Origin of the sequence: Pseudomonas sp. B35(2017) (genome assembly GCF_002113645.1) — a bacterium.
In the GTDB taxonomy this organism is placed as follows: Bacteria; Pseudomonadota; Gammaproteobacteria; order Pseudomonadales; family Pseudomonadaceae; genus Aquipseudomonas; species Aquipseudomonas ekonensis.
The window spans coordinates 113,648-167,126 of sequence record NZ_NEIZ01000003.1 but is presented as its reverse complement, the minus strand read 5'-3'; the positions used below and the strand labels follow the sequence as shown (position 1 = coordinate 167,126).

Sequence of the window (53,479 nt, the reverse complement as noted above, 5' to 3'; positions counted from 1 at the left end):
GGCGATCAGTCCGCGGTCGCCTTCGTCGGTGATGGCGACAATTCGTTGAGCATGCGCCGGGTCAAGTCGGGCGCGTAGGGCTGCATGATCCACGCCGCCGGCGCCGGGGGCGGCGGGCAGGTCGCAGCCATGGGCAACGTCGCCGGCATCGACGAGGACTGACAGGCGCAGATCAGCAGTGGCAAGGCGGTCGCGCAGGCGAGCCTGATCACGTTGGGCATCATTGAGCGCTCGGTAGTGGGTCTGTTCGCTGGCCTGGAGCCGTTGCTCCAGGGCCAGGCGCTTGTCCTGTTCGGCCTGTTGCGCGGCGGCGGCCGTCAGGGTGAGTCGATTGAGGACTTGGGCATGTTCAAGGGCCTGTTCGGCCAGTCGCCGGCCGTAGCGCCAGTCCTGGAACCGCCAGGCCAGCGCCGCCGCCGCGACGGCCAGCAGCGCGATGCCGGCCAGCCGCCAGAGGTTCAGGCCGAGACCGGGCATAGCACCGCCCTCGCCCGCCCCCAGAGCTCCAGACGGTCCTGCAGGCCGTTGAGCCCGCCGTTGATGCGCCGGGTGATGGTATTGAACTGGTCGCGGTCGGCCAGTTCGTTCAAGCCGTTCTGCGCCCAGAACCACGCGGCGGACTCGGCCGCCCATTGCGGCTGCTCCAGCAGTTCCGGCAGGGCCAGCAGGCGTTCGTCGCCGAACAGCCCGAGGCTGCATTGCCGATAGTTGGCGCGGCCGGTGATCTGGATCAGCCCTCGGCCGCAGTATTTCTGCCCGTCGCCGTCGGCTTCGGGGGTGTTGCCCAACCGGGCCGCGAGGGCGCCGGTGTCGTATTTGCTCAGGTACTGCTGGCTGCCCAGTTCCCGCACGTAGCGCAACTGGCCCGACTCATGGCCGACCTGGGCCAGGAATGCGGCAATGCGCTTGGGCGTGTCGATGCGCTGGCGGGCCATGGCGGCGTTGAGCGCCGGAACGAAAACGCCCGCTTGGGAGCGGGCGTTCGGCATGATGCTGACAAGCTGGTTTTCGGTGATTGGCATGATGTTCGATCCTCCCTGGATACTGCGATTGAATCACGGTTGGCGGGAGAAACTCGCCAACCAGTTGTTTTCCAGAGTTTTCACGCTTGATCCTTTAATGAAGGGTTTAAATGATGCGCTTGAAAAAGCCCAGGACGCCGCGCTGCGGTTCCTCTGCGTCGGGATCGTCAAGCCGGGGCAGCACCTGCCCTCCCGCCGCCAGCCACGCCTGATACTCGAGCCAGTCGCGGTTGCCCGGATCCTGCGGAATGTAGGCCGCGTCGCTCAGGCGCATCACGCCTTGTGCGGTCAGTCGATAGTCCATCGTTCCTCCTAGATTTCGGCATCGGCCGTCCATTCGATCTGCAGGGTCTGTCCGGGGGCGCTGCCGACGGGCGTGACGGTGGCGAACGAGATCGCACGGTCCGTCAGGCCCTGCAGGAATGTTCCGGTACAGGGTTTGCCGATCGACTGGTTCCAGACCTGGGCGCTGTTTTCACCCGGGCAGTAGGCCACGACCGTCGGCAGGACGCGCTTCTGCACCAGCATGCCGATCGTCATGCCGTACTGGCCGGTGTTGGCGGCCGGGACTTGAGTGAATGTCGAGATGCAGGTGCCGGAGCCGTTGTTCGCCCGGATCGGCAGTCCCCCCGTGAACGAGCGCTCGAAATAGCGTTGGCAGTCGCTCAGTTCCTGCGCTTCGGTGCGGCGTTCGAAAGGCGTCGGCACCGGCCCCTCCTCCAGCTGGATCCGGGCCAGATCCACGGTCTGCAGCACATTGAGCGGCAGGTCGAAGGCCAGCCTCAGGTGATGGTTCGCCCCCAGCATCTTTCCGGCGAGGCCCGGCACCTGAAATGAAACGCTGTACTGGGCCCAGGCAGTGCCGACCTGAACGTCGCCGACCGCTCGCTCGACCGTTTCCGAACCGGCCGCGCCGAAGTTCTGGAAGATCATGACCCGCAGTTGCCGGGCCGCGTCGGAACGGGCCCAGAACGAAACGGTCGCCGTCCTGCCCGCCAACGTCCTGACCGATTCGACGTTCTGGGAAATGCGATGCACGGTCGAGCCGGTGCCGGCCGCCGTTTGCTGCCAACGCAAAAATGCCTGAGGCTCGCCCGCGACTTCGCCTTGACCGGGAACGAAGCTTTGCCGGCTGATCGCGACACCGGCATTGCCGTTCCAGTCGCAACGGAAACGGTCGGCCACGAAGCCGCCGATGTTCGGTGCCGGGTTGGCGGTCCCGCGTTGCCAGATATCGAAACCGCCGTTGATCAGCACGTTCTTGCGGTACACCTGCACCGGAAACTGCTGCAGCGGATCCGGCTTGGCCAGCTGGCGGATGGCCCTGGCCAACTGATCGGTCTGCTCCTCGTCCGGCGTCAGTCCGGCAGCGGTGATCGCATTGAGGATCTCTTCAGTGACGCTGTTGCCCCAACTGGCCGGAATCAGGGAACCCGGCGTTCCGGCGATCGCGTCTTCGTCGACGAATCGGCCGTTCACCAGCCCTGAGCCAGGAATGCGCTTGGGATAGTCCATGTGAATCTCCTGGGTCAGATCGCCGAAGCCAACCAGCGCGGCGCTGCCGGACGATGCTCGCTGAACGGAAAGAACGAGCCCTGCGGCCAGTCCCGCAGCGCACGCCGGTAGGTTTGCAGTTCGGTGTATTGCTCGGTGGTCAGGGTGGTGCCGCCGCCGTCCTCCAGCTCGTCGCGGTCACGGGCCACCAGGCCGTCGGTGGCGGCCAGTTGCGCGTCGCGCCAGCGGCGTTCGGCGTCGGCGGCCTCGTCGGGCGTCAGCGGCGGCGGATCGGTCAGCACCGGAAAGCCGTTGTTGGGATTGACGCCGATGACCTTCGCCACGACCGCCTGCTGCTGCAGCAGGGAAATCCAGTAGTCCTGGGGAATCTCGATGACGTCGCCGGGAATGTCCGACGAGTTGATGCCCGGTACATAGACGCCCCGGGTGCTGGCGCTGAACAACACTTTGAACGCGTTCATTCAATACCCCTTCGCAAAGTAATTCACGCTCCAGCCCTGCTGCACTTGCCCTGCGCTGTTGCGGATTCTCAGCGTGCAGCCCTGCTGGGTGACGCTGCCGCCGACCAGGGCGACCATCGCCGCATCGCCGCCCGAGTGAGTGGCCACGAGGGACGAAAACGCCGTCGGGAACGAAATGGGAAAGGTGACGAAAACGTTGCCGTCGGCATTTGAGGTGCCGACTCCCCATTGCTCGATGTTGCCGCTGGGATAGCGCTGATACCCGACATTGCCGTAGACGCCGAAATGGGCCGTGGCGTACCGGTCGCTGACCGAACCGCCGTACAGGCGCCACTGGCCGCTGAGCTTGATGAATTGGGCGCTGTCGCCGATGCCGAGCTTCAGCGCGCCGAAGGTGCCGTTGCAGGTTTCGATGGTTTCGCTGGCGGCGGGATTGATGGTCAGGACGCCGTTGCCGGCGTTGATGACATGCACGGTGCTGCCATGGGCAAGCCCGGCGATGGACGGCAAGGTCGCCGTGATCGGCGTCCCGCTGGCGAAACTGGCCACGCCGCCCACGCTCGATGCGCTGAGGGCGGTGCTCACCGCATAGGACGAGAAACCGGAAAACTGCAGGCCGCTGCGGGTCACGAACCCGGTGGTCGCGACCGACTGGCCGTTGTCGAACTGCGGCGGGGTGACAAACAGCTTGCTGCTGCGTAACGCCTTGAGCAGCTGGTCATTAGCCGCCTCGGTCGGCGTGATGCCGGCCGTGCGGATGACATTCAGCAGTTCCTGGGTGACGCCGTTGCCCCAACTGGCCGGAATCAGCGACCCCGGCTTGCCCGAGACCGGATCCTCATCGACGAATTGGCCGTCCACCAGACCGGCGCTGGGTACATTGTTCGGATAATCCACTGTTCTTCTCCTGATATTGAAATGACAGGCGCCGCGATGGCGTCAACCGCCGTCGGCACCCAGCCATGGCGGAGCCGCCGGCCGCTGGGTTGCGCCGGCACCTGGCCAATCGCGCAGGGCCTGACGGTACTGGAGCAGCGCCAGGTACTGCGGCGCGGCCAGGGTCGGCGCGCGGCCGAGCTCCTGCTCGTCGCGGTGGCGCGCCATCAGCCATTGGGTGTCCGCCAGCACGGACTCGCGCCAGGCCTTTTCCTGCGCCCGCGACGGTTCTTCCGTAATGGCCGGTGCTACTGGCACCGACGCGACCGACGCGGGCGCCGGTTCGGCGGCCCGCCGGATATCGCCCAGCGGCGCACCGATCTCGACCTCGGCGCCCTCAGGCACCTGCACCATCGACTCGACGAAGGACGGGGCGTACAGCTGAGTGATCGCGTAGTCCCCGGTGTCGATCAGCTCGACGGCAATGCCGTTTTCCACCCGTGCATACAGGGCCATTACGCGTACTCCCAGATTTCACAGAAAGCGTTACCGCCCGCACCGCTCACGAAAGAGGTGGAGGCACTGTTCGAGCAGGCACCGCTGCCGCCCGATCCACGGACGCCGGGCCAACCGTTTCCGTTGACGCCGGTGAACGTGCCGCCGCCGTCGAACGGGCTTGCGCCACCGCCGCCGGAGAGCATTCCCCAATTGTTGTTGAACATCGCAAAGCTTCCGGTGTTGCCGCGGGCATTGGCCAGGTTGCCGCCGGTGACGGTCAGGCCGCCCACGCCGCCCTGCACGAAACCGGAAGCTGTCGCCGTCACTGCAACGGTCAGCACCTGCCCGCCCCCGCCGCCTGCCGCACTCATGTAAGCGCCGAAGGAAGCGCCACCGCCCGCCTGCCCGGCCGCGTTGCGCGCGGCACCTCCCGCGCCCAGCGAAACCGGCACGCCGGCGAGCATTTGCGCAGTGACGTCATAGAAGCTCTCGCCGTAGGCGCCCGATCCGCCGCCTCCGCCGATGGCCAGGGAGTTGGCCGGCACCGGCCCGCATCCGCCCCCGGAGCCGCCAGCCCCGATCAATCTCACGCGGATCCGCTTGGCCCTGGGATCAGGCTGGTACACCGTGATCCCGACCGTGTCGAACTGCTTGACCGCCAATAGCCGTCCGGTCGCATCGGTGATGCCGTAGCCGCTCAGCGTGGTCGGGGTGTTTCTCAGTTTGGTGAAGTCGACCAGGGCACCGATGGCCGAGGCGAGCTGATCGTTGCGGGTTTCGTCGGGCGTCAGCCCGGCCGCCTTGATGGCGTTGAGGATTTCTTGCGTCACGCTGTTGCCCCACGCAGCGGGGATCAACGAGCCCGGCGTACCGGCCACGGGGTTTTCATCGATGAAACCGCCGTTGACCAGGCCGACGCCGGGGATGCTTTTGGGGTAGTCCATTGCTCATGTCCTGTGTGCGATCAGTGCTCCGCGGCAGTGCCCGGGACGGCAGGCCAGTCGACGCCGTCAGGGAAGCCGGCCTGCCTGTCGATGCGGTTGAGTTCCACGCTGTAGCGTTTCCAGTCGAGCAGCCGCTGCTGCTCTTCCGGTACGGCGTCGCCGATGTCGACGGCGTACTGCAGCGGGGCGATGCGCAGGACCGCGTCGCGCAGCAGGGTGTCGCGTCTTTCCAGCGCTTGTTTTTTCGAGCTCTCGGTGCGCGCCAGTTCGTCCGGCCGCCAAGCGTCGTCGCGCCAGACATGGAACTCGCCGGGGTACGGTTGCGCCGTGAGGGTTTCGGGCAGTTCGCCAAGCTCGGACCAGATCTGCTGGGCGCCGCCGTCCTTGCGGTACGCCAGGCCACGCCGGTCGATCACTTCCCGTGGGATACCGTTGATCAATGCCCAGGTGCGGCCGGATTCCGGCTCCGGCAACTCGAACGCCAGCTCCACGGCATTGGCGGGCAATTGAATGCCGATGCCGGGCGTGACGGGAAACTCGACAGGCCCGGACAGGGCGCCCGAGCCATCAGTCAAATAATTGAACATGGGAACCTCAAATGAGTTTGATGCGGCCGGGATAGGCGATGTTGCGAGGACGTGACTTGAACGTGTACAACAGCGTGCCGGCAGCATCCATCTGATAGTTGGTGCCGGCAGGGTAGATCGGCCCGCCATTGCTCAACCCCGACAAGAACTGGGGGTCTTCGCGGGTGTCGGCACCGTAGGCGGCCAAGCTGTCCGTCCAGCGCGACCCCACCGCTCCGCCACCATTGGCCCCCATGGCAAAAGAGTGCGTGGAGCCTGCCTGGAACCCGCCCATGACACGGTTGGAATCCACGCCACGCCCCTCGTCCAGAACCCTCAGGAACTCGCCCCGCCCTTCAGGGCCGCGGAAGGTCGTCGAGCCATCGCCGGACGTCCACTTGCCTTCGTTGCCCGTCCGGGCAGCCTCGGTACCCAGCATTCCGGACAACTGGGCGTGATCCCACAGCCATGGCCATTCGGCGCGCTTCATCACGGCGCCATTGAGCGCACCGTAACCGCCGGGGCTCAGCAACGCGGTAGTCTCGAAGAACGGTCGCCCCAGCGGGGTGTTGTCGAACCGGCCGACCGGCCACCAGCTGCCGGCCCCGTCGCTGCGCAGCTGCCACCAGTCGCCGCCGCCCATCAGCACCAAGAACGGATAGCCGCCGGCGGACAGGTGCGTGTGAAAACGGATCCGGTCGCTGCCCGAGGCCTGGATGACCATTCGGTTGCCGCCGTTGTCCTGCCGGCGCACGATCACGTCACGCACACCGAGCCCCGGCGTCGCCGCCGGCAGCGTCACGGTCACGGCGCCCTGCCCGCCATCGATGAGCACCAGCCCCAGTTCCGGCTCCGTCAGGGCCTTCGATGCCACGAGCCGAGTCACCACCGAACGCATCGGACTGTAGCCCCCGACGATCGACTGGATCGCCTTGTACAGCTGACCGGTGTCCGCTTCGGAGGCGACCAGCCCGCCGCCGGTGATGACGCCCAGGATCTCCTGGGTCACGCTGTTGCCCCACACCGCCGGAATCAACGAGCCCGGCGTGCCTGCCACCGGGTTTTCATCGACGAACCGGCCGTCGACCAGGCCGACGCTGGGGACGCTTTTTGGATAATCCATACTTCAATCCTTTATCTGAATCATGGTTGCGGGGCCGGCGAGGCGGCCACGGCTCACTCGGCTTTCAGCCAGGCGGGTTTCTTCGGCCGGGAGCGTGCGGAAGGAAATTTCTTCGTCTGCGGCCACTTGCGCAGCGCTTGCAGATAAACCAACAGCGACTGGTATTCGGCGTCCGACAGCGTGGTGGACTTCATCAACTCGACTTCATCCCGATGGCGGTCACGCAGCCAGACCACCCGATCGAACTCCTTGTCGCGCCAGGCCTTGGCCTGCCGCGCCGTTTGCTCGTCCGAGACCGGCGCGGCCTCGATCAACACCGGCAGCCCCTGGTCGTCGTGAGACCGCTCGGTTCCCGCCGCCGGATTGGCGATCACCGTCTCGTAGCGCTCATCGTCGATTTCGACGGCATCGTCCGGCAGTGAAGTGTGATGACCGGCCAGATAGGTGTTGCCTGTCGTACGGCTATAGAATCGTTTCATTTCAGTTCCCCACGCTCACGACGCTGATGAAGCCCGTGCCGCCGGAGTTGCTCATCACCTGCACCTGATTCACGTCGAAATAGGTCACCAACGGCGGCGTGGTGATGTCCAGATAGGGGGCGTTCCCGGCGTGCGAATAACTCGCCCAGGCACCGCTGCACTGGTTCTTGAAGGCCAGCGGCCAAGACTTGGACACGTAGCCTTTGTCCACGCTGATCGTGACCAAGACCCATTGGATGGTGAAACCGCCCATCCAGGCGGGGAACACGACGTAGCCGTTTTCCCCGAAGCTGTAGGTGACCCCCAGCCGCAGTTTCTTCGGCGTCACGACGGTGGCGTCATCGGCGCCGGCATTGACCTGCGCCTGGGTGGCGATCCGCGCCCAGCCCAGCACCGACTCGGTCGCCTGCACCAGTTTCTTTTCGATGGCCTGAAACACTCGCAGCGGCGTCATCAGGCGAACGCTGCTGGTGCCTGACTCCGCTTCGTCCTTGCTCGCCAACGCGTCGTTCTTGCTCTTCTCGACGATCGCTGAGATCGCCGCCTTGAGCTGCGTGCTGTCGCCTTCGTCCGGCACCAGCCCGGCGGCGACGATCGCGTTGACGATTTCGTCCGTGACGCTGTTGCCCCAGCGAGCCGGGATCAGCGACCCCGGCGTGCCGGTCAGCGGGTTCTCATCGACAAACTTGCCGTTCACCAGCCCGGAGCTGGGGACACTCTTCGGATAATCCATTCCGTCAAACCTCCCTAGTCATAATTGATGTGCACCTTGGTGTGCGCCGGCGCTGCGCGGTGGATCAGGCATTCGAGCGCCGAGCCCGGGTTGACGCCGAAGCGTTCGCCCCAGTAGCTCGCGCCGTAGCGCCGGCCCAGCAGCAGGCGGCCGCCGGTGTTGAGCGTCCACATGAACTGCGCCTCCCAGGTGCCGAAGTGCGCCGCGCCGAACCGCGAACGGCCCATGCGCGGGGCTTCGAGTTCGGTGATGGTGGCGTTGGGGTAGCCCTGGCTCTTGGCGATCTCAAGGTAGTAACCGACGGCCTGGCTGCCGACCGCCAGCAGGCGGCGGCGCACGGCCAGGCGGCGGTCGTCGAACAGCGGCGTGGCGCCCAGGCACGGGTCGGGCAGGTTCATCACCTTTTCCCAATCCGGCACCAGTTCGCTGACGCCGGCCGGATCCATCTCGTTGAGCAGGTCGGCGGCGCGGGCGTCGAGGCGCGCCAGTTCGACGGCGACGCCGTGCAGCACCTCTTCCAGCTCCGGCACCCGTTCCGGATCCCAGGCGGGGCCTGCGGGCAGCAACGCGCGCAATTGCGCCTGGTATTGCGCGGCGGTTCTGATCACCCCCATACGCAACCTCCGAAGGTGAGCAGTTCGCTTTGCCCGGCCGGTACGTTGGCGACCGGCGCGGTGAGCGTGTGGTCGTACTCGCCGCCGGCGCTGCTGATGGCTTCGCGGATGTGGCTGATCAGCAGCGACTGGCCGAGGTCGGCCTCGCGGTTGTGCAGGTCGCGCAGCTGCGCCTCGACCGCCGCCCGCACCGCCGTGGTGTCCGGATTGACGCTCAGGCGATAGGTGACCGGCACCTGCACCGGCCGCTGCACATGCACCTCGGCGGTGACCGGGCGCAGCGGTTCGATGTGGGCCTGGACCTCGGCCAGTTGCTCGTCGTTGGGCACCGGTTGCGGGTCGTCGTCACGCATGATGAACACCGTCACGGTGCCCGGGCCGAGCAGGCCGCCGCGGCACCAGGCGCGGGTCACGCCGGGGCATTCCAGCGCCCAGGTCTCGTAGTCCTGGGCCGAGCCGCCGTGGGGGATCACGCGGTAGGAGCGGATCACCCGCGAACGCAGGGACTCCAGGCTCTCCCGCGCCACACCGCCGCTCAGGCCCGGCGCCGCGACCACGAAACTGTTGCCGACAACGCCGGCGACCGGCTGCACCGGGGTCAGCGCCAGGCCCGCATCGGCGTTGCCCAGGCTGCCGGCGTCGAGCGCGGCGACGGTGGTGGTGTTGGTGCCGCTGACCGTGGTGCGCGCGGCGGTGACCTTGTAGGTGCGACCGTCGCTGGCCTGCAGCAGCGTGTCCACGTCCAGCACCGCGCCGGCCGCAGCGCTGAAGCTCACGCTGCCGGTGGCGGCCTGGGCGGCCTTGCGCGGCTGGTTCAGGCGCAGCGCGGCGATCCGCTCAAGGGTCGATTCGTCGGCGGTGTCGGGCAGGATCTGCTCGGCGATCCAGTCAAGGTAGCCGTACAGGCCGAACGCCGCGCCGCCGAGGGTGCGGGCCAGGACTTGCGCATCGGACTGGCGCAGCGAATCGCCGGCCAGGTCGCTTTGGGTGCGTTTGATCAGCACCGGCAGCGAAGGGGTTTCAAACGGCATAGATCACCTGCCAACTGTTATCGGGGTTGATGTCCAGGCGCTCGCCGTCGGCCAGGGTCAGGACCGTGCGCAGGTTCAGGCGCTGGGCGTCGAGGCGTTCGCTGATGAGGTCGATGGCGCTGCAGTGGCCGTCGTCGATCAGCCATTGCAGGGCTTCGCGGGCATAGAACTCGGCGTCCATCTGGGTCTGGCGGGTCAGCTTGACCCGCCGCAGCAGCCACAGCCGCGAACCGATGCGGTCGTCGGCCACGGTGGGAAAGCTGTCGCCCCACCAGCCGAAGCGTTCCTCGTCGTCGAGGGCGTCGTCATCGGCGGCGCGCCGCCAGGTGAACAGGCTGATGAGCACCGCGCGGGTCAGCGCGGCGTGGAGGTTCTGGCCGATGAGCATCAGGCACCTCCCGCGGGGGCGGCGGTCTGGCCGTTGCCGCCCTGCACGCCGCCGTGCACGTGCTTGATCTGGCTGATGGCGGCGGCGACCTGGTCGCCCTTGGACACGATCTTGCCGGTCTGGTTGATCACCGGCGTGTCGAAGTTCACCGCGCTGCTGGCGCGGATGTTGAGCGTGGCGGTCTCGATGTCGATGATCCGCCCGCGCTTGAAATGAATCTTGTCGCCTTCGTCGGTGTAGATCGCCACCTCGCCCGCCGCCAGCGATTGCAGGCGGTAGCGACGGTCGGCGACCACCAGGGCGATGGCGTGGGAACGGTCGCCGCCCAGAAAGGTGACGACGCCCTCGGCGCCGGCCAGCGGATGGCTGGTGAAACCGTAGGGTTCGAAATGCTCCAGGTCATCGTTCACCTCGCCTGCGGTGAGGCGCATCTGCAGCGATTGCAGCTTGGAGGCCGAACTGGCGAGCACGACAGTGCCGCGCGCCAGCAGGCGTGTCAGTAGGCTCATGGGGTTTCCTTCAGAGTTGGGCCACGACGCGATCCACCGTGGGAGCGGCGGTGCGAAGGCGTTGCGTCAGTCGAAATCGATTGGCCTGGCCGTCCGCCTTCGCGAGCAGGCTCGCTCCCACAGGGGGTCTGCGGCGCCGCCAGACAGTGGGAGCCAGCCTGCTGGCGATGGCGTCGGTGCAGACACCGCAGGGGCGGCGCGAAGCTGGCTCAGGCTTTCTTGGGCGGTGTGGGGTTGGCGTCGAAGGTGTGCGGCGGCGCCACCTGCAAGGTGGTGACCGAGCCCTGTGCCGACAGCGAATACGTCACCTTGGAGATCAGCATGTCGCCGTCGAAGCCGAGCACCGGATCCTTGACCCGCACCAGCGTGTTGTGCCGCCACAGGTCGCCGTTGGACTGGCGCCAGCCCTGCACCTGGTAGGTGGTGGACTGCGCCCGGCCCATGCGGGTGGCGCTTTCCCACTGGGCGCGCTGCTGGGCGAGCTCGAAGGTCAGTTGCGTGCCTTCGTTGATCACCGTCGTGCGCCGGCGCTTGAAGGTCAGGTCGGCGGCCACCGATTCCACTTCGCTGGCCGCCGCCCCGCTCTTGGCGTCGGTGCCCTTCTGCTGGCCGATCACCCGGTATTCGGAGAACACCTGGCTGTAGTCCATCGGCGCACTGGCCGAGAGGATGTTCTTGCCCAGCTCCAGCGCATCGCTGGCGCGCCCGCTGCTGCCGGGCTTGGCCAGCACCAGCCGGCCCTGCTCGTCATCGGTGGAGTACACCCGGAACAGCGAGAGCAGACGGTCGATGGACTGGAACACGGTCTCGCCCGGCACGATGGTGTGCTTGGCCAGCCGCGAGGTCTCGGGAATCTCGTTGACCACCGTCTGCGAATACTCCATCGCCAGGGCCTGGACGATGCTCAGCAGCGGTTGTTCCTGCCATTGGCTCGGCCGGTTGGTCGCGGCGCAATCGACCAGGTCCTGGGTCTTGGAACTGCCTTCGACCGACAGGCTGATCTGCCGCCCGTCGTAGCGGATGGGGGCCTTGAACACGTACCCGGTCAGCACCAGGTCCTTGCCGATCCTCACCTCGCACGGGTCGCCGGGCTTGATCCGGCTGTCGGTGGTCTGCCCCGGCCACTGCCAGGTGATGTCGAGCTTGAAGGTGCGGAACTGCCGCTCAAGGTCGGCGGTGATCTCCACGCTCTTCCAGCCGCCGTACTCCACATCATTGACCGTCAGCGTGACGCGGTTGTCTATCTCGCTCATGGCTCACTCCCCGGTGACTTTCACATCGTTGGGCGAGAAGCCGGGATGCGTGATGCCGTTGCGCTGGATCACTTCGGTGACCCGGGTGGCGTCGGCGAACTGCTTGTACGCCACGACCACGGCCGGAAAGCTTTCCTGGAACGACTTGCTGACCTGGCGCACGCCGGAGGTGGCCACGGCCTGAAGGTGCGCCTTGAGCGCATCCTTTACGTCGCTGATGGCTTGGTAGTGCGCGGGGCTGGCCTTGTCGAGCATCGGGTTGATCGCCTCGACCAGCGCGTTGCGCAAGGCTTGCAGGTCGTCGGTCACCGGCACTTCCTGACGGGTGACCGGCAGTTTGGCCTGGTGCTCCAGCGACGGCGTAGACGGCAGCTTCACCGGGGCGGTCGCCACCGGCATCGACGCCACCCACTGCGCCACCTTGACCAGTACGGTGTCCTGCACCAGGTCGGTCAAGGCCTGCGCCGCGGCGGTGGTGTCCTTGCCGGTGGTGAGCTTCGGCGCGTCGGCCTTGCGGATGGCTTCGAGCTGTTGGGACACGTCGGCGATCACGCCACGGTAGCCCTCCTTCGCGAAAGCCTTGAGCTCCTTGATGTCGCCGAGCAGCCCCTTGAACTCCGCCGCCACTTCCTTGGGCAACTCCTTCACCGCCTTCACCAGCTCCGTGATCTGCCGGTACTGATCGATCAGCGGCTTGAGCTGTTCCTTGATCACGTCATACACCCCGGTGAGGCTGTTGCGCAGGTTGGCGATGCCGATCCGCGCGGCCTTGATCAGGGTCATGGCCTGCTCGAAGCGCGCCACCGCCGAGCCCAGCAGCGTGTCGGCCTTGGCCAGCAGCACCTTTTGGGTGCTGACGGTCACGGTCGGGAACGGCAGCGGCACATCGGGGTAGAACTTCAGGGTGAAGGTCACCAGCCCGCCGTCCTGGCGGGTGTGGGTCATGTCGCACTCGCCGACCTTGACCTGCAGGCGCCCCAGCCACGGGTGCACCAGCTCACCGCTGCCCTGCTCCAGCGCCTTGAGCAGCTTGTCGCGCTGCTCCAGGCAATCGGGGCCGACGATGAGCGCCGTCACGTCATGGATCTTGGCCTGCTGGCCCAGGTCCTCGAAGAACGGCAGGTCGCGCTGCGGGTATTCGTGCAGCTGCCCCTTGCGGCCGACCGGGGTCTTCGCCTGGTCGATCCAGAAGCCGACGCCGCGAAAGGACGCCGGCAACAAACGGTCACGCCAGCTCATTGGAACCTCCCATGGACAGCGAGCGATAGCCGATGCGCGAACTGAGCGCCAGCCCCGGCTGATTGGTTTGCGGTTGATCGGTGCGCAGCCCCGCCGGCGCATTTTCGAAGCGGACCGTCAGGCCGCCTTCCAGTTGCGTGCGGTTGTTGGCGGCGCTTTGCTGGATCAGGGCACCGGAACTCTGCGGCAGCGAACCGCCCTGCAACGCGGCGGCGCCTTCAGGATTCGAACCGCCGAAGAACGCCGGCGCCAATTCACCCTTGCCTTCGGCGTTGGTGCGGCGCTGCGCTTCGGTCAGCCCTTCGACCTTGCCGGTGACCTTGGCGATCAGGCCGGCGAAACCGCCGTCGAACAGTTCCTTGATCGGAGCGATCACGGTCTGCAGCTTCTGCCACAGCTCGCCGAACCACTCGGTGATCGGGCCCCAGTTCTTGATGATCTGCCCCAGGGGCGACCACTCGAACATCGTGTGCAGGAACTCCATCACCGGTGCGGCCAACGCTTTCACCACATCCCACAGCGCGGCGAACACTTGGCTGACCGGTTGCCAGTACTGGGCGATCTGCTCCAGCGGCGACCATTCGAACAGGGCCGCGAAGAAACTCTTGACCTGTTGCGCCGACGCCAGCAGCGCTGCCCAGACCGGCTCGAAGAAGGTGACGATGCTGCCCCAGTTGTTGATGATCAGCCCCAACGGGGAATAGTCGAACAACGTGACGAAGAAGCCCTTCACCGCCTGCGCCGCCGGCAGCAGCGAGGCCCAGAGCGACGCGAAGTACCCGGTGATCGCACCCCAGTGGTTGATGACCATCCCCAGCGGCGTCCAGTCGAACAGCCCTTTGAGGAACGCCGTCACCGGCACGCTCAAGGCCTTGAGCAGTTCCCAGATCGCCGAGAACAGCCCGGTCAGCGGTCCCCAGTTTTCGATGATCATGCCCGCCGGCGACCAGGAGAACAGCGTCCTGAAGAACTCGAACACCGGCGCGGTGACCGCCTTGACCTTGTCCCAGACGCCCGCGAAGAACCCGCTGACCGGTTCCCACAACGCCGCCAGCGCCTGGAGCGGCCGCCAGTCGAGCACCGACCGCAGCAACGCCATGGCGTTGGCCGCGGCGCTTTTCACCCCGTCCCACAACCCGCTGAAGAAGGCGGAGATCGGTGTCCAGTTGGCCACGATCAGGCCGGCCGCCACGGCAATGCCCATGGCGATCAGCATGATCGGGTTGGTCTTGAGCACCATGCTCATCAGGTCGAAGACCTGGGTCGCGCCGGTCACGGCGGTCTGCATCGCCGAAAACGCGATGGCCCCCGCCGCCAGGCCTTCGACCAGCTTCGGGTTGTCGTTGAGCAGGCTGCCGACCTGGGTCAGCATCGGCTCCAGCGCCACCACCAGCGTGCCCACCGCCGGCAGCAGCGCGGCATCCACGGCGGCCGACACCTTCTCCATCGATGCGCTGAATACGTTGAGGTTCTGCGCGGCGGCCTTCGGCGCGGCGGGCATGTCGACGGTTTTCGCCGCATCGCCCACCTCGGTCAGCTTGCCCTGGAACGCCGCCGCCGACTTGATGCCATCCACGAACGGCGTGATCACGCTGCCGCCCTTGAACAGGCCGCTGATGTCCAGCTTGCCGAGGCCGGTCTGCTCGAGGTTTTTCTTGAAGCTGTCGACCTTCGCCCGCAAGGCACCGAGCTTGGGCGACAGCTCGTCGATGCCCGTGAGCAGCACCGACGCCTTTTCCTTGGTTTCTGTCTCTGCCATCACTGCACCTGCTGCATCGCATTGATCCGTTGCGCGTGCTCCAGCGATTCGCGAAGCACATCCAGTGGCCTGGCCATCATCTGTTCGGGGTCAACCTTCCAGAACCAGGCCAGGTCATAGGCGACCGAAATCAGGTCGGTGATGGCTCCGACGCCGCACTCATGAAAAAACTCGCGACGGCCCAGCTCAGCGCGTTGAGGTCAGCCAGGTCCAACTGGTTGACCGACGACGGCGGAATGCCGGCGCACACGGCGATGTACTTGGCCGCGACGTCCATGTCGAGACTGACTTCTTCGCTCTTGTCGATCTTGTACGGCAGCGCCTTGATCGCCCGCACTTCCTGCACCGTCGGACGGCGCAGGACGAGTTCGGTCAGGGGCTCGCCGTGAGCTTCGATCGCAACTTGAAGCTTCACGGCGCCGCTCATTGCCAGGTCCCCTTGATGCCTTCGAACTTCAGTTCGATGGTGGCGTCATCGCCCTTGGAGACCGGCTCTTCGACCAGGTAGGCGCCGGCCAGCACGTAGACCTTGCCGTTGCTGAATTCGCAGGTGACGGTGATGTCGGTGCCTTCGACCAGCTTCTTCAGCGGGAAGTCGGCGGTGTGCAGCGCGGTCACCTTGAACGATGGCGCGATGTCGGTTTCCTTGTAGAAGCCCGGCACGACGGTCTCGCGCTTGACGGCCATCAGCGGGGCTTCGCAGCCGCCGTTGATGGTCAGTTGCGCGCCGTCCACTTTCACGTAGCAGGTGCCTGCAATCAGTTGACCCATGGTGTTACTCCCTTCAAAAAAAAGCCCACGCGGGGTGGGCTGGATTCACAGAACCGAACGGGCCGCTCAGGCGACGTCGTCGTACTGCAGGCGGAATTGGTTGAGCAGCGCGAACACGCGCAGGCCGTTGATGTAGTCCGGCGGGAACAGCACGTTCACGCGGCTCGGGTCCTGCACGTCGCGCTCGACGATCAGGTGCTCGGCGAACAGCTCGGCGTTCTCCACATGGCCTTCCAGTTCCAGCTTGGCGTACTGGGCGATCAGCTCGCCGCGAATGGTCGCCGGGGTGACGATCGGCTGGCCGGCGCCGAAGCGGGTGCCGTCGGAGGCCAGCTTGTGGCGGCCGTACTTGCTGGTGATCACGCTTTGCAGGCGACGCACGATGTACGCCGACTGGTGCATGGTCTCGCTGTCCAGATAGGAGTTGTCGGCCTGGCCGAACGCGTTCTTCTGGTAGGTGGTGATCGAGCGCTGGATGCGCACGTAGCCGCCTTCGTAGTAGGCGGTGGCGATGCCGTAGTTGAGCAGCGACTGACGCTCGGTCAGGGTGAAGCGTTCGCTGGCCGGCGCCGGATCCACGCCCGGCAGGCTGCCGCTCTGGGTCGGACGGCTGGCGTCGGCGGAGATGAACACCGAAGTGCGCGCGGCGAGCGCGGCGGCCTGCACCCAGACCGGCTGCGGAACGCCCGGCTCCAGGGCCTGGATGGTCATGTGCTGGTCGTTGCGGGCCTGACCGGCCGCCACCAGGGTGCCGACGGTGCCGCGCTTGGCGCTGTACACGTGGCCGAACAACTGCTTGGCCCAGGACCAGCGGCCGGTGCTGTCGTCCATCACCGCTTGCCAGGTGTTGAGGGTGGCCAGGTCCGACCACGGCAGGCAGATGAACTCGAACGGCTCGTCGCCCAGTGCGGCGACCGCCGCGACCTGGTCCGGCACGCCGGTGCCGCCGCCCATGACGGTGGTGACCGCGACGGTCAGGCCGGCCGGGGTCTCTTCGCCGTTGCTCTTGCCCAGGCGGTTGAACTGCAGGCTGATGTCGTTGCCGCTGGCGCCGGTCCACTTGGCGCTCAGGGTGATCACGCCGTCGGCGGCGGCCGCGCTCACCGGCAGGTCGGCCGTGGCGTTGATCTTCTGCACCAGGGCCGTGGCGGCCTGGGCGGCGGTGGCGCCGTTGACCACGGTGGCCTGCACACGCACGCCGCCGACGTACAGGTTGAGCTGGCCGGCCTGGGTGGCGGTGCCGGTCAGGGTCAGCACGCCCTTGGCGATGCTGCCGTCGGTGCTGTGCAGCGGCAGGCACCAGATCTCGCCGACCGGGTCGGTCTTGCGGAAAGTCTCGTACATCGAGGCCAGCATCGAGCCTTGGCCGCCGATGCTCTTGGCCAGCGCCACGCTGGACACCAGCACCAGCTTGCCGACGTCGGCCGGGGCGATGTTGTCGTTGACCTGGGCCACGATCAGGCGGCGCATGGCCGACGTCGCGCTATTGGCCGCCGAATTGTCCATTTCGGCATAGAACAGCGGTACACGAATGTCCGCGGGGATGTTGCTGAATCCGATCGCCATTATTTGGCTCCCTGTGGTTTAGCCGCTTTCGCGGTTTTGATGGTGATGTCGCCGTCGGCCAGGCGCCGGCGCCACCAGGCGCTGTCCGTCACTTCGCGGCCCTCCTGGGGCAGCAGGTCGCCCGCTTCCGGGTCAGGCACGGCACGGCCGGCGGCCGGCAGCACGGTGATGCGATTGCTCATGGGGTTACGTCTCCAGAGAAAGTCATTTCCAGGCGCCCGTCGGGCCCCGGGCGTTTGAGGTTGGGGTCGGCCGGGTCGATCGCATCGACCCGCACAGTGACCCCGGTGAAGGACGACAAGCCGTCCAGTTCGCGTTCGTGCCAACTCTCCGCAGGCTGACTCGCCAGATTGCGGCCGAGCTGGAACTCGGCAAAAAAGCGCAGCCGGTACAGGACGCGGCTGCCGTTGATCGAAACCAGTTCGCCGCCGTCGTAGGCGATGGCGCTGTAGTCGCCGCCGGGCTTGAAGCCCACCAGCGCGCGCCACAGTTCGGCGCGCAGTTCGTGCAGCCGGTCCAGCGCTTTTGCGGCGTCCGTGGCGTCCAGCACGAGGACGACGTCGAAGCGGTCGCGCACCGGTTGCCGTGCGGCGTTCTGCGCGGTGCTGGCGCCGGCCAGGTCGGCTTGCGGCGTGACCCAGGCCGACGGCAGCGGCAGGTTCGGATCGTTCAGGTCGCCCCCGGCCGCCACATGGTTGGCCAAGCCGGGGCATTGCTCACGCAGCTGCGTGAGGATCGGGGTGATCTTCATGGGTGCGTTCCAAAGTCGGGGGGATGAGGATCTGCAGGCTCGCGCCCACAGGGGGCATGCGAAGTCAGGCTTTGGCGTCGGCCTTGGGATCCAGGCCGCTTGCCTCGATGAGGCAGCGGTAGCTTTCCTCGCGCTTGCCGCTGGCGGTGACCTTGTCGATGGACCAGCGCCCGCGCATGAAATCCGGCCAGGTATCGTCAAGCACCAGCAGGCCCTCGGCGGACAGCCTCGGGTCGCCGGGGCAACTGACCTTCACCTTGTATTTCTCCCGCAGCATCTTGCGCACTTCGCCCTCGCCCACGGCTTTGGCCTCTTCCTCGCTGGGCAGGGTCTGGCGAAGGGTCTTGTACGGTGCAAGGCCGGTCTTGACCTCCCGCATCACGCAGGCGGCGGCATCCCAGAACGTGGTCTTGCAGCCTTGGTTCTGCGTGCGGGCGGTCTCTTCCAGGACGGCGCTGATGAACGCGTGGTCGCCGGGGCGGTTGTCGCTCGTCACCGACAGCCGGACGTCCGGCAACACCTTGCCGGACAAGGACTTGACCTGCCCCGGCCGCGCCAGCACATACAGTTCGTTCACCGGTTTGGCGATCACCTTGTACTTGCCGGCCAGCCGTGTGATGAAGCCCATGTCGGTCTCGTTCGACTGGTCGACGTGGGCGATCCGAATCATCGCCAACGCGGGATCGACCCGCGGCGAAAAGCCGTGCCGCGACACCAGCTCGCGAAACAGCGCGCCGAGGGTGGTGGGGCCGTGGCTGGCCGTGCGGCGCTGCTTGAAGCCGGTCTCGTCCTTGGCGCTGAACGGCGCCGCCGTGGCCACCAGCGTGAGGCGCAGCGGAAACAGGGTCGGCGTGAGGCGGGTGACCTTGAACTGGCCCTTGTCGACCAGGCCGGATTCCAGGTAGCCCACCCGCAGGCCGATGTTCCCGCCCAGGGTCGGCAACCCGGCGAGGCCTTCCAGGTCGAGCACCAGCGTCAGCTGGTCGGACTCAAGCCCGGCGGCATCGATGTGTTCCCAACTGATCAGGCGTTGGTTGAGCAGGGCCGCGTTGGCCCCGTAGATCTCGACCGACGGCGTGAATCCCAGTGCCATGCCGCCTCCTTAGTCCCAGGCCGTGACCGGTTTGATCGCGGCGGGTTTCGTGTCGAGTTCGGGCAGCGTCACCCAGACGTCCGCCGGCAGGACCGGGCCCTGCTCGGCCAGCGCCGGATTGAGCGCCCACAAGGCCTCTTCGGCCTGATCGTCGCTGCGGCCCGACTCGCGGTAGAGCAGCAGGTTGACCGAGTCGCCGGCCACGCTCCGTACCTTACGCATTGTTGAACTCCGCCAGTTCGAGGGTCCAGTCGACGACCATCGCCGTGCCGTCGTCGATGACCTGGCTCTGGTTCTCCTGGATGTTGTTGATCCGCCACAAGCCCCAGTTGCGACCGATGCCGTCGATCAACGGCAGCGGCGTGCGCAGGGCCTGCAACGCCCGCAGCTCATCGAGCCGCTCCATGGCCACGGCATACATCGATTTGCCGGTGACGGTCAGGGTTTGCGGTTTCTGCCCGGTCTGATGGGCCTTGGGTTTGCTGGTGAGGATCGGCAGTTCGCTCCAGCCGCCGTCGGACTTGCGCGCCAGCGTGCTGTAGGCGAAGCCGCGGGACAGGCCGAAGATGAAACTGCCCAGTGCCATTTGCTGTTTCATCCGGCGACTCCATCGGTCAGGGCCGCATCACGGCGGGTGGCGAGCGGGTTGTGGGTGAGCATCGGCAGGAACTGGCCATGGAACTGCCCGCTCAGTTGCTGCCCGATGATCGTGCGGATCTGCTCGGCCGTGTCCGGTGCCGGGCACGTGACCTGGATCGACGGCGAAAAGGTGACCTGCTGGGTCTGGCTCGGGGCGTTGACGAGGTTCTTGGCGACGTCTGCCGGCGGCGCGAGTTTGTCGACCGCCGGGGCGGCCAGTTTCTCTCCCAGCCAGGCACCTGCCGTTCCGCCGATGACGCCACCGATGGCCGTGCCGATGCCCGGCAGCAAGAACGATCCGATAGTGGCGCCGATGGCCGTCCCGGCCAATTGGCCGGCCGCCCCGCCCACCGCTTGATCATCGCCTTCACGCCAGCCTTTCAGGCCTTTATAGGCGGCGCCGGCAAGCATCAGCGGCGTCGCGGCCTTGCTGACGAAGGGCACCGCCCTGGCCATCAGCGGCATGACCTTGGCCCCGGCACTGCGCAACGCGGGCATGACGCGGGCGGCGGCGCCCCTGATCGACGGCATGACCTTGAGCGCCGCGCTGCGCAGACGGGCCAGCGGGCTTTGGCGCACGGCGCCTGCCCGGGGCTGGGCGGGCTTGGCGGGAGCCTTGGCCCCCTTGCCTTGGCCCGGTTTGCGGCCGGACCGTTTCTTTTTGCGCCCGCCGTCACCCTCATCGTCACCGGTGATCATGTCGCCGATGTCGGACGGCAAACGCGCCGCCGCCAGGCGCAGCAGCCTCGCGGAGACCGCATCGAGCACCGAGGACACGCCGGTCTTCAGCGCGCCGGCCACGAACGGCGTGGCGGCCACCCCCAGCAAAGTCAGCGCTGCCGTGACGAACGGGAACGTCTCGGCTGCTGCGCTCAGCCCGTTGACCAGCGCCGTGAGCCCTACGGCAATGCCATCGGTCACCGGCGCCAGCGCCGTGCCGACGGACGTGGACAGCCTGTTGAGGCTCGCGTCCAGTGCATTCCAGCGCCCCTGGGAGGTATTGCCGTAGGCCTCGGCGGTCGCGGCCGCCGATCCTGCGCCCTCGCCGCGTTTGGAGGTCGCGTACTGAGATTTGTCGGCCACCAGCCTGAAGGCTGTGCTGACATCCTCCGGCTTCTTCAGCAGTTCGAGCACCGCATCGTTGTTGCCGAACAGCGTCTTGGTCAGCGCAGCCTGTTTCTCTTCAGGCTGTTTCCTGAGTTCGTCAAGCACCAGCTTGATCGTCTGCGGCGCATCACTGCTCATGCTGCGGGCCAGCGACTCAGGGTTCAGGCCCATCTGCGCCCAGGCTTCGCGTTGCGCCGAGGACGCGGTTTCGCCCTTGCCCAAGGTCGCCGTGAAGCTCTTCAGCGCCGCCCCGGCGTCGGCCTTGCCGGCGCCGCTGTTGAGGAACGCGGCCGCCAATGCGGCCACTTGCTCGGGCGTCATGCCCGTCGCTTTCGCGCTCTCGCCGGCACTCTGAACGACAGCGCCGATGTCGGCGGCCTTGACGTTCAGGCCGCTGTTGCCCAGATGGCTGGTCGCGTCGGCCAGGTCCTGGCTCTGCAACCGGTCGAGCTTCAGCGTCGTGCGCCAGCCGGCCAGCATCTCGCCGGCCGCCTTGACGTCGATCTTGAACGCCGACGCGTTGAGGGCGGCATCGCTGGAGAACGTCTGCAACGCGTCCCGCTTCTGCTCGCCCTTCAAGCCATCGCTGATGCCGGACCTGAGGGCGGCCAGCTGCACCTGCAGCAAGTCCGCCCCCGTGGCGCCGCTGGGGGCGATCCGTTTGTCGCTGGCGGTTTCCAGGTTCTTTTCCGAGAGGGCCTGAAGCGATTCCTTGCTCAGGTGCAGCACCTGGTTCAGCTCGACCAGCGCCGTCTCGTTGGCCATGGCCGACTGAAGGCCTTTGGGCGGCGGACGCTGTTCGATCTCGGCCTTGAGCTTCGACTTCGGCTCAGGAGCCGCCGCCGGGGCTGCGGCCCCCGCCTTGAACAGCGATTGCTGGCTGACCAGCTGCTCGCGCAGCTTGATCTGCTCCTGGGTCAGCAAGCGGATGTCCACGCTCGCCAGGGCCAGCGTCAGGTTCAAGTCCTGCAGCGGCTTGCCCAAACCCTCGGGCATCACCAGTGCGCCTGCGCTGTTGCCGCCCTCACCGGCGTAGGTGAGCGCATATCTGTTTTCTGCCATGCCGCCCTACTCCTGTTTCACGCCAAGGCGAGTGATCGCTATGTCGTAGCGGCGCAACGCCTTTTCGGCGTCCCATTCCAGAATCTCCGCCTCACTTACCGGGTAAATGAGCGGCACGACATCGAGGATCACTTCGATGTCGCGCTCCGAAAGTAGGCCGCCGGCTGGTTTAAAAAATCGTCGATGCGCACCTGCAGCTGCGTCCAGTCCGGGACGCTCAGGTGGGCCAGATCGGGGATCATCAGGCCGGTGCAATGGGCGGTGATGAATTCGGCGCGTTCCTTGGCCGTCTTCAGTTTCTTCATCACTTTGGTGGCGCGCAGCGCGGGCATTTCCAGGCTCAGCGAGGTCACGGTGCGGCCGGTCACGGCGAGCGGCTGCAGCAGCTGCACTTCGTCCGGGTCGTCCGAACGCCTGGCGTCTTCGGCCTGGGCGAGAAAGTGCGACGCCGGTTGGGTGGACATCTCGTGCACGTACTGGGCGATGCTCACGTAGTCCGGGCGCTTGAGCTGGTCGAGTTCCTTGACCGACAGCCCGGTGGCCAGCAGCGCCAGCTCGAAGAACTGATCGTCCTCGTCGTCGCCGGCGCGCTCCAGCGCTTCTTTCTGCGCGGCGTAGAACAACGGCTTGAGCTGGATCTGCGCGATCTCGGCCCCGTCGTCGCCGGTGATCGGCGACAGCAGGTCATGCTGGGGTGGCATCCACGACATGAATGAATTCCTTGGTGATTCTTGAGAGGGGTGTTGCTTGATGCCCGCCAACCCGGCCCCGCTGCGGGAGCGGGCCTGCCTGCGATGGCGTCAGGCCTTATCGCCAGCAGGCTGGCTCCCACAGGGGATCGGTTGGCTGCGGGGATCGGCTTACGGCATCAGCACCGCGCGGCGTGCGTCGCCGAGGATGTCCACGCCGTTGAGCACGAACTTCTGGGTGCGCACGTCGATGTCGATCACCGGCACGCCGTTTTCCAGGCGGTTGTAGGTGCGGCAGGACAGCTCCAGGGTGGTCTTGGGCTTCTCGCCCATTTTCACGGTGCCTTCCTCAAGGGATTTCAGCTTGCCGCCGACGGTGTGGTAGGTGAACCAGGTGTTGCCGTCCTGGTCCTGGCCGGCCTCGCGCACGTTCAGCAGGATGTCGTCGCCCAGCTTCACGCCCAGGGCCAGCATGACTTCGGGGCCCGCGCCCTGGAGGATCAGCTTGGCGCCCAGGGCCTTGGCGCTCTTGGCCATTTCCTCGACGATGAAGCGGCCGCCCGTCATGTTTTCCATGTCGAACTCGATCTTCGGCGCCGTGAACTCTTCCACGGTCGCCGACAGCGGCAGGCCTTGCAGGGTGGCCGCGATGGCCTGGCGGTTGCGGTTGGTAAACATTAGAGAACGTCCTCCAGGAACTGCTCGATGATTTCATCGCGGGCGTTGAGTTGGTAAACCATGTGTTCGTTCGGCGCGTAGCGGCCGTAGTCGATGACCACGTACCAGGTGCCGTTCTTGTACTTCTCGACGCTGTTGAGTTCCGGGTGCAGGTACACGCTGCCGCCGGGGATGGTTTCGTCGGCGACCAGGGTCTGCAGCCAGTCGTTGATGCGCTTGACCTCCTGGTCCATGAAGGACTTGGTCAGGTTCTTGGCCATGGCCTTCTGGCCGGCCTTCACCAGCTTGCGGCTGATGGCGTCTTCCAGGCCCACGTAGCTGATGAACTTGCCGGTGATCGAGCGGTTGCCCAGCAGCGAGAAGCCGCCGAGGATGGTGCGGGCGTAGTAGCTCACGCCGTAGCGGTTGAGCAGGTCGCCTTCGGTGGAGGTGTCGAGGATGTTGTATTCCACGACGCGGGACACGTCCTCGGCGTAGGTCACCTGGTTGCCCGGGCTCTCCCACTGCTTGACCTTGGCCAGCGCGGCGATCGCCAGGCTCGATGGCGCGAGGAAGACGTTCTTCTTCGCCGCTTTCGAGTACACCGCCGGCATGTTGTGCACCACCAGGCAACGGTCGAAGCCCAGGTCCGCGCCGCCCAGTTCCTGGCTGTACAGCACTTGGTCCGCCACCGAGGCGTCCTTGCCGTCCAGCACCACACGGGCCTTGATGCGCTTGCCGAACGAGGCGAACTCGCCGGCCACCGCCTTGGTGCCGGTGAAGCCCGGCGCGCCGATGATGGTCAGGTCTTCCGGCACGCTGCCCAGCGCCGCCAGGCCCAGCTTGCGGCCGGTGGCCGGCTCGATGCCGCCGATGACGTTGTTGACGGTGTCGGCCGGGGTCGCGCCCGCCTCGACGATCACCACGTACACCGGCACCTTGACCACTTTGAGGATCTGGTAGACCGCGTGGTACAGGGTGCCCTCTTCGGCGCCGGTCGGGTCCAGCAACGCGTGGGTGGTGAAGCTGTTGATGCGAAACGGCGCATTGCGCGGAATCAGCGGATCGGCCTTCGGCGCGGTGCCGACCAGGCCGATGACGTTGTCGCCCAGGCCGCCCATGGCCTCGGGGGATTCGGTGGCATTGACGGTGATGCCGTTGTGCTCGAAGTTCAGGACTTCAGCCATGTTCAGTCAGCCTTCTTGGCAGCGGCCTTTTTGGCCTGGGTGGTTGGGGTCTTCAGCTCAAGCCGGCCGGCGGTGTGCAGCGCGCTGGCCTCGACGTCGAGCAGATCGAGCTCTTGGCCGACGCTCGACCAGTGACCGCCCCCGGTGGGGAACGGGACGAGCACGGTGTAGGTTTGGCGGGTTGCCATTTTTCGTTTCTCCATAAACGGGAAAGCCCCTGCGGGGAGGGGCTTGGCGGGTGTTGATTGCTTATTGGGGGAAGAAAAACGCCCCGGGGTGCGGGGCGTTCAACGGATCTGCAGCGCAATCCAGTCAGGTTGTCCAGGGCGAGCCTGTTCGTCGGGAAAGTGCTCCGACTGCGGCCAGTCGCGCAGGCGCTTCAGATAAGCCAGCAGCGTCTGGTACTGATCGACGGTCAATGTCGTCTGGCTGGACATTTCGAGTTCATCGCGATGACGCTCACGCAGCCATTTCACGCTGTCGATTTCGCCGTCGCGCCACATGCGCTCACGATTGGCTTGCGCTTCGGCATCCATCTCCGGCCGTTTGAGCACAGGGTTTCCGTCGGCATCCGCAACGATCGCCAGTGACTGTGACTGGCCGGCGAGCAGTTGCGAACGCAACTGCGCAGTGATCTTCACTGCGTCATCCGGCATGACACCGTGAACGGTGTCGTCGTAGAAACCGCCAGTGGAGGCGGCATAAAAAAGTGACATAACCTGTTCTCCTGATTACCAGCCAATCGAAATCCATGGACCATTCGGTTGGCCCGTGCTGCCGAGCGCGGAAACCGTGAAATTTGTCTTGTCACCGTACATGACACAAAGCGTGGAAGTGGCACCGGTAGACCCTATCGAGGAACTGTTGCCGATCAATGTCATGACAGAAACGTTCGGGAACGCAATCGGATAGGTCACTGTCATTTGGGCACCGGCGGCAATGGCACCGGTGGTTCCCCATTGGATGACCAGACCGCCCAGCCAGCTCGGCAGCATCAGATATCCATTGGAAGCCTTGAGCGCCGAGAATCCCCACCGCAGTTTCTTCGGCGTGACGATCGTTTGATCGTCGCTGCCGGCGTCTGTCTGGGCCTGAGTGGCGGTCTTCGCCGTGCCCTGATTGAGCTCGGTGGCTTGCTGCGCCAGAACGGCCAACGCGGAGACATCGATGTTTCCCTGGTTGAGCGGCGCGTTCCAGGCCTTGATGCACCACATGACGGCGAGGTTTCGCGGACGTGTGACGCCCAATGCGCCAGCGCTAACGGGGGTCGCGCCTGCGGTGAAGATTGCGTTGCTGACGATATAGCTAGGTGCCGTGTAGGCATCCAGGCCGTGAAACTCGGCAAGACCTGTATCCGATGCGACGTTATGCCAAAGACCGGAAACGGCCGGATTGGCATTGCTGTAGTCGTAAGTCTGTAAGCTTCCTTTTTGCCAGCTTCCTACCGCTCGCCCCGAATCCACGCCCCGCCCATGATCCCAACCGCGCAGGAATTCGCCGCGCGAATCCGGCAGGCGGAAGTTGCCGGCGCCTTCGTCACCCTTGTTGTAGGCGGTGCTCAGGTAGCTCGCCAGATCCGGGTAGGTCGCGATGCTCTGCACGCTGCCGTTGAGCTCCAGGAACCCTGGAGGAACGATGCCGGTCGGGAACGCCATGACGGCGCCGACCGGCACGGCGGAACCGAGCCGTTGGACTTCCTTGACCAGTGCGGCAACATCGATGTTTCCCTGGTTGACCGGCGCATTCCAGGCCTTGATGCACCACATGACGGCGATGTTGCGCGGACGTGACTCCGCACCACCGGTCGCTTTGGTCTGGACACTGCTCTGTGTGCCGTATTTCTGAACAAAGTTTCGTAACACTGTTCCGGCCGCAAACGTATCGGTAATGAGCTCATATTCGGTCGCATGAACGTGGGCCTTTATCTCATCGGCTTGCCAGCCGCCGAGTGCACGGCCCGAATCCACTCCTCGTCCGTGATCCCATCCCCGCAGGAACTCGCCACGCGCTTCCGGCAAGCGGAAATTGCCCGCGCCCTCGTCGCCCTTGTTGAACTTGCCGCCCAGATAGGCGCTCAGGTCGGGGTAAGTCGCGCTGCTCTTGACGCTGTTGTCCAGCTCCAGAAAGCCTGGCGGTGGGGTATCAACAGGGAAGGCAACAATCGAGCCCACCGGCAACGCCGAGGCCTTGGCGATCAGTGCTTCGACTTCGGCCTTGGTGTAGGAATCCTTGATGCCGAACCCGGCCAGAGTGTCCGGGTTCGAACCCGCCGTGGCCCGACCGTATTCGTCAACGGTCAGGCTCTTGTAGCTGCCGGCGGCAACGCCCGTGCGCCCGGCCAGCATCTTGAAGGTCAGCGCGGTCGTCCCCAGGGTGATCGGCGCATTGGTGGTCAGGTGCCACAGCGAATCGCCGTTGACGGTGCCCTCCTCGACCATCACGGTCAGGCCCGGCGTGACCTTGGCGCTGACATTGGCATCGTTGGCCCGCGTCCAGTCGCCGTTGGCCACGACCCACAGGCCGTTGTCCTTGGCCAGGGTCTGGTTCGCCAGCAGCACGCGGTCGCCGGCGACCGCCGCCACACCGTCGATCTGCTGCGCGCCGTTCGGCACCACATTGCCGGTCGCGGCCACGCGCACCGATTGCTTGCCGTCGAGCTTGCCGAGCTCTTCGGCCAGGTAGCTCATGACCCAGGCGCGGGTGGCCTTGACCACCGTGTCGTCGATCAGCAGCGTCACCAGCGACGCGTTGCTGGTCTCGAAGATCGAGCGGATGTAGAACTCTTTGCCCGAACCGGACGAGGCCAGCACCGGCTTGAACGACTCCGGATACTTGACGATGGCGTAGAGGATGCCGGTGTCGGTCCACAGCCCCGCCTCACGCACGTACCAGCCGCCGACGTCCGGCGGGATGGTGACTTCGGCGAGCAGCCAGCTCGGGTTCTTCTCGTCCTGGAACAGCGCGTTGAGCGGCCCGCGCCAGACTTCGCGCTTGAGCGCGGTGGCGGTGGCCGCCGGGTTGTAGACCGTGCCGCCGCCGTCGCCGACGGAAACCTGCGTCAGCTTGATCGGCACGCCCGCCGCCTTGCAGGCGGTCTCGTAGGCAATCCCTGCGTTGGTGAGCAGGGTGTAATAGTCAGCCATTCAGGCCCCCTGAGGATAAATAGTGAATGTTTCGACGGCGTACAGGCCGGCCGCCTTGAAGGCTTGGCCCGTCGCTTCGAGCCCTTCGATGAACACCGGATAGACCGTGGTCAGTTCGCCGCAGAACGTCGCGGCGCCGACCGAATGGCTGCCGAAGGCGCTCAAGCCCACCGACACCGACAGCACATCCCGTTCGCTCTTGGCGTCAGCCAGGCGCCGGTCGAGCCGGGCGTCGATCTCTTCGCTGTAGGGCTGCTCGGAAAACGCCCGCACCGAAAAGCTGTAGGGCGTGCCGGGCGGGGTCTGCTCGTACCAGGCGCGCACCTCGGGACGCAGTTGCAGGCCCTTGGCGGCGTTTTCCAACGCCGTGCGGGTGCCGGCCCGGCGCGCGGTGGGCCAGGCCAGTTCGACGGTCAAGCGCTTCTCCGTCTCCGGCGCGTCGGTGCTCCATTCGGCGACCCCACGATCCGCCGCCAGATACGGCAGAAACGCCACCGGCGTCTGCTTGGGATCCATCAGCTCGGGAAACGGCGGCGCGATGCGGTCGAGCAAAGCGCCGAAGCCAATGTCCAGCGCGCGCTCAAGCGGTGAGCTGTTGGCCGGCAGCAGCGTCGGGCGCTGCGTTTGATCGCTCATAGCGTCTGCACCTCGACCTCGACCGCGGTGCAGTACGGTGCCTGGAACGCGGTGGTGACGATGGGCGCCAGCGGTTCGAGGATCTGCAGCTGCACGGCGCCGGCGCTGTGCAGCGTGTAGTCGATCCAGCTCGGGTCGACCCGCCCTTCCAGGCGGTGGCAACTGTCGGCGTAGGCTTGCAGGTGCTGCTCGGCGGCGACCTGGGTCAGGCCCGAATCGGGGCCTGAGTTGATCTTGGCCACCACGCGGATCTTGTAGCGCTGGATGTCGGCGCCGCGCACGGTGACCTTGTCGGTCTCCGGGCAGACGTCAGGCCGGGCGAAATGTTTGCGCACGCCGTCGAGCAACGCGGCGGACGGCGTGCCGTCGCCCTCCCGCGCCAGCACGGTGACCTGCACTTCGCCGGGCGCGGTGCGCCGGCCGTTGCCGTCCTTGACCTGGGCGGCGAGGCCGTCCGGGTCGAAGGTGTAGGTGACGTTCACCACGCCGGCGTCGGTGGATGCCACCTTCACCGTCGGCCGTTCGCCGAGGGTGAAGACCTCGCGGCGGTACTGCATCCGCGACCCCGCCGCCGGCGCATGGGGCGCCAGGTAGTAGCGCAGGCGGGCGTCGTCGTCGCTTTCGTACACCGGCGGCACCGGCGGGAAAGCGGCCGGATCGCCCGGATCGAGCAACTGCCGCTCCAGGCCCATGTCGGCCAGCCGCGCGTCCAGGTTGCTGCCGGTGGCCCACCACGCCAGCATCTGCTTGATGCGGGCGTTGTACTTGCGCTCGTGGGTCTGCAGGCGCACGCAGAACGCTTCGAGGGCCAGGGTCAAAAGTTCGCTTTCGTTCTCCAGGCTGGCCTTGAGCTTCTCGGCGCTTTGCGGGGCGCGGGTGCCGACGTAGTCGACGACGAAGGCCTTGAACTCGGCGAGCAAGTCCTCGAACGCGTCGATGGCGATCAGCGCAGGTTCAGCCAACTGGTTCTGGCCGGGGATCAGCATGCTCATGTCACGACCTCGAAAGTCTGTTGGCGGTTTTTCCAGGTGCCGGCGAAACGAAGCAGCAGCCCGGCGCCCTGGCGTGTGGCGACGATCACCTGCGGCTGGAAGTCGCCGATGCCGTTCTGCGGGTTGTAGAACGCCTGGGCCGCATGGCTCTGGGCCAGGAGCAGGACGTCGTCGCCCAGGTTGCGGCCCAGCAAGGTGGGGATCAGCGAGCCGTACAAGGGCCGTTTCTGCCGGGTGCCCAGCGGCGTGGTCAGGGCCCGGGTCGCGCGCTGCACGAACTGCAGCCAGTCGTCGACCGTGGCCCCGGTGTCTCTATCGATTCCGATCATGGAAGGCTCTCGGGTCAGGGGCTGATGACGCGGCCCTGGTGATCCACCAGCGGGCCGCTGAAGTGCACGCCGGCCGCATCGATCGTCAGGCCGGCGCCGCCCAGTTGCAGGTTGATCGCCTGCGCCGTCATCGCCAGGCGCGCCGGGCCGATGCTCAGCTCCAGCGATTCGCGGGAGCCTTTGAACGCGGCCGGGCCGTTCTGCCAATGCAGGGTGTGGGTGGCGTCGTCATAGCCGCTTTCGCTGCCGTCCCCGTGTACCCGACGGGTCAGCGTCGGCACCGTGGAGGCCGGCGGAAACCGGTCGCTGTTCAAGCCGAACAGCGCCACGCTCTGCGCGCCGCTTTCGCCGCTGCCGTAGTTCAGCAGCAGGCACTGCTCGCCCGGCGTGGGGATCCGCGACTCGCTCTGCGCCCCGGCGCTCGGGTTGAAAAACTTGATGGACGGCGTCAGCAATCCGCCGTGGCTGACCCGGCAGGTATTGCCGGCGGCATCCACGTCCTGGCACACGCCGATGCGGCAGAAACTCTCGGCGCGGCGGTGCAGGTCTTCGACTTCCGCTTCCATCTCGGCCAGCCGCTCGATGATCGGCCCCAGTTGCATGCGTATCAGCGCATCGAACACGGCTCAGGCCTCCAGCGAGGTGTATTGGTCGGGGTCGTCGATGTCGCTGACTTCCCAGGTGCGGGCGAATTTCGGGGTGCCGAGCGGGTCGTCGAGCAAGGTCGGGCCGAGGTAGAGCGTCTGGATGAACGAGAGCGTCCAGGCCTTGTGGGACTGCCCGTCCCGCACCAGCAGCGACGGCACGCCGTCGAGGTTCAACGGCCGGTCGCATTGGTCGCCGGGCAAGCCCCAGCGGTTGTCGGTGGCCAGGTTCTTCAGTGCGGCGATCAAGTCGCAAGCGGCAAACGCACTGGCGGCAAGCGCCGGGACGACCTGCAGCGACAGCGTCAGCACATGGGCGATGCGCCCGTCGGCCGCCCGCTCGCCCGGGCCGTTGCGTTCGATGTCGATCAGCACCCAGGCCTTGTCGCCCGGGGCGGTGAATTCAGGGTGGGCGCCGACCTGCACATCGAGGCCGGCGGCGTTGCGCAAGGTTGTCGCCATCGCCGTGAACAGCTGCGAAGGCTGCTGGATCGGTGCAGGCATGCATGACCTCCTTTTCGAATGTCCACACGAAACCCCGCCGCCGGACGGCAGCGAGGACAGGATGTGAAGGGGTTATTGCGGATCGTGCGGCGGCGGTTCGCTCAAGCCCATGCGCTTGGCGGCCCAGCGCTCGTAGAGGCCGATGGCGACGTCCGCGCCGGCCATGGCCGTCAGGCAGCCGAAGGCGCCGGCGGCCCAGATCGACAGGCCGGCGGCGTACAGCAGCATGATCGCGGAGACCCCGCAGATCATGCAGGCGCCGGAGCGCAAGGCCAGCCGGCGCAGCAGCGCCCAGCCCCGGGCGCCTTCCTTGTCGGCGCGCCACATCTCGCCGGACACCCCGCCGACGACGGCCAGGAGGATGACCAGCCAGATCGGCATGTCCGCCAACGCTTGTTGCTCGTTCGTCATGTCACGCCTCCAGGGTGCGTTGATGGATGGGGGGGAAACCGCCGGTGCCGGGCACCGCCTCGGGTGGATGCGCCGATCCGGGATTACAGGCGTTCAACGATGACGTTGTCGATGAAGGCATAGTTGGCGTACGGATTCTGCTCGTTGAAAAAGGCCAGCGTCGTTTGCGCGGTGGTGGCGGTGAAGTCGTAGGTGACGGTGCTCCATTCGACCGCGACGCCTTTGGCGATCGGCGTGTCGAAGCTGACGGTCTGCCCGGCCACCTTGACCTGCACGACGCCGCTGCCGGAACGGCTGGCGAAGCGAGAGTTGCCGGCGCTGAAGGTCAGGCGGTACTTGGCGCCGGGGGTGGTGGCGAAGTTCTGCTGAATGCCGCCGCCGTTGCCGTAGACATAGTTGGCGAGGTCAACGATCACCACGCCGTCCGCCGCAGCGGAACCGCCGATGGAGGCCGGCATGTTGAAGTACTCGGCACCGGACAGGAACGTGGTCCAGCCGATGATGAAGTTGGCCTTGGCCGGGGTGTCCAGGATGCAGCTGCCGCTGCAGCCCGGCTGTTCGAAGCTGCCGTTGACCAGCAGGTTGGCCGCCTTCACATTGCCTGCGGCGCCCAACAGCGCGGCGGTGGCGAGAAGCGGTGCGATGTATTTTTTCAGAACGTTCATGTGTTCACCTGTCGAGTGGAATGAGGGGGTTGAGCTGCCTGGGCAGCCTTCATGTCGCTCACGGGCGATGGCTCGGGGCTCGCGGCCCTCACATGATTCAGCGTCCCGCATCGGGAACATTTGATCTGGAGCTCGGCACACTGGCCCACGCGGGCAAGCAGCCTGTTGCAGTGTCCGCATCTGCAGTCTTTCAACATCTGCAACGGGCCTTCTTCATGGGCTGGATCCTTCCTTTTCGCCGGTGCGGCGCAACGCCTTACGGCAGTTGCGGCCAAGCGATGGTCACCGGGAAACCCGGCTGCTTGTTGACCTGGCCGAACGCGACGCAGTATTCCTTGAAGGCCGTCAGGTAGGCCTGTTCGGCCGAGGTGGCTACGCCCAGGTCGACCTTGAACTGCAAGCCCGACGAGGCGACGCTGGCCATGACGTTGTCGAGCCGGCGGACTTTCTCGTTGCGCATTTGCTCGCCCAGCACCGATTGCGGCCACGGGAACCCCGAATTGAAGGTCCAGACCCCGTCGGTGTTGACGGCGTTGTAGCCGTAATCGACCTGCGAGTTCACGGTGCCGGTGATGTCGACCCAGAGCTGGCTGGCCGGAAACTCTTCGGTGATCGGGTTGACGGTTTCAAAAATGTTGTCGACCTTGCCGTCTACCACACGGGCATACTTTTTCAGGCTCATTGTTCACTTCCTTGATGGATTGCCGACATGTCGGCGTTCGTGTTTCTGTTTGCACAAGGCAGGCATTCCAAAAAGCCCGGCGCCAGGCCGGGCTTTTCAGCAATGCACTCCTTTGCCTTCCTTTCATTCCCTAAAACCGAAAGGAAGCTGACTTTTCGGCGCTGCTGGCGCGGTACGAGTCCGTTCAAATTGTTCCTCCGGCCGCGGTCCCTGCCCGCCGGATAACTGCTCTTGGTGCTTTACGCTGCACACCCGGGTCAGTTGCCAACCCTCTGAACCGTTGAGGCCGGTTCATCGCTGCCTGTTCTTGTGGAACTAAAGAGCGGTCTTGCCAGCCGCTTTGTCGAGCGGCTTGGTGGCAAGAATATGCACTCATGCATATGCAGTCAATGCAAAAATGCATTTATTTATGCGCAGCAAATGCACGGACGCATGAAAGCCCCGCCGCTCTTGGCTTCGGCCGTTTTCGACAGGCGAAAAAAAACCCGCCGAGGGGCGGGTTCTGTCAGGCAGGGGTGGTGCTATCGGGCGTACATGCCCCACCAGAAGACGTGACCGATGATGACGATCTGCTCTTCCTGGATCTCCTGGAAGCTGTAGTCCTCGTCCGGATGTTCGTCACGGTTGAAGCTGCGCAGGCGGATGCCGGTGGGCAGGCGATAGAGCTGCTTCACCCGCAGTTGGCCATTGTGGTTGATGGCGTAGAGATCGCCGTCGACGATGTCGCCGATGCCGCTCTTGCCGGCGTTGACGCCGACCGTGGCGCCGTCGCGCAGCACCGGCAACATGCTGTTGCCGCGCACCGTCACGCATTTGGCCTGGTCGAACTGCACACCGTTGTGACGCAGGCTGCGCTTGCCGAAGCGCAGGCTTGAGCGCTCGCTCTCTTCCACGACGAATCTTCCTGATCCTGCAGCCAATTCAACCTCACGAAGAAAGGGCACCGACACCTCGTCGTCATCGACAGGGGTGTCGTCGTCCCACAGGCTTATGTCCTTGAGTTCCGCATGCACGTCATGGCGCGCGCCGGCAGCCGCCGGCGCAATGTCGGCGCGCCCGCGCAACTGATCGGTGCTCACGGCGAAGTACTCGGCGATCTTCGAGATGTGCTTGTCCGAAGGATCGACGATCTTCCCGCTGAGGATCCGCGAGAGAGTGGATTGAGGCACGCCGGTGCGACGGTGAAGCTCCGTGGGGGAGATCCCGTGCCGGTCGAGCAGTGCTCTTAATACGGTAGATACGTTGCGTTTTTGCATAACGCGCATAGTGCTTGAAGAATTCGGCGAAGACAAATGCTGATTTGCATATTTTCTGCATAATCACGTTTTTTACGGCATGAACCCGTCACTCGACCGCCATCCCTGCGCCCGACAGACCGCCCATGGTAATCTTGCGCCCATCGCGGAAAAGCCTGGCCGACGCCCCGCTTTTGCCCCACTCCTTTGAACGAGTTGCCTGACAATCCGATGAATAAAGCCGTCTCCGACCTGTCCTCCCATACCCCGATGATGCAGCAGTACTGGCGCCTGAAGAACCAGCACCCGGATCAGCTGATGTTCTACCGCATGGGCGACTTCTACGAGATCTTCTACGAGGACGCGAAGAAGGCGGCCAAGCTGCTGGACATCACCCTGACCGCCCGCGGGCAGTCGGCGGGACAGGCGATTCCGATGTGCGGGATCCCGTTCCACGCGGCGGAAGGCTACCTGGCGAAGCTGGTGAAACTGGGCGAATCGGTGGTGATCTGCGAGCAGATCGGCGACCCGGCCACCAGCAAGGGCCCGGTGGAGCGTCAGGTGGTGCGGATCATCACCCCGGGCACGGTCAGCGACGAAGCGCTGCTGGACGAGCGCCGCGACAACCTGATCGCGGCCGTGCTGGGCGACGAGCGTCTGTTCGGCCTGGCGGTGCTGGACATCACCAGCGGCAACTTCAGCGTGCTGGAGATCAAGGGCTGGGAAAACCTGCTGGCGGAGCTGGAGCGGGTCAACCCCGTGGAGCTGTTGATCCCGGACGACTGGCCGAAAGACCTGCCGGCGGAAAAGCGCCGTGGCGTGCGCCGTCGCGCCCCGTGGGATTTCGAGCGTGATTCGGCGCTCAAGAGCCTGTGCCAGCAATTCTCCACCCAGGATCTGAAAGGCTTCGGCTGCGAGAACCTGACCCTGGCCATCGGCGCCGCCGGCTGCCTGCTGGCCTACGCCAAGGAAACCCAGCGCACCGCCCTGCCCCACCTGCGCAGCCTGCGTCATGAACGCCTGGACGACACCGTGGTGCTGGACGGCGCGAGCCGGCGCAACCTGGAGCTGGACACCAATCTGGCCGGCGGTCGCGACAACACCTTGCAATCGGTGGTCGACCGCTGCCAGACCGCCATGGGCAGCCGCCTGCTGACCCGCTGGCTGAACCGCCCGCTGCGCGACCTCACCGTCCTGCTGGCGCGCCAGACCTCCATCAGTTGCCTGCTCGACCGCTACCGCTTCGAACGCCTGCAACCGCAACTCAAGGAAATCGGCGACATCGAACGGATCCTGGCGCGGATCGGCCTGCGCAACGCGCGGCCCCGTGACCTCGCCCGCCTGCGCGACGCCTTGGGTGCCCTGCCGGAACTGCAGACGGCGATGGCGGATCTGGAAGCCCCGCACCTGGTGCGCCTGGCCGCCACCGCCGGCACCTACCCGGAACTGGCGGCGCTGCTGGAGAAAGCCATCATCGACAACCCGCCGGCGGTGATCCGCGACGGCGGCGTGCTCAAGACCGGCTACGACAGCGAACTGGACGAACTGCAATCGCTGAGCGAAAACGCCGGCCAGTTCCTCATCGACCTGGAAGCCCGGGAAAAGGCCCGCACCGGCCTTGCCAACCTGAAGGTCGGCTACAACCGCATCCACGGCTACTTCATCGAGCTGCCGAGCAAGCAGGCCGAATCCGCGCCGGCCGACTACATCCGGCGCCAGACCCTCAAGGGCGCCGAGCGTTTCATCACGCCCGAGCTCAAAGCGTTCGAAGACAAGGCGCTGTCGGCCAAAAGCCGGGCGCTGGCCCGGGAAAAAATGCTCTACGAGGCACTGCTGGAAGACCTGATCGGCCGGCTGCCGCCGCTGCAGGACACCGCCTCGGCGCTGGCCGAACTCGACGTGCTGAGCAACCTCGCCGAACGCGCGCTGAACCTCGACCTCAACTGCCCGACGTTCGTCAGCGAACCCTGCATGCGCATCGTCCAGGGCCGTCACCCGGTGGTCGAGCAGGTGCTGACCACGCCGTTCGTGGCCAACGACCTGAGCCTGGACGACAACACAAGAATGCTGGTGATCACCGGCCCGAACATGGGCGGTAAATCCACCTACATGCGGCAAACGGCGCTGATCGTACTGCTGGCGCACATCGGCAGCTTCGTACCGGCGGCCAGTTGCGAACTGTCGCTGGTGGATCGGATCTTCACCCGGATCGGCTCCAGCGACGACCTGGCCGGCGGGCGCTCGACCTTCATGGTGGAAATGAGCGAGACCGCCAACATCCTGCACAACGCCACCGACCGCAGCCTGGTGCTGATGGACGAAGTCGGCCGCGGCACCAGCACCTTCGACGGCCTGTCCCTGGCCTGGGCGGCAGCCGAGCGCCTGGCGCACCTGCGCGCCTACACGCTGTTCGCCACCCACTACTTCGAACTGACCGTGCTGCCGGAGGCCCAGCCGCTGGTGGCCAACGTGCACCTCAACGCCACCGAGCACAACGAGCGCATCGTGTTCCTGCACCATGTGCTGCCGGGGCCGGCGAGCCAGAGCTACGGCCTGGCCGTTGCGCAACTGGCCGGGGTGCCGAGCGAAGTGATCGCCCGCGCCCGCGAACACCTGGGCCGCCTGGAGACCACCAGCCTGCCCCACGAGCAACCGGCACCGGTCAAGGGCAAGCCGGCCGCTCCGATGCAGAGCGACCTGTTCGCCAGCCTGCCGCACCCGGTGCTGGACGAATTGGCCAAACTGGACCTGGACGACCTGACCCCGCGCCGTGCGCTCGAAATGCTCTATACCTTAAAGAACCGGATATAAGCACTGAAGAAGCGGATATAACGCAAACGGCTTCAAGCTGGTAGAATCTCGCGCGGTTCGGGATGCTGCTGGCTAATAGCCTGGCCGGCAGACATCGCTCCCGAACCTGGCGACCCCAACCGTGAAGGGGCAACGCTGCCGCCGCCTGAGGAGAAAATTAGAAATGACCTTCGTCGTCACCGACAACTGCATCAAGTGCAAGTACACCGACTGCGTAGAAGTCTGTCCGGTGGACTGCTTCTACGAAGGCCCGAACTTCCTGGTGATCCACCCGGACGAGTGCATCGACTGCGCCCTGTGCGAACCGGAATGCCCGGCCGTGGCCATTTTCTCCGAGGACGAAGTGCCGGAAGAGATGCAAGAGTTCATTCAGCTGAACGTCGAGCTGGCCGAGATCTGGCCGAACATCACCGAGAAGAAGGATTCGCTGCCGGACGCCGAAGAGTGGGATGGCGTCAAAGGCAAGATCAAAGACCTCGAACGCTGATCCGTCCTGCGCTCGACAGAAAAGGCCCCTTGCGGGCCTTTTTGCTTTTCTGCAGGCGAAAAAAAGGGGCGGTTTGACCCGCCCACATTTTTTCCCTATTCCCTGTGATCCTTTTCATCGTCCTGATGAATCGCGTCCTGCGATGTCCATTCCCCTCTTCCTTGAAGGGCGTGTCTATCCGTCGACACAACCCAGATACTAAAGAGTTCCCCGCCGAGAGCAATCGGCACTCGGCTGCGGAACGGCTTGTCATAAGGCCTTCATTTTTATAAATAACCAACAAAATCAAATAGTTATAAACCTGCATTGCGCCTAATGGACGTCTACGGAAGTGTAAACATAGTGAACACTTACGAAACTGTCAGCCAAGGCTTACAACGCGAGACTACAAACTTCGGAGCGAAGCGCCTGGTGGCGCCCCCTGGCCACACGCGGGCTCCCTTGCCCGGCGGCAGACAACAAAAAGCCCCGATCCAGTCGGGGCTTCTTGCGGGCGGTCAGGTGAGGCGCTTATTGAAACAGCGACTCGCTCGACAAGCCGTTCTTCTCGAGGATCTCCCGAAGGCGCTTGAGGCCTTCCACTTGGATCTGCCTCACCCGTTCCCGGGTCAGGCCGATCTCCAGGCCCACATCCTCCAGCGTGCTGCTCTCGTGGCCGCGCAGACCGAAGCGGCGCACCACCACCTCGCGCTGCTTGTCGGTCAGTTCCGAGAGCCATTGATCAATGCTCTGCGACAGGTCATCGTCCTGCAGCAGTTCGCACGGATCGGTCGGACGGTCGTCCGTCAGGGTGTCCAGCAGGGTTTTGTCCGAATCCGGCCCCAGCGAGACGTCGACCGAAGAAACCCGCTCGTTCAGGCCCAGCATGCGCTTGACCTCGCCCACCGGTTTTTCCAGCAGGTTGGCGATTTCTTCGGGTGAGGGTTCGTGGTCGAGCTTTTGCGTCAGCTCCCGTGCGGCCCGCAGGTACACGTTGAGCTCCTTGACCACATGAATCGGCAGCCGGATGGTCCGGGTCTGGTTCATGATCGCGCGTTCGATGGTCTGGCGGATCCACCAGGTCGCGTAGGTCGAGAAGCGGAAGCCGCGCTCGGGATCGAACTTTTCCACCGCCCGGATCAGCCCGAGGTTGCCCTCTTCGATCAGATCCAGCAGCGACAGCCCCCGATTGACGTAACGCCGGGCGATCTTCACCACCAGCCGCAGGTTGCTTTCAATCATGCGCTTGCGCCCGGCGGGATCGCCACTTTGCGACAGGCGCGCAAAATGAACTTCTTCTTCCGGGGAGAGCAAGGGGGAAAAGCCGATTTCGTTGAGATACAGCTGCGTGGCATCGAGCGCACGCGTGTAGTCGATGTACTTGTGTTGCTTAAGTGAAGCGGAGTGTTTGGATTTGGCACGAACGGAAGGTGGAGCTGCCCCTTCATCATTCGACATCGAATCCGTATCGATGGCGGCCTCCATCAGGAGAACCTCATCGTCGATGTCAAACTCCGGCACTTCTTTACTGAGAGCCATTGTTATAGTCCTTTGGTGAGTTCGACCCCAAGCTCAAGCGACGCCTCTATCCTTGGCAGCGCTGGAGCCTGTCCCCTCTACGCGACGGAACAGGCTGGCTTCAAATCAACGTCGTGGCAGGAACTGCAGCGGATCCACAGGTTTACCTTGTCGGCGAATCTCAAAATGCAGTTTCACCCGGTCTGTACCCGTTGACCCCATTTCGGCAATTGTCTGTCCGACCTTGACCTGCTGCCCCTCCCGTACCAAAAGCCTGCGGTTGTGGCCGTAGGCGCTGACGTAGGTTTCGCTGTGTTTGATGATGACCAATTCGCCGTAGCCCCTTAAGCCACTCCCGGCGTAAACCACCGTCCCATCAGACGCAGCTAAAACAGGCTGTCCCAAATCTCCGGCGATATCAATTCCTTTATTCAAACTACCGTTTGAAGAGAATTTGCCAATGAGAATGCCATTAGATGGCCATCCCCAGCCGGTCGGGGCCGGGCCCGGAGGAGGCAGTGGAGCGGGTGCGGATTTGCTGGCGACGGACGGTACGACCGCCGTGGAAGCGGCCCCGGAGCCCGTGGTTGTGGTGGTCGTCGTGCCATTCGCCTGGCGCCGGATTACCGTGGTTTTGCTCGACGAGGAAGGCGTTGAACCGCTGCCGGCGACGACGGCGGCCGGCGTTGAACCGGTGCGGCCGTCGAAGCGAATCGTCTGACCCGGATGGATCGTGTAAGGCGTAGGAATGTTGTTCCGGGCGGCGAGGGCTTTGTAGTCCCAGCCGTAGCGGAAAGCGATCGAAAACAGGGTATCACCCGGACGGACCACATACTGCCCGGTCGTGACGACAGGACGTTGGGGCGCGGCGCCATTGCGGTCGACGACCCGCACATTGTTCGATTTGGTGCTGGAGCAACCGACCAGCAAGGTGCTCAAGACAAGGCCAGTCACCAGGCGCTGAAAGCTCGTGTTACCCATACGCTGCGCAATGACTGTGAGACTCACCCGCCGCTCCCTTCTTGGTGGCTGAAAAAATGAAATGCCGGACTCCGGCGTGAAGTGTCGCAAGTATAACGGGCCGCAGCCGCTTTACCTTTAATGAAGCGAACTGCCGTCGCGCACACGTTTGCCTGATGACGATCGGCAGTGTTTACGCAATCGCCGCCGGTGTAAGACCGGGCCGGACGACAGGAATTCAGCGCCTCGAAAAAGAGACTCAGGCCAGCGGTCCGTTGAGCAAAGGCACGAAGCGGACCGCCCCCAGGACGTGCCGGGAAAAGCCGTGCTCTTCACGCACGATCAGCATCAGTTGCTGCACTTCCCCCGAACCGACCGGTATCACCATCCGACCGCCCGGCGCCAATTGGTCGAGCAAGGCCTGGGGCACATCCGTGGCCACCGCCGTGACGATGATGCCGTTGTACGGCGCCAGCGCCGGCCAGCCTTCCCAGCCGTCGCCCCAACGGAACACCACGTTGCGCAGGTTCAGCTCGACCAGGCGCTCCTTGGCCCGATCCTGCAGGACCTTGATCCGCTCGACCGAGAACACCCGCTCCACCAGCTGCGACAGCACCGCCGTCTGGTAGCCGGAACCGGTGCCGATCTCCAGCACCTTGTCCAGCGGCCCCGCCTCCAGCAGCAGCTCGCTCATGCGCGCCACCATATAAGGCTGGGAAATGGTCTGGTTGTTGCCGATCGGCAGCGCGGTGTCTTCGTAGGCGCGGTGGGCCAGCGCCTCATCGACGAACAGGTGGCGCGGCGTGCGGCGGATCACCTCCAGCACGCTGGCGTTGGACACCCCTTCTTCGTACAGGCGCTGGATCAGGCGCTCACGGGTGCGCTGGGAGGTCATGCCGATGCCGCTGCGCAGCCTGTCGTCTTGTTCGCGAGCCATCAGTTCAGCCCCTCCAGCCAGCCGTCCAGGCTTCTGAATGCATCGTTGAACGTGCGATCGAGCTGCAACGGCGTGATGGACACATAACCTTGCATCACCGCGTGGAAGTCGGTGCCCGGGCCGCCGTCCTCGGCGTCGCCGGCGGCGGCGATCCAGTAGCCGGCCCTGCCGCGCGGATCCACCACCTTCATCGGCGCCGCCGCACGGGCGCGATGGCCCAGGCGGGTCAACTGAACGCCGCGGATGCGCTCGATCGGCAGGTTAGGGATGTTCACGTTCAGCACCGTGCGCGGCGGCAGGTCGAGCCCGGCATGGGCCTCCACCAGTTTGCGCGCGAAATGGGCGGCCGTGGGCAGGTTTTCCGCCTGCCGCGACACCAGCGAGAAGGCAAACGAAGGGCGGTCGAGGAAACGCCCCTCGAGGGCCGCCGCCACCGTTCCGGAATACAGCACGTCATCGCCCAGGTTGGCGCCCAGGTTGATGCCCGAGACCACCATGTCCGGCTCGCGCTCCAGCAAGCCGTTGAGCCCCAGGTGCACGCAATCGGTCGGCGTGCCGTTGAGGCCGATGAAACCGTTGGCCAGGTATTGCGGATGCAGCGGACGGTCGAGCGTCAGCGAACTGCTGGCGCCGCTCTTGTCCTGCTCCGGGGCGATAACCACGCATTCGGTGTAATCCGCCAGCGCACCATACAGCGCGGCGAGTCCGGGTGCGGTTACCCCATCGTCGTTAGAAATCAGAATACGCATGGGCTGTCCGTCTGCCCCACCGGCACCAGATCAACGAGTTCGCGCACCAATGCGGTGGCGAAGCATCCGGCCGGGAGGACGAATTCCAGTTGCAGAATGTCAGGCTCGGGATAATGCCACGTCAACCCGCCAATGGGCAGTCGCAGGATGCGACGTTCGTGGCTCATGCCGGCGTGAATCAACCAATCGCGCAGGTCCGCTTCGCGCGCGGCGATCCCCTGCTCCAGATCATGGACTGCGCCGGCCGCCGGCGAGTCACCTTCGCCCCACTGGGGACCGGTCGGATGCAGGTCGAGAATCGCCAGGCGCGGATCGCTGCATTCGGCTTCGCCAGCCGGGAAAAAGCTGCGGCTGTCGGTGAACGCCAGCAAGTCGCCGACCTGGGCGCGCTGCCAGGAGCCGTCGGCGACCCGCGCCGCCAGCACCTGGTTGAACAGGAAGCTGCGCGCCGCCGACAGCAGCCGCGAGCGCACGTTGCGCTGCTCCGGCAATGCCTTGCGCGCAGCCCAGGAGCGGGCATCGACCACATTGCCGCCGTCATGGCCGAAGCGCTGGGCGCCGAAGTAGTTCGGGATGCCCTGCCGGGCGATGCGTTGCAGGCGCTCCTCAAGGGCCGCCTTGTCGCCGGCGAGCTGCGTCAGGCGCAGGGTGAAGCCGTTGGCCGAGTGCGCGCCGCGCTGCAGCTTGCGCTTGTGGCGGGTGGTCTTGAGGATCTTGAGCGTATCGTTTTCCGCCGCCGACAGATCCGGATCGGCCTTGCCCGGCAGCTGCACGCTGAACCACTGACGGGTCAGGGCCTGACGATCCTTGAGCCCGGCATAGCTCACTGTGCGCAACGGCACGCCGGCGGCCTTGGCGATCCGGCGCGCCGCCTCTTCGGTGTTCAAACCGCGCTTTTCCACCCAGATCCACAGGTGCTCGCCGTCGCCGGTGAACGGGATGTCGAGCACTTCATCGACCTGGAAGTCTTCGGCGACGGCCTTGAGCACCGCCGTGCCGAGCACGTCGCCGTGGGCCCGAGGGCCGAGCAATTGCAGTTCGTTCATGCGCGCAGCAACAACGCGACGGAATGGACGGCGATGCCTTCCTCACGACCGACGAAGCCCAGCTTCTCGGTGGTGGTGGCCTTCACGTTGACCTGGTCGAGCTCCACCTGGAGGTCGGCGGCGATCAGGGCGCGCATCGTTTCGATGTGGGGCGCCATTTTCGGGGCCTGGGCCACGATGGTGTTGTCGACGTTGCCGACCTTCCAGCCCTTGGCATGGATCAGGCCGACCACGTGGCGCAGCAGCGCACGGCTGTCGGCGCCCTTGAACTGCGGATCGGTGTCCGGGAAATGCTTGCCGATGTCGCCCAGCGCCGCGGCGCCGAGCAGGGCGTCGCTCAAGGCGTGCAGCAGGACGTCACCGTCGGAGTGGGCGAGCAGCCCGAAGCCGTGTGCGATCCGCACGCCGCCCAGAGTAATGAAATCGCCTTCAGCGAAACGGTGAACATCGTAGCCGTGGCCAATACGCATAAAAAAACGCCCCGATTTTGGTCAGGGCGTGATTCTACCTGCTTTGACGGGCATTAGGCGCCTAGCGCGCGTGCGTGATGTCGCAAGTGGTCGTCGATGAAGCTTGAGATGAAGAAATAACTGTGGTCGTAACCCGGCTGCAGGCGCAACGTCAGCGGATGTCCCGCTTGTCTTGCCGCTTGCTGCAGGGCCTCCGGCTTGAGCTGGTTGGCCAGGAAATCATCGCGGTCGCCTTGATCGACCAGCAACGGCAGCTTTTCTTCGGCCTCGGCGATCAGCGCACAGGCATCCCACTCGCGCCACTTCGAGCGGTCTTCGCCGAGGTAGCGGGAGAACGCCTTCTGGCCCCATGGGCAGTCCATCGGATTGCTGATCGGCGAAAACGCCGACACCGAGCGGTAACGCCCCGGATTGCGCAAGGCACACACCAGCGCACCGTGGCCGCCCATGGAGTGGCCGCTGAGGCTGCGCTTGTCAGACGCCGGGAAATGCGCCTCGACCAGCGAAGGCAATTCCTGCACGACGTAGTCATGCATCCGATAGTGCCGGGACCAAGGCTCCTGGGTGGCATTGAGATAGAACCCGGCGCCGAGGCCGAAATCCCATGCCCCGTCCGGGTCGCCCGGCACCTCGGCGCCGCGCGGGCTGGTGTCCGGCGCCACGATGATCAGGCCGAGCTCGGCGGCCATGCGCAGGGCGCCGGCCTTGTGCATGAAGTTCTCGTCGGTGCAGGTCAGCCCCGACAGCCAGTACAGCACCGGCAGCTTGCCGCCCTGCTCCGCCTGCGGCGGCAGGTACACGGCGAACACCATGTCGCAGCCCAGCACGTCGGAGCGGTGCCGGTAGCGCTTGTGCCAGCCGCCGAAACTTTTCTGACAGGAGATGTTTTCCAGACTCATGTAAGGCTCCTACGCGGACGCGGCTGTCGGCGAACACCTCCGCAGCCGCGCCTTGCCGCGATTGATCAGAAATGGATGACGGTACGGATGCTCTTGCCTTCGTGCATCAGGTCGAAAGCCTTGTTGATGTCTTCCAGGCCCATGGTGTGGGTGATGAAGGTGTCGAGCGGGATCTCGCCGCTCTGGGCCATGTCGACGTAGCTCGGCAGCTCGCTGCGACCGCGCACGCCGCCGAACGCCGAACCGCGCCAGACGCGGCCGGTCACCAGTTGGAACGGACGGGTGGCGATTTCCTGGCCGGCACCGGCCACGCCGATGATCACCGACTCGCCCCAGCCCTTGTGGCAGCATTCCAGCGCAGCGCGCATCAGTTGCACGTTGCCGATGCACTCGAAGGAGAAGTCGACGCCGCCGTCGGTCATGTCGACGATCACTTCCTGGATCGGACGATCGAAGTCTTTCGGGTTCACGCAATCGGTGGCGCCCAGTTGCTTGGCGATCTCGAACTTGGCCGGGTTGATGTCGATGGCGATGATGCGCGAAGCCTTGGCCTTCACTGCGCCGATCACCGCCGACAGGCCGATGCCGCCCAGGCCGAAGATGGCCACGGTGTCGCCCGGCTGGACTTTGGCGGTGTTGATCACCGCACCGATACCGGTGGTGACGCCGCAACCGAGCAGGCAGACCTTCTCCAGCGGCGCGTCCTTGGAGATCTTGGCCACGGAGATTTCCGGCAGCACGGTGTACTCGGAGAACGTCGAGGTTCCCATGTAGTGGAAAATCGTTTCGCCCTTGTAGGAAAAGCGCGAAGTGCCGTCCGGCATCAGGCCTTTGCCCTGGGTGGCGCGAATGGCCTGGCACAGGTTGGTCTTGCCCGACTTGCAGAATTTGCACTGGCCGCATTCCGGGGTGTACAGCGGAATCACGTGGTCGCCCACCGCCACCGACGTCACGCCTTCACCGATGGCCTCGACGATCGCGCCGCCTTCATGGCCGAGGATCGACGGGAAGATCCCTTCCGGATCCGCGCCGGACAGGGTGTAGGCGTCGGTGTGGCACACCCCGGTGGCCACCACGCGAAGCAGCACCTCGCCGGCCTTCGGCATGGCGACATCGACTTCAACGATTTCCAGCGGCTTCTTGGCCCCGAAGGCTACGGCGGCGCGCGACTTGATCATCCTGACTCTCCCAGTGAATTAAAACGAGACAAGGAGTGTAATCCACGACCTGAGAGTGAATAATCCGGACAAAAGCAAAACATTATTGCCGCACAGGGATAATCCGATGTCCGAAAACCGCTGGGAAGGCATCGACGAGTTCGTCGCCGTGGCCGAATGCAGCCAATTCACCGCCGCCGCCGAACGCTTGGGCGTTTCCTCTTCGCACATCAGCCGCCAGATCGCGCGGCTGGAAGAACGCCTGCAGACCCGCTTGCTCTACCGCAGTACGCGTCGGGTGACGCTGACCGAAGCCGGGCAGACATTCCTGCAGCATTGCCAGCGTCTGCAGGACGGCCGCGAAGAAGCGCTGCGGGCCGTCGGCGACCTGGCCAGCGAGCCCAAAGGCATGCTGCGCATGACCTGCGCCGTGGCCTACGGCGAACGCTTCATCGTGCCGCTGGTGACCCGGTTCATGGGTCACTACCCGCAACTGCGGGTCGACATCGAGCTGACCAACCGCCAGCTCGACCTGGTTCACGAAGGCCTGGACCTGGCGATCCGCCTGGGCCGCCTGCAGGATTCGCGGCTGGTCGCCACCCGGCTGGCGCCGCGGCGCATGTACCTGTGCGCATCGCCCTCCTACCTTGAACGGTACGGCCGCCCCCACAGCCTGTCGGAGCTGAGCCGGCACAATTGCCTGATCGGCAGTTCGGACATCTGGCAACTGGAGCAGAACGGGCGGGAATTCGCCCAGCGGGTGCAGGGCAACTGGCGCTGCAACAGCGGGCAAGCGGTGCTGGATGCGGCTTTGCAAGGGGTGGGGCTGTGTCAGTTGCCGGACTACTACGTGCTGGAGCATCTGCACAGCGGCGCGCTGATTTCGCTGCTGGAGGCCCATCAGCCGCCGAACACCGCGGTGTGGGCGCTGTACCCGCAGCAGCGGCACCTGTCGCCGAAGGTGCGCAAGCTGGTGGATTTTCTCAAGGAAGGGTTGGCGCAACGGCCGGAGTACCGCAACTGAACACGGGTGGATCATCCGAGATTCTGCGGTGCCCCCACCGACGCCATCGCGGGCAAGCCCGCTCCCACAGTGACCGTGAAGTGCCCAAGACCTGTGGGAGCGGGCTTGCCCGCGATGGCTATCTAACGGACACCACCTGCACTCAGCGCCGGTTCGCCCAACGCTGACGCAACCACTCCAGGTCTTCCGGCCGGGTCACCTTGAGGTTGTCCGCCCGCCCTTCGATCAGGCGCGGAGCAAGGCCGGCCCACTCCATCGCCGAGGCTTCGTCGGTGATCACCGCATCCGCCACCAGACTGTCGGCCAACGCCCGGTGCAACGCACCCAGGCGAAACATCTGCGGCGTGTAGGCTTGCCAGATCACGCTGCGGTCGACGGTTTCGACCACGCGCCCCTGTTTGTCGACGCGCTTGAGCGTGTCCCGCGCCGGAACCGCCAGCAACCCGCCGACCGGGTCATGCGCCAGCTCGGCGAGCAGCTTGTCCAGGTCATTGCGGCTCAGGTTGGGGCGCGCCGCATCGTGCACCAGCACCCAATCCTCATCGTTGGCGCCCTGGGCATGCAGGTGCAGCAAGGCATTGAGCACCGAACCTGAACGCTCGGCGCCGCCGTCGACCCGCTGAATGCGCGCGTCGCCGGCACAGGCCAGGCCCGGCCAGTAAGGATCATCGACAGCAAGACTGACCACCAGGCCCTTGAGGCTCGGGTGATCGAGGAAACAGCCGAGGCTGTGTTCGAGAATGGTGCGTCCGCCCAGTTGCAGGTATTGCTTGGGACGGTCCGCGGCCATACGGGCACCGATGCCCGCAGCAGGAATCACGGCCCAGAAGGCCGGCAGAAAATCGCTCATTGGGCCAACTGGTAAAGGGTTTCGCCGTCCTTGACCATGCCCAGCTCATGGCGAGCCCGCTCTTCAACGGTCTCCATGCCTTTCTTCAACTCGCTGACCTCGGCGTCCATCACCCGGTTGCGCTCCAGCAAGGCTTCGTTCTCGGCGCGCTGGTCGTCGATTTGCTGAGTCAGCTCGGCCACTTGCGCCAGGCTGCCGTTACCCACCCACAGGCGGTATTGCAGACCGGCCAGCAGCAGAAGCAGGACGAGAAACAACCAATAGGGACTGCGCATCGAATATCAGGTATCCAGTGAAAAAAGACAGCCACGCAAAACGTTGAAGCATCTGATAGCACGAAGCCTGGAAGATCCAGGCTTGTGCTGATAAGGCATCAGATTAGTGGCAAATCCATCGCTGTCACGACTTTTCCGACACAATCCGGTGTCCTTTTACGTTCAAGGCTCAGCCGCGGAACTCGCCGCGACCGTTGTACTTGGCCTTGCCGTTCAACTGCTCTTCGATACGCAGCAGTTGGTTGTACTTGGAGACGCGGTCGGAACGGCACAGGGAACCGGTCTTGATCTGGCCGGCCGAGGTACCCACGGCCAGGTCGGCGATGGTCGAATCTTCGGTTTCGCCGGAACGGTGCGAGATCACGGCGGTGTAGCCGGCGGCCTTGGCCATCTGGATGGCTTCCAGGGTTTCGGTCAGGGTGCCGATCTGGTTGAACTTGATCAGGATCGAGTTGGCGATGTTCTTCTCGATGCCTTCCTTCAGGATCTTGGTGTTGGTCACGAACAGGTCGTCGCCGACCAGTTGCACCTTGTCGCCGATCTTGTCGGTCAGGATCTTCCAGCCAGCCCAGTCGGACTCGTCCAGGCCGTCTTCGATCGAGATGATCGGGAAGCGCTCGGTCAGGCCTTTGAGGTAGTCGGCGAAACCGGCGGCGTCGAAGGACTTGCCTTCGCCGGACAGGTTGTACTTGCCGTCTTCGAAGAACTCGCTGGCCGCGCAGTCCAGGGCCAGGGTCACATCGGTGCCCAGCTTGTAGCCGGCGTTGGCGACCGCTTCGGCGATGGCCGACAGCGCGTCTTCGTTGGAGGCCAGGTTAGGCGCGAAACCGCCTTCGTCACCCACGGCGGTGTTCAGGCCACGGGCCTTCAGCACGGCTTTGAGGTGGTGGAAGATCTCGGTGCCCATGCGCAGGCCTTCGGAGAAGGACTTGGCGCCGACCGGCTGCACCATGAATTCCTGGATGTCGACGTTGTTGTCGGCGTGTTCGCCGCCGTTGATGATGTTCATCATCGGAACCGGCATCGAGTAGACGCCCGGAGTGCCGTTCAGGTTGGCGATGTGCGCGTACAGCGGCAGGTCCTGGTCCTGGGCGGCAGCCTTGGCGGCGGCCAGGGACACGGCGAGGATGGCGTTGGCGCCCAGGGTCGCCTTGTTTTCGGTGCCGTCCAGCTTGATCATCGCCAGGTCCAGGGCTTTCTGGTCGCTTGGGTCTTTGCCCAGCAGCAGTTCGCGGATCGGACCGTTGATGTTGGCTACCGCCTTGAGCACACCCTTGCCCAGGTAACGGCTCTTGTCGCCATCACGCAGCTCGAGCGCTTCACGCGAGCCAGTGGAAGCACCGGACGGCGCGCAGGCGCTGCCGATGATGCCGTTATCGAGAAGCACGTCCGCTTCCACGGTGGGGTTGCCACGGGAGTCGAGAACTTCACGACCTTTGATGTCGACGATTTTTGCCATTGTTGTAAACACTCCAAAGTTGACGAAAACGACGCAGCTAGAGGAAATCTTTGACCGTCGGCAAGGGGTGTGCAGCAGGCAGTCTTGCAGACGACAAGGCTCAAACCCGAAGGTCTGAGCCAGGAATCGTGCGGTACTTTACCGGAGAAATGAGGCTTACGCGGTCTCTACCGTCGGAAAACTCTTCACCAGTTCGTCCAGGGCCTTGAGCTGGGCCAGGAACGGCTCCAGCTTGTCCAGGCGCAAGGCGCAAGGGCCGTCGCATTTGGCGTTGTCCGGATCCGGATGCGCTTCGAGGAACAGCCCGGCCAGCGACTGGCTCATGCCCGCCTTGGCCAGGTCGGTGACCTGGGCGCGGCGCCCGCCGGCGGAGTCGGAACGACCTCCCGGCATCTGCAGCGAGTGGGTCACGTCGAAGAACACCGGGTATTCGAACTGCTTCATGATCCCGAAGCCGAGCATGTCGACCACGAGGTTGTTGTAGCCGAAGCTCGAACCGCGCTCGCAGAGGATCAACTGATCGTTGCCCGCCTCCACGCACTTGTTCAGGATGTGTTTCATCTCCTGGGGCGCGAGGAACTGGGCTTTCTTGATGTTGATCACCGCGCCGGTCTTGGCCATGGCGACCACGAGGTCGGTCTGGCGCGACAGGAAGGCCGGCAGCTGGATGATGTCGCAGACCTCGGCGACGGGCAGGGCCTGGTCGGGCTCATGGACGTCGGTGATGATCGGCACGCCGAAGGCCTGTTTGATGTCCTGGAAGATGCGCAAGCCCTCTTCCAGGCCAGGACCGCGGTACGAGGTCACAGAAGACCGGTTGGCCTTGTCGAAGCTGGCCTTGAACACGTAAGGGATGCCGAGCTTTTCGGTGACCTTCACGTATTCCTCGCAAACCTGCATGGCCATGTCGCGACTTTCCAGCACGTTCATGCCGCCGAACAGCACCATGGGCTTGTCGTTGGCAATCTCGATGTCGCCGACGCGGATGATCTTCTGTGCCATCGGGTTACGCCTTCTTCTGGTGTTGAGCCAACGCGGCCTTGACGAAACCGCTGAACAGCGGATGGCCGTCACGCGGGGTCGAGGTGAACTCAGGGTGGAACTGGCAGGCGACGAACCACGGATGATCCGGTGCCTCGACCACTTCGACCAGCGCGCCGTCACCGGAGCGGCCGGAGATCTTCAGGCCGGCTTCCATGATCTGCGGCAGCAGGTTGTTGTTCACTTCGTAGCGGTGGCGGTGACGCTCGACGATCACGTCCTTGCCGTAGCAGTCGTGCACCTTGGAGCCGGACTCCAGCAGGCATTCCTGCGCGCCCAGACGCATGGTGCCGCCCAGGTCGGAGGCTTCGCTGCGGGTCTCGACCGCACCGGTGGCATCGGCCCACTCGGTGATCAGGCCCACGACCGGGTGGCCGCTGGCGCGGTCGAACTCGGTGGAGTTGGCGTCTTTCCAGCCCAGCACGTTGCGGGCGAACTCGATGACCGCCACTTGCATGCCCAGGCAGATGCCCAGGTACGGCACCTTGTTCTCACGGGCGTACTGGACGGCGGTGATCTTGCCTTCCACGCCACGCAAGCCGAAGCCGCCCGGCACCAGGATCGCGTCGACGCCTTCCAGCAGCGCGGTGCCCTGGTTCTCGATGTCTTCGGAATCGATGTAGCGCAGGTTGACCTTGGTGCGGTTGGTGATGCCGGCGTGACTCATCGCTTCGATCAGCGACTTGTAGGCGTCCAGCAGCTCCATGTACTTGCCGACCATGGCGATGGTGACTTCGTGCTCAGGGTTGAGCTTGGCGTCGACGACCTTTTCCCACTCGGACAGGTCGGCGCCGTTGCACTGCAGGCCGAAGCGCTCGACGACGAAGTCGTCCAGGCCCTGGGCGTGCAGCACGGCCGGGATCTTGTAGATGGTGTCGACGTCTTCCAGGGAGATCACCGCACGCTCTTCAACGTTGGTGAACAGGGCGATCTTGCGGCGCGAGGACACATCCACCGGATGGTCGGAGCGGCAGATCAGCACGTCAGGCTGCAGGCCGATGGAGCGCAGTTCCTTCACGGAGTGCTGGGTCGGCTTGGTCTTGGTCTCGCCGGCGGTGGCGATGTAAGGAACCAGCGTCAGGTGCATCAGCATCGCGCGCTTGGAACCGACTTCCACCCGCAGTTGACGGATGGCTTCGAGGAACGGTTGCGACTCGATGTCGCCGACGGTGCCGCCGATCTCCACCAGGGCCACGTCGGCATCGCCGGCGCCCTTGATGATGCGACGCTTGATCTCGTCGGTGATGTGCGGGATCACCTGGATGGTGGCGCCCAGGTAGTCGCCGCGGCGCTCTTTGCGCAGCACGTGCTCGTAGACGCGACCGGTGGTGAAGTTGTTGTTCTGGGTCATGGTCGTGCGGATGAACCGCTCGTAGTGGCCCAGGTCGAGGTCGGTCTCGGCGCCGTCGTGGGTGACGAACACTTCACCGTGCTGGAACGGGCTCATGGTGCCCGGATCGACGTTGATGTACGGATCCAGCTTGAGCATGGTGACCTTGAGCCCCCGCGCCTCCAGGATGGCCGCCAATGAAGCCGAGGCAATGCCTTTCCCCAATGAAGAAACAACACCGCCCGTGACGAATATGTAGCGCGTCATGAAAAACCCTAGAAGTCTGCGTTAAAGCGGTCCGAGCCGCCGGGGAAAGCGAAGGAAGGCCGAAGCCCCCGATCACCTGCATTAATCACAGTGCACCTTTCAAAAAAACCGCCGCGTTGGGACAGACCGGAAGTGAAAACACCGGTACGTAGCTCGCTACACATTTTTTGGAATCGCCCAGCAAAGACTGCTTGGTAATCGGCAACTCCTGCAATTCAGGCGAATCCACAGAAGTTGTATCAAGAAGGGAGCGTAGTCTACCGGAATGCCCCTTTCATCTCAAACCTTGATCTTCATCCGAAGGCTGCCAATGCAGTCGCCAGCCGTCCTGCGCACTGCCGTCGAGCCCCGGCAGGTCCGCCACGGCGAGCAGTTCCTCGCCGCGGAACAGCAGCGGCAATCTGCCACGCACGAAGGCCGGAACGCCGCGCTCGTTGAGCAGGCGCTTGAGGTCGCGCCCGCCGCGTCCGGGCAGGCGCATCGTCTCGCCGCCCTGCCGGTAAGCGATCCTGAGCGGCCCGGCAGGAGTCTGCCCCAGCAACATGACACGCCCGTTATCGGCCAGGCGCAGCGGCCTCGCAGGATCAGGCCAAGCGTCTGCGGCCACCGGCGTGCGCAGCCATTGCCCGCTGAGCCACCAGAGGCGGCCGGCGCTGCGATGCAGTTCACCGTCGGCCAGACGCCAGACCGGCGCCGCATCGACGGCGGCCTCGCACAGGTCCGACCAACCCGACCAATGGTCGGTATCCGGCAAGCGGGTCAGCGGCGCCAGCCAATGGCTGAGGGCATTGCGCTGGCGGGCGGCGGACAAACCGGCCAACGGGGCCAGCGCCAACGAGGGCACGCCCAGCCAGTCGAAGGCGTCCGGGGTGCGCGCATCGTTCAGGTCGAGCTGCGCCAGCTCATCCAGCAAGCCTTGCGCCTCCCGCGCATGTGCAGCGCTGCGCACCAGGCTGGCCGTCGCCTGCGGCCAGCGGGCGGCGAGCAAAGGCATCACTTGATGACGCAGATAGTTGCGGGAGAACTGCGTGTCCTGATTCGACGGATCCTCGATCCAGGTCAGCTGATGGGCCCGTGCGTAGGCTTCCAGTTCGCCCCTTCCCGCATCGAGCAACGGACGTACCAGGCTGCCCTGCCCCAGCGGCCTATGCACCGGCATCGCGGATAACCCTTTCACCCCCGCCCCCCGCAACAGACGAAACAGCAAGGTCTCGGCCTGATCGTCGCGGTGCTGCCCGGTCAGCAGCATTTCGTTGCGGCCGAGCGCCGCGTCGAACGCTGCGTAACGCGCATCACGCGCCGCGCGCTCCAGGCTCGCACCGGGCCGAACCTGCACGCGAACCACCTGCAGCGGCACGCCCAGCGCATCACAGAAGGCTCGGCAATGCTCCGGCCACGCCTCTGCGGCGGCCTGAAGGCCGTGATGGACATGGAGGGCGCTCAAGGGCGGCAGGGTTTCGGTCTTCGCCAGACGGGCGAGCAGGTGCAGCAGGACGGTGGAGTCGAGTCCGCCGGAGAAGGCGATGCGCCAGGCCGCAGCGGTACGCCAGGGCGTCAGGGTGCGCAGAAGTCGGTCAGACAGATCGATCCGGGTCATGGGGGACACATCGCACAAATGAAATGTGGGAGCGGGCCTGCTCGCGACAGCGTTTGAACAAACAACAGGTGCGTTGAATGTTAACCCTTATCGCGAGCAGGCTCGCTCCCACATGGGTACGGCCTGTTCGATCAGAGACCGTAGCTCATCAGACGCTCATAACGGCGGGCCAGCAGTGCGTCGTTGTCGAACTTCTTCAGCATCGCCAGCTGCGAGATCAGCTCGGCGCGGATCGAGGCGGAAGCGGCAGCGAAGTCGCGGTGGGCGCCGCCCAGCGGCTCGTTGATCACCTTGTCGACGATGCCCAGGCCCTTCAGGCGCTCGGCGGTGATGCCCATGGCTTCGGCGGCGTCCGGCGCCTTCTCGGCGGTTTTCCACAGGATCGAGGCGCAGCCTTCCGGCGAGATCACCGAGTAGGTCGAGTACTGCAGCATATTCAGTTGGTCGCACACGCCGATGGCCAGTGCGCCGCCGGAACCGCCCTCACCGATCACGGTGGCGATGATCGGGGTCTTCAGGCGCGCCATGACGCGCAGGTTCCAGGCGATCGCTTCGCTCTGGTTGCGCTCTTCGGCGTCGATGCCCGGGTAGGCGCCCGGGGTGTCGATGAAGGTCAGGATCGGCATCTTGAAGCGTTCGGCCATTTCCATCAGGCGGCAGGCCTTGCGGTAGCCTTCCGGACGCGGCATGCCGAAGTTGCGGCGCACCTTCTCGCGCACTTCGCGGCCCTTCTGGTGACCGATCACCATCACCGGCTGGTCGTCCAGACGTGCCACGCCGCCCACGATGGCCGCGTCGTCGGAGAAGTGACGGTCACCGTGCAGTTCGTCGAACTCGGTGAAGATGTGGT

Annotated in this window: 62 protein-coding genes and 1 pseudogene (2 of these 63 cut by a window edge); 3 read left to right on the top strand and 60 right to left on the bottom strand. The window is 65.1% G+C overall.

Annotation, left to right across the window (positions count from 1 at the left end; all coding sequences use genetic code 11):
* The 45 genes and pseudogenes from CAG41_RS07350 to CAG41_RS07135 form a co-directional block, all read right to left on the bottom strand.
* Positions 1-477: the 5' portion of a lysis system i-spanin subunit Rz gene (locus tag CAG41_RS07350; protein ID WP_085581520.1), read on the bottom strand. It extends 60 nt beyond the left edge of the window; only the first 477 of its 537 coding nucleotides appear in the window; it begins with the start codon at positions 475-477; its stop codon lies off the left edge, out of view.
* The gene (locus CAG41_RS07345; RefSeq protein WP_085581518.1) at positions 459-1,022 is read right to left on the bottom strand and encodes a glycoside hydrolase family 19 protein; all 564 of its coding nucleotides are present in this window, start codon (positions 1,020-1,022) and stop codon (positions 459-461) included. Before CAG41_RS07345 ends, CAG41_RS07350 begins: the two co-directional genes overlap by 19 nt.
* Positions 1,023-1,128: 106 nt before the next feature.
* Positions 1,129-1,326, bottom strand: a complete 198-nt coding sequence (locus tag CAG41_RS07340) for a hypothetical protein (RefSeq protein WP_085632121.1) — start codon at positions 1,324-1,326, stop codon at positions 1,129-1,131.
* An 8-nt stretch (positions 1,327-1,334) separates the two neighbouring features.
* Entirely contained in the window at positions 1,335-2,537 is a 1,203-nt protein-coding gene (locus CAG41_RS07335) for a carbohydrate-binding protein CenC (RefSeq protein ID WP_085581514.1), read from the bottom strand.
* A 14-nt stretch (positions 2,538-2,551) separates the two neighbouring features.
* Complete coding sequence (locus CAG41_RS07330) at positions 2,552-2,998, bottom strand: phage tail assembly chaperone (RefSeq protein WP_085581512.1); 447 nt, start codon at positions 2,996-2,998, stop codon at positions 2,552-2,554.
* Entirely contained in the window at positions 2,999-3,895 is an 897-nt protein-coding gene (locus CAG41_RS07325) for a phage tail protein (RefSeq protein WP_085632117.1), read from the bottom strand.
* Between the two features lie 42 nt (positions 3,896-3,937).
* Positions 3,938-4,390 (bottom strand): hypothetical protein, encoded by a 453-nt coding sequence (locus CAG41_RS07320; RefSeq protein WP_085581508.1) that lies wholly within the window; start codon positions 4,388-4,390, stop codon positions 3,938-3,940.
* Positions 4,390-5,316, bottom strand: coding sequence for a hypothetical protein (locus tag CAG41_RS07315; protein ID WP_085706818.1), 927 nt, complete (start codon positions 5,314-5,316; stop codon positions 4,390-4,392). The genes CAG41_RS07320 and CAG41_RS07315 overlap by 1 nt, the downstream gene beginning before the upstream one ends.
* Positions 5,317-5,336: 20 nt before the next feature.
* Entirely contained in the window at positions 5,337-5,903 is a 567-nt protein-coding gene (locus CAG41_RS07310; protein ID WP_085706817.1) for a tail fiber assembly protein, read from the bottom strand.
* Between the two features lie 7 nt (positions 5,904-5,910).
* The gene (locus tag CAG41_RS07305; protein ID WP_085706816.1) at positions 5,911-7,005 is read right to left on the bottom strand and encodes a phage tail protein; all 1,095 of its coding nucleotides are present in this window, start codon (positions 7,003-7,005) and stop codon (positions 5,911-5,913) included.
* Between the two features lie 53 nt (positions 7,006-7,058).
* Entirely contained in the window at positions 7,059-7,484 is a 426-nt protein-coding gene (locus tag CAG41_RS07300; RefSeq protein WP_085706815.1) for a phage tail assembly chaperone, read from the bottom strand.
* 534 nt (positions 7,485-8,018) lie between these two features.
* Positions 8,019-8,217, bottom strand: a pseudogene (locus tag CAG41_RS29125) (hypothetical protein); the annotation flags it as partial.
* Between the two features lie 14 nt (positions 8,218-8,231).
* On the bottom strand, positions 8,232-8,831 hold the full coding sequence (locus CAG41_RS07290) for a YmfQ family protein (RefSeq protein WP_085581496.1): 600 nt from the start codon (positions 8,829-8,831) through the stop codon (positions 8,232-8,234).
* Positions 8,822-9,862 (bottom strand): baseplate J/gp47 family protein, encoded by a 1,041-nt coding sequence (locus tag CAG41_RS07285; RefSeq protein WP_085581494.1) that lies wholly within the window; start codon positions 9,860-9,862, stop codon positions 8,822-8,824. Before CAG41_RS07285 ends, CAG41_RS07290 begins: the two co-directional genes overlap by 10 nt.
* Positions 9,852-10,250: a phage GP46 family protein gene (locus CAG41_RS07280; RefSeq protein ID WP_085637379.1), complete on the bottom strand. Its 399-nt coding sequence runs from the start codon at positions 10,248-10,250 to the stop codon at positions 9,852-9,854. Before CAG41_RS07280 ends, CAG41_RS07285 begins: the two co-directional genes overlap by 11 nt.
* Entirely contained in the window at positions 10,250-10,759 is a 510-nt protein-coding gene (locus tag CAG41_RS07275; protein WP_085706814.1) for a phage baseplate assembly protein V, read from the bottom strand. Before CAG41_RS07275 ends, CAG41_RS07280 begins: the two co-directional genes overlap by 1 nt.
* Before the next feature lie 209 nt (positions 10,760-10,968).
* Entirely contained in the window at positions 10,969-12,012 is a 1,044-nt protein-coding gene (locus CAG41_RS07270; protein WP_085581488.1) for a phage baseplate assembly protein, read from the bottom strand.
* Positions 12,013-12,015: 3 nt separating this feature from the next.
* The gene (locus tag CAG41_RS07265) at positions 12,016-13,251 is read right to left on the bottom strand and encodes a DNA circularization protein (RefSeq protein ID WP_085706813.1); all 1,236 of its coding nucleotides are present in this window, start codon (positions 13,249-13,251) and stop codon (positions 12,016-12,018) included.
* Positions 13,238-15,010 carry a phage tail protein gene (locus tag CAG41_RS07260; RefSeq protein WP_085637382.1) on the bottom strand — a complete coding sequence of 591 codons (1,773 nt, stop codon included), beginning with the start codon at positions 15,008-15,010 and terminating at the stop codon, positions 13,238-13,240. Before CAG41_RS07260 ends, CAG41_RS07265 begins: the two co-directional genes overlap by 14 nt.
* A gap of 130 nt (positions 15,011-15,140) precedes the next feature.
* Positions 15,141-15,437 carry a phage tail assembly protein gene (locus CAG41_RS07255; protein WP_003222226.1) on the bottom strand — a complete coding sequence of 99 codons (297 nt, stop codon included), beginning with the start codon at positions 15,435-15,437 and terminating at the stop codon, positions 15,141-15,143.
* Positions 15,434-15,781, bottom strand: a complete 348-nt coding sequence (locus tag CAG41_RS07250; protein WP_085581482.1) for a phage tail tube protein — start codon at positions 15,779-15,781, stop codon at positions 15,434-15,436. Before CAG41_RS07250 ends, CAG41_RS07255 begins: the two co-directional genes overlap by 4 nt.
* Before the next feature lie 66 nt (positions 15,782-15,847).
* Complete coding sequence (locus CAG41_RS07245) at positions 15,848-17,347, bottom strand: phage tail sheath subtilisin-like domain-containing protein (protein ID WP_085581480.1); 1,500 nt, start codon at positions 17,345-17,347, stop codon at positions 15,848-15,850.
* Positions 17,347-17,529: a DUF2635 domain-containing protein gene (locus tag CAG41_RS07240; protein WP_085581478.1), complete on the bottom strand. Its 183-nt coding sequence runs from the start codon at positions 17,527-17,529 to the stop codon at positions 17,347-17,349. Before CAG41_RS07240 ends, CAG41_RS07245 begins: the two co-directional genes overlap by 1 nt.
* Entirely contained in the window at positions 17,526-18,098 is a 573-nt protein-coding gene (locus CAG41_RS07235; RefSeq protein WP_085632096.1) for a hypothetical protein, read from the bottom strand. Before CAG41_RS07235 ends, CAG41_RS07240 begins: the two co-directional genes overlap by 4 nt.
* Positions 18,099-18,162: 64 nt before the next feature.
* Positions 18,163-19,191 carry a phage tail protein gene (locus CAG41_RS07230; protein ID WP_085637385.1) on the bottom strand — a complete coding sequence of 343 codons (1,029 nt, stop codon included), beginning with the start codon at positions 19,189-19,191 and terminating at the stop codon, positions 18,163-18,165.
* Between the two features lie 9 nt (positions 19,192-19,200).
* A complete protein-coding gene (locus CAG41_RS07225; RefSeq protein ID WP_085706812.1) occupies positions 19,201-19,413 on the bottom strand; it encodes a tail protein X in 213 nt (70 codons plus the stop codon).
* Positions 19,406-19,789, bottom strand: coding sequence for a phage tail protein (locus CAG41_RS07220; protein WP_085706811.1), 384 nt, complete (start codon positions 19,787-19,789; stop codon positions 19,406-19,408). Before CAG41_RS07220 ends, CAG41_RS07225 begins: the two co-directional genes overlap by 8 nt.
* Positions 19,786-21,999, bottom strand: a complete 2,214-nt coding sequence (locus CAG41_RS07215) for a phage tail tape measure protein (RefSeq protein WP_085706810.1) — start codon at positions 21,997-21,999, stop codon at positions 19,786-19,788. Before CAG41_RS07215 ends, CAG41_RS07220 begins: the two co-directional genes overlap by 4 nt.
* A 128-nt stretch (positions 22,000-22,127) precedes the next feature.
* Positions 22,128-22,709, bottom strand: coding sequence for a phage tail assembly protein (locus tag CAG41_RS07210; protein WP_085632088.1), 582 nt, complete (start codon positions 22,707-22,709; stop codon positions 22,128-22,130).
* A gap of 150 nt (positions 22,710-22,859) precedes the next feature.
* A complete protein-coding gene (locus CAG41_RS07205; protein WP_085581463.1) occupies positions 22,860-23,366 on the bottom strand; it encodes a phage major tail tube protein in 507 nt (168 codons plus the stop codon).
* Positions 23,366-24,532, bottom strand: coding sequence for a phage tail protein (locus tag CAG41_RS07200; protein ID WP_085581461.1), 1,167 nt, complete (start codon positions 24,530-24,532; stop codon positions 23,366-23,368). The genes CAG41_RS07205 and CAG41_RS07200 overlap by 1 nt, the downstream gene beginning before the upstream one ends.
* Before the next feature lie 2 nt (positions 24,533-24,534).
* Positions 24,535-24,720 carry a hypothetical protein gene (locus CAG41_RS07195; RefSeq protein ID WP_085581459.1) on the bottom strand — a complete coding sequence of 62 codons (186 nt, stop codon included), beginning with the start codon at positions 24,718-24,720 and terminating at the stop codon, positions 24,535-24,537.
* 99 nt (positions 24,721-24,819) lie between these two features.
* Complete coding sequence (locus CAG41_RS07190) at positions 24,820-25,248, bottom strand: phage tail assembly chaperone (protein ID WP_085581456.1); 429 nt, start codon at positions 25,246-25,248, stop codon at positions 24,820-24,822.
* Between the two features lie 15 nt (positions 25,249-25,263).
* Complete coding sequence (locus CAG41_RS07185; RefSeq protein ID WP_085637391.1) at positions 25,264-27,675, bottom strand: phage tail protein; 2,412 nt, start codon at positions 27,673-27,675, stop codon at positions 25,264-25,266.
* Positions 27,676-28,311, bottom strand: a complete 636-nt coding sequence (locus tag CAG41_RS07180) for a phage tail protein I (RefSeq protein ID WP_085632083.1) — start codon at positions 28,309-28,311, stop codon at positions 27,676-27,678.
* Complete coding sequence (locus CAG41_RS07175; protein ID WP_085581450.1) at positions 28,308-29,303, bottom strand: baseplate J/gp47 family protein; 996 nt, start codon at positions 29,301-29,303, stop codon at positions 28,308-28,310. Before CAG41_RS07175 ends, CAG41_RS07180 begins: the two co-directional genes overlap by 4 nt.
* Positions 29,300-29,632, bottom strand: a complete 333-nt coding sequence (locus tag CAG41_RS07170; protein WP_085581448.1) for a phage baseplate protein — start codon at positions 29,630-29,632, stop codon at positions 29,300-29,302. Before CAG41_RS07170 ends, CAG41_RS07175 begins: the two co-directional genes overlap by 4 nt.
* A 14-nt stretch (positions 29,633-29,646) precedes the next feature.
* A complete protein-coding gene (locus CAG41_RS07165) occupies positions 29,647-30,255 on the bottom strand; it encodes a phage baseplate assembly protein V (RefSeq protein WP_085581446.1) in 609 nt (202 codons plus the stop codon).
* Positions 30,256-30,258: 3 nt separating this feature from the next.
* Positions 30,259-30,780 (bottom strand): hypothetical protein, encoded by a 522-nt coding sequence (locus CAG41_RS07160; RefSeq protein WP_085581444.1) that lies wholly within the window; start codon positions 30,778-30,780, stop codon positions 30,259-30,261.
* Between the two features lie 72 nt (positions 30,781-30,852).
* Positions 30,853-31,191: a phage holin family protein gene (locus CAG41_RS07155; RefSeq protein WP_085581442.1), complete on the bottom strand. Its 339-nt coding sequence runs from the start codon at positions 31,189-31,191 to the stop codon at positions 30,853-30,855.
* An 83-nt stretch (positions 31,192-31,274) separates the two neighbouring features.
* Entirely contained in the window at positions 31,275-31,856 is a 582-nt protein-coding gene (locus CAG41_RS07150; RefSeq protein ID WP_085632073.1) for a DUF642 domain-containing protein, read from the bottom strand.
* Positions 31,853-32,053 (bottom strand): Com family DNA-binding transcriptional regulator, encoded by a 201-nt coding sequence (locus tag CAG41_RS07145; RefSeq protein WP_085581438.1) that lies wholly within the window; start codon positions 32,051-32,053, stop codon positions 31,853-31,855. Before CAG41_RS07145 ends, CAG41_RS07150 begins: the two co-directional genes overlap by 4 nt.
* A 59-nt stretch (positions 32,054-32,112) precedes the next feature.
* Positions 32,113-32,538, bottom strand: a complete 426-nt coding sequence (locus tag CAG41_RS07140; protein WP_256575481.1) for a tail fiber assembly protein — start codon at positions 32,536-32,538, stop codon at positions 32,113-32,115.
* The gene (locus tag CAG41_RS28195; RefSeq protein ID WP_139831343.1) at positions 32,535-32,726 is read right to left on the bottom strand and encodes a hypothetical protein; all 192 of its coding nucleotides are present in this window, start codon (positions 32,724-32,726) and stop codon (positions 32,535-32,537) included. The genes CAG41_RS07140 and CAG41_RS28195 overlap by 4 nt, the downstream gene beginning before the upstream one ends.
* A gap of 333 nt (positions 32,727-33,059) precedes the next feature.
* Positions 33,060-33,794, bottom strand: a complete 735-nt coding sequence (locus tag CAG41_RS07135) for an XRE family transcriptional regulator (RefSeq protein ID WP_085581436.1) — start codon at positions 33,792-33,794, stop codon at positions 33,060-33,062.
* A gap of 210 nt (positions 33,795-34,004) precedes the next feature.
* Here CAG41_RS07135 and mutS point away from each other — a divergent pair, with 210 nt between their 5' ends.
* Together mutS and fdxA are read left to right on the top strand one after the other, a co-directional pair.
* Positions 34,005-36,584 (top strand): DNA mismatch repair protein MutS, encoded by a 2,580-nt coding sequence (gene mutS, locus CAG41_RS07130; RefSeq protein ID WP_085706809.1) that lies wholly within the window; start codon positions 34,005-34,007, stop codon positions 36,582-36,584.
* Positions 36,585-36,747: 163 nt separating this feature from the next.
* Entirely contained in the window at positions 36,748-37,071 is a 324-nt protein-coding gene (gene fdxA, locus CAG41_RS07125; protein WP_007924025.1) for a ferredoxin FdxA, read from the top strand.
* Between the two features lie 510 nt (positions 37,072-37,581).
* Here the strand turns inward: fdxA and rpoS are convergent.
* The 8 genes from rpoS to CAG41_RS07085 all read right to left on the bottom strand — a co-directional run bounded on the left by rpoS (position 37,582) and on the right by CAG41_RS07085 (position 44,807).
* Complete coding sequence (gene rpoS, locus CAG41_RS07120) at positions 37,582-38,589, bottom strand: RNA polymerase sigma factor RpoS (protein ID WP_085581432.1); 1,008 nt, start codon at positions 38,587-38,589, stop codon at positions 37,582-37,584.
* 105 nt (positions 38,590-38,694) lie between these two features.
* Positions 38,695-39,576: a peptidoglycan DD-metalloendopeptidase family protein gene (locus CAG41_RS07115; protein WP_085581430.1), complete on the bottom strand. Its 882-nt coding sequence runs from the start codon at positions 39,574-39,576 to the stop codon at positions 38,695-38,697.
* 211 nt (positions 39,577-39,787) lie between these two features.
* Positions 39,788-40,423, bottom strand: a complete 636-nt coding sequence (locus CAG41_RS07110) for a protein-L-isoaspartate(D-aspartate) O-methyltransferase (protein ID WP_170929962.1) — start codon at positions 40,421-40,423, stop codon at positions 39,788-39,790.
* A gap of 41 nt (positions 40,424-40,464) precedes the next feature.
* Positions 40,465-41,214 (bottom strand): 5'/3'-nucleotidase SurE, encoded by a 750-nt coding sequence (surE, locus tag CAG41_RS07105; RefSeq protein ID WP_085581427.1) that lies wholly within the window; start codon positions 41,212-41,214, stop codon positions 40,465-40,467.
* Entirely contained in the window at positions 41,202-42,260 is a 1,059-nt protein-coding gene (truD, locus tag CAG41_RS07100; RefSeq protein ID WP_085581425.1) for a tRNA pseudouridine(13) synthase TruD, read from the bottom strand. Before truD ends, surE begins: the two co-directional genes overlap by 13 nt.
* On the bottom strand, positions 42,257-42,730 hold the full coding sequence (gene ispF / locus CAG41_RS07095) for a 2-C-methyl-D-erythritol 2,4-cyclodiphosphate synthase (protein ID WP_085581423.1): 474 nt from the start codon (positions 42,728-42,730) through the stop codon (positions 42,257-42,259). Before ispF ends, truD begins: the two co-directional genes overlap by 4 nt.
* 53 nt (positions 42,731-42,783) lie before the next feature.
* Positions 42,784-43,629: an S-formylglutathione hydrolase gene (fghA, locus tag CAG41_RS07090; protein WP_085581421.1), complete on the bottom strand. Its 846-nt coding sequence runs from the start codon at positions 43,627-43,629 to the stop codon at positions 42,784-42,786.
* Positions 43,630-43,694: 65 nt separating this feature from the next.
* Positions 43,695-44,807 (bottom strand): S-(hydroxymethyl)glutathione dehydrogenase/class III alcohol dehydrogenase, encoded by a 1,113-nt coding sequence (locus CAG41_RS07085; RefSeq protein WP_085581419.1) that lies wholly within the window; start codon positions 44,805-44,807, stop codon positions 43,695-43,697.
* A 106-nt stretch (positions 44,808-44,913) separates the two neighbouring features.
* Between CAG41_RS07085 and CAG41_RS07080 the strand changes: the two genes are divergently transcribed.
* The gene (locus CAG41_RS07080) at positions 44,914-45,810 is read left to right on the top strand and encodes a LysR substrate-binding domain-containing protein (protein ID WP_085581417.1); all 897 of its coding nucleotides are present in this window, start codon (positions 44,914-44,916) and stop codon (positions 45,808-45,810) included.
* A gap of 142 nt (positions 45,811-45,952) precedes the next feature.
* Here CAG41_RS07080 and ispD read toward each other — a convergent pair whose 3' ends face one another.
* The 7 genes from ispD to CAG41_RS07045 all read right to left on the bottom strand — a co-directional run.
* A complete protein-coding gene (ispD, locus tag CAG41_RS07075) occupies positions 45,953-46,660 on the bottom strand; it encodes a 2-C-methyl-D-erythritol 4-phosphate cytidylyltransferase (RefSeq protein ID WP_085581415.1) in 708 nt (235 codons plus the stop codon).
* Positions 46,657-46,935, bottom strand: coding sequence for a cell division protein FtsB (gene ftsB / locus CAG41_RS07070; RefSeq protein WP_085581413.1), 279 nt, complete (start codon positions 46,933-46,935; stop codon positions 46,657-46,659). Before ftsB ends, ispD begins: the two co-directional genes overlap by 4 nt.
* Before the next feature lie 169 nt (positions 46,936-47,104).
* Positions 47,105-48,394 carry a phosphopyruvate hydratase gene (eno, locus tag CAG41_RS07065; protein ID WP_085581411.1) on the bottom strand — a complete coding sequence of 430 codons (1,290 nt, stop codon included), beginning with the start codon at positions 48,392-48,394 and terminating at the stop codon, positions 47,105-47,107.
* A gap of 156 nt (positions 48,395-48,550) precedes the next feature.
* Positions 48,551-49,396, bottom strand: coding sequence for a 3-deoxy-8-phosphooctulonate synthase (gene kdsA / locus CAG41_RS07060; RefSeq protein ID WP_085581409.1), 846 nt, complete (start codon positions 49,394-49,396; stop codon positions 48,551-48,553).
* 4 nt (positions 49,397-49,400) lie between these two features.
* Positions 49,401-51,032, bottom strand: coding sequence for a CTP synthase (locus tag CAG41_RS07055; RefSeq protein ID WP_085581407.1), 1,632 nt, complete (start codon positions 51,030-51,032; stop codon positions 49,401-49,403).
* A gap of 274 nt (positions 51,033-51,306) precedes the next feature.
* Entirely contained in the window at positions 51,307-52,629 is a 1,323-nt protein-coding gene (tilS, locus tag CAG41_RS07050) for a tRNA lysidine(34) synthetase TilS (protein WP_085706808.1), read from the bottom strand.
* A 131-nt stretch (positions 52,630-52,760) separates the two neighbouring features.
* Positions 52,761-53,479: the 3' portion of an acetyl-CoA carboxylase carboxyltransferase subunit alpha gene (locus CAG41_RS07045; RefSeq protein ID WP_085581403.1), read on the bottom strand. 229 nt of this gene lie beyond the right edge of the window; only the last 719 of its 948 coding nucleotides appear in the window; its start codon lies off the right edge, out of view; it ends in the stop codon at positions 52,761-52,763.

Bases quoted from the DNA above. Each gene is read 5' to 3' on its own strand.
- CAG41_RS07345 (WP_085581518.1), bottom strand. From the start codon at position 1,022: ATGCCAATCACCGAAAACCAGCTTGTCAGCATCATGCCGAACGCCCGC.
- CAG41_RS07340 (WP_085632121.1), bottom strand. From the start codon at position 1,326: ATGGACTATCGACTGACCGCACAAGGCGTGATGCGCCTGAGCGACGCG.
- CAG41_RS07335 (WP_085581514.1), bottom strand. From the start codon at position 2,537: ATGGACTATCCCAAGCGCATTCCTGGCTCAGGGCTGGTGAACGGCCGA.
- CAG41_RS07330 (WP_085581512.1), bottom strand. From the start codon at position 2,998: ATGAACGCGTTCAAAGTGTTGTTCAGCGCCAGCACCCGGGGCGTCTAT.
- CAG41_RS07320 (WP_085581508.1), bottom strand. From the start codon at position 4,390: ATGGCCCTGTATGCACGGGTGGAAAACGGCATTGCCGTCGAGCTGATC.
- CAG41_RS07315 (WP_085706818.1), bottom strand. From the start codon at position 5,316: ATGGACTACCCCAAAAGCATCCCCGGCGTCGGCCTGGTCAACGGCGGT.
- CAG41_RS07310 (WP_085706817.1), bottom strand. From the start codon at position 5,903: ATGTTCAATTATTTGACTGATGGCTCGGGCGCCCTGTCCGGGCCTGTC.
- CAG41_RS07305 (WP_085706816.1), bottom strand. From the start codon at position 7,005: ATGGATTATCCAAAAAGCGTCCCCAGCGTCGGCCTGGTCGACGGCCGG.
- CAG41_RS07300 (WP_085706815.1), bottom strand. From the start codon at position 7,484: ATGAAACGATTCTATAGCCGTACGACAGGCAACACCTATCTGGCCGGT.
- CAG41_RS07290 (WP_085581496.1), bottom strand. From the start codon at position 8,831: ATGGGGGTGATCAGAACCGCCGCGCAATACCAGGCGCAATTGCGCGCG.
- CAG41_RS07285 (WP_085581494.1), bottom strand. From the start codon at position 9,862: ATGCCGTTTGAAACCCCTTCGCTGCCGGTGCTGATCAAACGCACCCAA.
- CAG41_RS07280 (WP_085637379.1), bottom strand. From the start codon at position 10,250: ATGCTCATCGGCCAGAACCTCCACGCCGCGCTGACCCGCGCGGTGCTC.
- CAG41_RS07275 (WP_085706814.1), bottom strand. From the start codon at position 10,759: ATGAGCCTACTGACACGCCTGCTGGCGCGCGGCACTGTCGTGCTCGCC.
- CAG41_RS07270 (WP_085581488.1), bottom strand. From the start codon at position 12,012: ATGAGCGAGATAGACAACCGCGTCACGCTGACGGTCAATGATGTGGAG.
- CAG41_RS07265 (WP_085706813.1), bottom strand. From the start codon at position 13,251: ATGAGCTGGCGTGACCGTTTGTTGCCGGCGTCCTTTCGCGGCGTCGGC.
- CAG41_RS07260 (WP_085637382.1), bottom strand. From the start codon at position 15,010: ATGGCAGAGACAGAAACCAAGGAAAAGGCGTCGGTGCTGCTCACGGGC.
- CAG41_RS07255 (WP_003222226.1), bottom strand. From the start codon at position 15,437: ATGAGCGGCGCCGTGAAGCTTCAAGTTGCGATCGAAGCTCACGGCGAG.
- CAG41_RS07250 (WP_085581482.1), bottom strand. From the start codon at position 15,781: ATGGGTCAACTGATTGCAGGCACCTGCTACGTGAAAGTGGACGGCGCG.
- CAG41_RS07245 (WP_085581480.1), bottom strand. From the start codon at position 17,347: ATGGCGATCGGATTCAGCAACATCCCCGCGGACATTCGTGTACCGCTG.
- CAG41_RS07240 (WP_085581478.1), bottom strand. From the start codon at position 17,529: ATGAGCAATCGCATCACCGTGCTGCCGGCCGCCGGCCGTGCCGTGCCT.
- CAG41_RS07235 (WP_085632096.1), bottom strand. From the start codon at position 18,098: ATGAAGATCACCCCGATCCTCACGCAGCTGCGTGAGCAATGCCCCGGC.
- CAG41_RS07230 (WP_085637385.1), bottom strand. From the start codon at position 19,191: ATGGCACTGGGATTCACGCCGTCGGTCGAGATCTACGGGGCCAACGCG.
- CAG41_RS07225 (WP_085706812.1), bottom strand. From the start codon at position 19,413: ATGCGTAAGGTACGGAGCGTGGCCGGCGACTCGGTCAACCTGCTGCTC.
- CAG41_RS07220 (WP_085706811.1), bottom strand. From the start codon at position 19,789: ATGAAACAGCAAATGGCACTGGGCAGTTTCATCTTCGGCCTGTCCCGC.
- CAG41_RS07215 (WP_085706810.1), bottom strand. From the start codon at position 21,999: ATGGCAGAAAACAGATATGCGCTCACCTACGCCGGTGAGGGCGGCAAC.
- CAG41_RS07210 (WP_085632088.1), bottom strand. From the start codon at position 22,709: ATGTCGTGGATGCCACCCCAGCATGACCTGCTGTCGCCGATCACCGGC.
- CAG41_RS07205 (WP_085581463.1), bottom strand. From the start codon at position 23,366: ATGTTTACCAACCGCAACCGCCAGGCCATCGCGGCCACCCTGCAAGGC.
- CAG41_RS07200 (WP_085581461.1), bottom strand. From the start codon at position 24,532: ATGGCTGAAGTCCTGAACTTCGAGCACAACGGCATCACCGTCAATGCC.
- CAG41_RS07195 (WP_085581459.1), bottom strand. From the start codon at position 24,720: ATGGCAACCCGCCAAACCTACACCGTGCTCGTCCCGTTCCCCACCGGG.
- CAG41_RS07190 (WP_085581456.1), bottom strand. From the start codon at position 25,248: ATGTCACTTTTTTATGCCGCCTCCACTGGCGGTTTCTACGACGACACC.
- CAG41_RS07185 (WP_085637391.1), bottom strand. From the start codon at position 27,675: ATGGCTGACTATTACACCCTGCTCACCAACGCAGGGATTGCCTACGAG.
- CAG41_RS07180 (WP_085632083.1), bottom strand. From the start codon at position 28,311: ATGAGCGATCAAACGCAGCGCCCGACGCTGCTGCCGGCCAACAGCTCA.
- CAG41_RS07175 (WP_085581450.1), bottom strand. From the start codon at position 29,303: ATGAGCATGCTGATCCCCGGCCAGAACCAGTTGGCTGAACCTGCGCTG.
- CAG41_RS07170 (WP_085581448.1), bottom strand. From the start codon at position 29,632: ATGATCGGAATCGATAGAGACACCGGGGCCACGGTCGACGACTGGCTG.
- CAG41_RS07160 (WP_085581444.1), bottom strand. From the start codon at position 30,780: ATGCCTGCACCGATCCAGCAGCCTTCGCAGCTGTTCACGGCGATGGCG.
- CAG41_RS07155 (WP_085581442.1), bottom strand. From the start codon at position 31,191: ATGACGAACGAGCAACAAGCGTTGGCGGACATGCCGATCTGGCTGGTC.
- CAG41_RS07150 (WP_085632073.1), bottom strand. From the start codon at position 31,856: ATGAACGTTCTGAAAAAATACATCGCACCGCTTCTCGCCACCGCCGCG.
- CAG41_RS07145 (WP_085581438.1), bottom strand. From the start codon at position 32,053: ATGTTGAAAGACTGCAGATGCGGACACTGCAACAGGCTGCTTGCCCGC.
- CAG41_RS07140 (WP_256575481.1), bottom strand. From the start codon at position 32,538: ATGAGCCTGAAAAAGTATGCCCGTGTGGTAGACGGCAAGGTCGACAAC.
- CAG41_RS07135 (WP_085581436.1), bottom strand. From the start codon at position 33,794: ATGCAAAAACGCAACGTATCTACCGTATTAAGAGCACTGCTCGACCGG.
- mutS (WP_085706809.1), top strand. From the start codon at position 34,005: ATGAATAAAGCCGTCTCCGACCTGTCCTCCCATACCCCGATGATGCAG.
- fdxA (WP_007924025.1), top strand. From the start codon at position 36,748: ATGACCTTCGTCGTCACCGACAACTGCATCAAGTGCAAGTACACCGAC.
- rpoS (WP_085581432.1), bottom strand. From the start codon at position 38,589: ATGGCTCTCAGTAAAGAAGTGCCGGAGTTTGACATCGACGATGAGGTT.
- CAG41_RS07110 (WP_170929962.1), bottom strand. From the start codon at position 40,423: ATGACCTCCCAGCGCACCCGTGAGCGCCTGATCCAGCGCCTGTACGAA.
- surE (WP_085581427.1), bottom strand. From the start codon at position 41,214: ATGCGTATTCTGATTTCTAACGACGATGGGGTAACCGCACCCGGACTC.
- truD (WP_085581425.1), bottom strand. From the start codon at position 42,260: ATGAACGAACTGCAATTGCTCGGCCCTCGGGCCCACGGCGACGTGCTC.
- ispF (WP_085581423.1), bottom strand. From the start codon at position 42,730: ATGCGTATTGGCCACGGCTACGATGTTCACCGTTTCGCTGAAGGCGAT.
- fghA (WP_085581421.1), bottom strand. From the start codon at position 43,629: ATGAGTCTGGAAAACATCTCCTGTCAGAAAAGTTTCGGCGGCTGGCAC.
- CAG41_RS07085 (WP_085581419.1), bottom strand. From the start codon at position 44,807: ATGATCAAGTCGCGCGCCGCCGTAGCCTTCGGGGCCAAGAAGCCGCTG.
- CAG41_RS07080 (WP_085581417.1), top strand. From the start codon at position 44,914: ATGTCCGAAAACCGCTGGGAAGGCATCGACGAGTTCGTCGCCGTGGCC.
- ispD (WP_085581415.1), bottom strand. From the start codon at position 46,660: ATGAGCGATTTTCTGCCGGCCTTCTGGGCCGTGATTCCTGCTGCGGGC.
- ftsB (WP_085581413.1), bottom strand. From the start codon at position 46,935: ATGCGCAGTCCCTATTGGTTGTTTCTCGTCCTGCTTCTGCTGCTGGCC.
- eno (WP_085581411.1), bottom strand. From the start codon at position 48,394: ATGGCAAAAATCGTCGACATCAAAGGTCGTGAAGTTCTCGACTCCCGT.
- kdsA (WP_085581409.1), bottom strand. From the start codon at position 49,396: ATGGCACAGAAGATCATCCGCGTCGGCGACATCGAGATTGCCAACGAC.
- CAG41_RS07055 (WP_085581407.1), bottom strand. From the start codon at position 51,032: ATGACGCGCTACATATTCGTCACGGGCGGTGTTGTTTCTTCATTGGGG.
- tilS (WP_085706808.1), bottom strand. From the start codon at position 52,629: ATGACCCGGATCGATCTGTCTGACCGACTTCTGCGCACCCTGACGCCC.